General features: G+C 65.9%; 51 protein-coding genes and 1 tRNA gene (1 of these 52 running past the window's edge). 23 read left to right on the forward strand and 29 right to left on the reverse strand.

Annotation, left to right across the window (positions count from 1 at the left end; genetic code table 11):
* Both BSG08_RS05495 and BSG08_RS05500 read left to right on the forward strand, forming a co-directional pair.
* On the forward strand, positions 1–840 hold an 840-nt coding region (locus tag BSG08_RS05495), incomplete at its 5' end, for a LysR substrate-binding domain-containing protein (protein WP_139274538.1).
* A 121-nt stretch (positions 841–961) separates the two neighbouring features.
* The gene (locus BSG08_RS05500) at positions 962–2,179 is read left to right on the forward strand and encodes a M24 family metallopeptidase (protein WP_093033365.1); all 1,218 of its coding nucleotides are present in this window, start codon (positions 962–964) and stop codon (positions 2,177–2,179) included.
* A 350-nt stretch (positions 2,180–2,529) separates the two neighbouring features.
* On the opposite strand, the gene BSG08_RS05505 is transcribed toward BSG08_RS05500, so the two are convergent.
* The 16 genes from BSG08_RS05505 to BSG08_RS05580 form a co-directional block, all read right to left on the reverse strand.
* A complete protein-coding gene (locus BSG08_RS05505; RefSeq protein WP_093033368.1) occupies positions 2,530–2,808 on the reverse strand; it encodes an HlyU family transcriptional regulator in 279 nt (92 codons plus the stop codon).
* Between the two features lie 38 nt (positions 2,809–2,846).
* Positions 2,847–3,101 (reverse strand): Txe/YoeB family addiction module toxin, encoded by a 255-nt coding sequence (locus tag BSG08_RS05510; protein WP_093033371.1) that lies wholly within the window; start codon positions 3,099–3,101, stop codon positions 2,847–2,849.
* Complete coding sequence (locus BSG08_RS05515) at positions 3,098–3,370, reverse strand: type II toxin-antitoxin system Phd/YefM family antitoxin (RefSeq protein WP_093033374.1); 273 nt, start codon at positions 3,368–3,370, stop codon at positions 3,098–3,100. The genes BSG08_RS05510 and BSG08_RS05515 overlap by 4 nt, the downstream gene beginning before the upstream one ends.
* Positions 3,371–3,484: 114 nt before the next feature.
* Positions 3,485–5,467: an RNA polymerase sigma factor RpoD gene (gene rpoD, locus BSG08_RS05520; protein ID WP_093033377.1), complete on the reverse strand. Its 1,983-nt coding sequence runs from the start codon at positions 5,465–5,467 to the stop codon at positions 3,485–3,487.
* Between the two features lie 118 nt (positions 5,468–5,585).
* A complete protein-coding gene (gene dnaG / locus BSG08_RS05525; RefSeq protein ID WP_093033380.1) occupies positions 5,586–7,529 on the reverse strand; it encodes a DNA primase in 1,944 nt (647 codons plus the stop codon).
* A 42-nt stretch (positions 7,530–7,571) separates the two neighbouring features.
* Complete coding sequence (locus BSG08_RS05530) at positions 7,572–7,862, reverse strand: DNA primase (RefSeq protein WP_093033383.1); 291 nt, start codon at positions 7,860–7,862, stop codon at positions 7,572–7,574.
* 66 nt (positions 7,863–7,928) lie between these two features.
* Positions 7,929–8,483 (reverse strand): sarcosine oxidase subunit gamma, encoded by a 555-nt coding sequence (locus BSG08_RS05535; protein ID WP_093033386.1) that lies wholly within the window; start codon positions 8,481–8,483, stop codon positions 7,929–7,931.
* The gene (locus BSG08_RS05540; protein WP_093033389.1) at positions 8,476–11,406 is read right to left on the reverse strand and encodes a sarcosine oxidase subunit alpha family protein; all 2,931 of its coding nucleotides are present in this window, start codon (positions 11,404–11,406) and stop codon (positions 8,476–8,478) included. The genes BSG08_RS05535 and BSG08_RS05540 overlap by 8 nt, the downstream gene beginning before the upstream one ends.
* Complete coding sequence (locus BSG08_RS05545; protein ID WP_093033392.1) at positions 11,403–11,660, reverse strand: sarcosine oxidase subunit delta; 258 nt, start codon at positions 11,658–11,660, stop codon at positions 11,403–11,405. Before BSG08_RS05545 ends, BSG08_RS05540 begins: the two co-directional genes overlap by 4 nt.
* Positions 11,661–11,713: 53 nt before the next feature.
* Positions 11,714–12,967 carry a sarcosine oxidase subunit beta family protein gene (locus BSG08_RS05550; protein WP_093033395.1) on the reverse strand — a complete coding sequence of 418 codons (1,254 nt, stop codon included), beginning with the start codon at positions 12,965–12,967 and terminating at the stop codon, positions 11,714–11,716.
* A gap of 118 nt (positions 12,968–13,085) precedes the next feature.
* Positions 13,086–15,257 carry a TRAP transporter permease gene (locus BSG08_RS05555; protein WP_093033397.1) on the reverse strand — a complete coding sequence of 724 codons (2,172 nt, stop codon included), beginning with the start codon at positions 15,255–15,257 and terminating at the stop codon, positions 13,086–13,088.
* 137 nt (positions 15,258–15,394) lie between these two features.
* Positions 15,395–16,369, reverse strand: coding sequence for a TAXI family TRAP transporter solute-binding subunit (locus tag BSG08_RS05560; protein ID WP_093033400.1), 975 nt, complete (start codon positions 16,367–16,369; stop codon positions 15,395–15,397).
* Between the two features lie 195 nt (positions 16,370–16,564).
* Positions 16,565–17,917 (reverse strand): sigma-54-dependent transcriptional regulator, encoded by a 1,353-nt coding sequence (locus BSG08_RS05565; RefSeq protein ID WP_093033403.1) that lies wholly within the window; start codon positions 17,915–17,917, stop codon positions 16,565–16,567.
* Entirely contained in the window at positions 17,914–19,818 is a 1,905-nt protein-coding gene (locus BSG08_RS05570) for a sensor histidine kinase (protein WP_217649878.1), read from the reverse strand. The genes BSG08_RS05565 and BSG08_RS05570 overlap by 4 nt, the downstream gene beginning before the upstream one ends.
* A gap of 101 nt (positions 19,819–19,919) precedes the next feature.
* On the reverse strand, positions 19,920–20,345 hold the full coding sequence (locus BSG08_RS05575) for a GlcG/HbpS family heme-binding protein (RefSeq protein WP_093033405.1): 426 nt from the start codon (positions 20,343–20,345) through the stop codon (positions 19,920–19,922).
* Positions 20,346–20,462: 117 nt separating this feature from the next.
* Positions 20,463–20,548: transfer RNA gene (locus BSG08_RS05580), tRNA-Leu, on the reverse strand.
* A 133-nt stretch (positions 20,549–20,681) separates the two neighbouring features.
* On the opposite strand from BSG08_RS05580, the gene BSG08_RS05585 reads away from it, so the two are divergent.
* The gene (locus BSG08_RS05585) at positions 20,682–21,260 is read left to right on the forward strand and encodes a YqaA family protein (RefSeq protein ID WP_093033408.1); all 579 of its coding nucleotides are present in this window, start codon (positions 20,682–20,684) and stop codon (positions 21,258–21,260) included.
* Between the two features lie 2 nt (positions 21,261–21,262).
* Positions 21,263–21,724, forward strand: a complete 462-nt coding sequence (locus tag BSG08_RS05590) for a disulfide bond formation protein B (protein ID WP_093034240.1) — start codon at positions 21,263–21,265, stop codon at positions 21,722–21,724.
* An 8-nt stretch (positions 21,725–21,732) separates the two neighbouring features.
* On the opposite strand, the gene BSG08_RS05595 is transcribed toward BSG08_RS05590, so the two are convergent.
* Positions 21,733–22,161: an Lrp/AsnC family transcriptional regulator gene (locus BSG08_RS05595; protein ID WP_093033411.1), complete on the reverse strand. Its 429-nt coding sequence runs from the start codon at positions 22,159–22,161 to the stop codon at positions 21,733–21,735.
* Positions 22,162–22,282: 121 nt separating this feature from the next.
* Here BSG08_RS05595 and rocF point away from each other — a divergent pair, with 121 nt between their 5' ends.
* The 5 genes from rocF (at position 22,283) to BSG08_RS05620 (ending at position 26,809) form a co-directional block, all read left to right on the forward strand.
* A complete protein-coding gene (rocF, locus tag BSG08_RS05600) occupies positions 22,283–23,212 on the forward strand; it encodes an arginase (protein WP_093033414.1) in 930 nt (309 codons plus the stop codon).
* An 11-nt stretch (positions 23,213–23,223) separates the two neighbouring features.
* Positions 23,224–24,273: an ornithine cyclodeaminase gene (locus tag BSG08_RS05605; RefSeq protein WP_093033417.1), complete on the forward strand. Its 1,050-nt coding sequence runs from the start codon at positions 23,224–23,226 to the stop codon at positions 24,271–24,273.
* Positions 24,274–24,349: 76 nt separating this feature from the next.
* The gene (locus tag BSG08_RS05610; protein WP_093033420.1) at positions 24,350–25,246 is read left to right on the forward strand and encodes a hypothetical protein; all 897 of its coding nucleotides are present in this window, start codon (positions 24,350–24,352) and stop codon (positions 25,244–25,246) included.
* A 106-nt stretch (positions 25,247–25,352) separates the two neighbouring features.
* The gene (locus BSG08_RS05615) at positions 25,353–26,180 is read left to right on the forward strand and encodes a glycosyltransferase (RefSeq protein WP_093033423.1); all 828 of its coding nucleotides are present in this window, start codon (positions 25,353–25,355) and stop codon (positions 26,178–26,180) included.
* A 92-nt stretch (positions 26,181–26,272) separates the two neighbouring features.
* The gene (locus BSG08_RS05620; protein ID WP_093033426.1) at positions 26,273–26,809 is read left to right on the forward strand and encodes an isochorismatase family protein; all 537 of its coding nucleotides are present in this window, start codon (positions 26,273–26,275) and stop codon (positions 26,807–26,809) included.
* A 261-nt stretch (positions 26,810–27,070) separates the two neighbouring features.
* Here BSG08_RS05620 and BSG08_RS05625 read toward each other — a convergent pair whose 3' ends face one another.
* The 4 genes from BSG08_RS05625 to BSG08_RS05640 are packed head-to-tail and all read right to left on the reverse strand — an operon-like array spanning position 27,071 to position 30,906.
* Entirely contained in the window at positions 27,071–27,316 is a 246-nt protein-coding gene (locus tag BSG08_RS05625; protein WP_093033429.1) for a MoaD/ThiS family protein, read from the reverse strand.
* A 1-nt stretch (position 27,317) separates the two neighbouring features.
* A complete protein-coding gene (locus BSG08_RS05630) occupies positions 27,318–29,567 on the reverse strand; it encodes a xanthine dehydrogenase family protein molybdopterin-binding subunit (RefSeq protein WP_093033432.1) in 2,250 nt (749 codons plus the stop codon).
* Positions 29,567–30,046 (reverse strand): (2Fe-2S)-binding protein, encoded by a 480-nt coding sequence (locus BSG08_RS05635; protein WP_093033435.1) that lies wholly within the window; start codon positions 30,044–30,046, stop codon positions 29,567–29,569. Before BSG08_RS05635 ends, BSG08_RS05630 begins: the two co-directional genes overlap by 1 nt.
* Entirely contained in the window at positions 30,043–30,906 is an 864-nt protein-coding gene (locus tag BSG08_RS05640; RefSeq protein WP_093033438.1) for an FAD binding domain-containing protein, read from the reverse strand. Before BSG08_RS05640 ends, BSG08_RS05635 begins: the two co-directional genes overlap by 4 nt.
* 238 nt (positions 30,907–31,144) lie before the next feature.
* Here BSG08_RS05640 and BSG08_RS05645 point away from each other — a divergent pair, with 238 nt between their 5' ends.
* Entirely contained in the window at positions 31,145–31,354 is a 210-nt protein-coding gene (locus tag BSG08_RS05645) for a hypothetical protein (protein WP_093033441.1), read from the forward strand.
* A 2-nt stretch (positions 31,355–31,356) separates the two neighbouring features.
* Here the strand turns inward: BSG08_RS05645 and BSG08_RS05650 are convergent, their stop codons facing one another.
* Positions 31,357–32,073 (reverse strand): RlmE family RNA methyltransferase, encoded by a 717-nt coding sequence (locus tag BSG08_RS05650; RefSeq protein WP_093034243.1) that lies wholly within the window; start codon positions 32,071–32,073, stop codon positions 31,357–31,359.
* Positions 32,073–33,185: a Ppx/GppA phosphatase family protein gene (locus BSG08_RS05655; RefSeq protein WP_093033444.1), complete on the reverse strand. Its 1,113-nt coding sequence runs from the start codon at positions 33,183–33,185 to the stop codon at positions 32,073–32,075. Before BSG08_RS05655 ends, BSG08_RS05650 begins: the two co-directional genes overlap by 1 nt.
* A gap of 237 nt (positions 33,186–33,422) precedes the next feature.
* Between BSG08_RS05655 and BSG08_RS05665 the strand changes: the two genes are divergently transcribed.
* From BSG08_RS05665 to BSG08_RS05675, 3 genes are read left to right on the forward strand one after another with little or no spacing between them, the layout of a single operon-like run.
* Complete coding sequence (locus tag BSG08_RS05665; protein WP_093033450.1) at positions 33,423–33,719, forward strand: virulence factor; 297 nt, start codon at positions 33,423–33,425, stop codon at positions 33,717–33,719.
* Between the two features lie 30 nt (positions 33,720–33,749).
* Positions 33,750–34,673, forward strand: a complete 924-nt coding sequence (locus BSG08_RS05670; RefSeq protein WP_093033453.1) for a methylenetetrahydrofolate reductase — start codon at positions 33,750–33,752, stop codon at positions 34,671–34,673.
* A 10-nt stretch (positions 34,674–34,683) separates the two neighbouring features.
* A complete protein-coding gene (locus BSG08_RS05675; RefSeq protein ID WP_093034246.1) occupies positions 34,684–35,745 on the forward strand; it encodes a methyltetrahydrofolate cobalamin methyltransferase in 1,062 nt (353 codons plus the stop codon).
* A gap of 292 nt (positions 35,746–36,037) precedes the next feature.
* Here BSG08_RS05675 and BSG08_RS05680 read toward each other — a convergent pair whose 3' ends face one another.
* Positions 36,038–36,643, reverse strand: coding sequence for a response regulator transcription factor (locus BSG08_RS05680; protein WP_093034249.1), 606 nt, complete (start codon positions 36,641–36,643; stop codon positions 36,038–36,040).
* 192 nt (positions 36,644–36,835) lie between these two features.
* Between BSG08_RS05680 and BSG08_RS05685 the strand changes: the two genes are divergently transcribed.
* The 7 genes from BSG08_RS05685 (at position 36,836) to BSG08_RS05715 (ending at position 50,280) form a co-directional block, all read left to right on the forward strand.
* The gene (locus BSG08_RS05685; RefSeq protein ID WP_175544703.1) at positions 36,836–37,348 is read left to right on the forward strand and encodes a putative pterin-binding protein; all 513 of its coding nucleotides are present in this window, start codon (positions 36,836–36,838) and stop codon (positions 37,346–37,348) included.
* Between the two features lie 60 nt (positions 37,349–37,408).
* On the forward strand, positions 37,409–39,910 hold the full coding sequence (locus BSG08_RS05690; protein WP_245770604.1) for a hybrid sensor histidine kinase/response regulator: 2,502 nt from the start codon (positions 37,409–37,411) through the stop codon (positions 39,908–39,910).
* A gap of 129 nt (positions 39,911–40,039) precedes the next feature.
* Positions 40,040–41,152 carry an efflux RND transporter periplasmic adaptor subunit gene (locus BSG08_RS05695; protein ID WP_093033463.1) on the forward strand — a complete coding sequence of 371 codons (1,113 nt, stop codon included), beginning with the start codon at positions 40,040–40,042 and terminating at the stop codon, positions 41,150–41,152.
* On the forward strand, positions 41,149–44,250 hold the full coding sequence (locus BSG08_RS05700) for an efflux RND transporter permease subunit (RefSeq protein WP_093033466.1): 3,102 nt from the start codon (positions 41,149–41,151) through the stop codon (positions 44,248–44,250). Before BSG08_RS05695 ends, BSG08_RS05700 begins: the two co-directional genes overlap by 4 nt.
* 188 nt (positions 44,251–44,438) lie before the next feature.
* Positions 44,439–46,166: an autotransporter assembly complex protein TamA gene (locus tag BSG08_RS05705; protein ID WP_245770605.1), complete on the forward strand. Its 1,728-nt coding sequence runs from the start codon at positions 44,439–44,441 to the stop codon at positions 46,164–46,166.
* Positions 46,166–49,903, forward strand: a complete 3,738-nt coding sequence (locus BSG08_RS05710) for a translocation/assembly module TamB domain-containing protein (protein WP_093033472.1) — start codon at positions 46,166–46,168, stop codon at positions 49,901–49,903. Before BSG08_RS05705 ends, BSG08_RS05710 begins: the two co-directional genes overlap by 1 nt.
* A gap of 38 nt (positions 49,904–49,941) precedes the next feature.
* Positions 49,942–50,280: a TfoX/Sxy family DNA transformation protein gene (locus BSG08_RS05715; protein ID WP_093033475.1), complete on the forward strand. Its 339-nt coding sequence runs from the start codon at positions 49,942–49,944 to the stop codon at positions 50,278–50,280.
* 367 nt (positions 50,281–50,647) lie between these two features.
* On the opposite strand, the gene BSG08_RS05720 is transcribed toward BSG08_RS05715, so the two are convergent.
* From BSG08_RS05720 to BSG08_RS05730, 3 genes are read right to left on the reverse strand one after another with little or no spacing between them, the layout of a single operon-like run.
* Positions 50,648–51,790 (reverse strand): trans-sulfuration enzyme family protein, encoded by a 1,143-nt coding sequence (locus tag BSG08_RS05720; protein ID WP_093033478.1) that lies wholly within the window; start codon positions 51,788–51,790, stop codon positions 50,648–50,650.
* An 18-nt stretch (positions 51,791–51,808) separates the two neighbouring features.
* On the reverse strand, positions 51,809–52,540 hold the full coding sequence (locus BSG08_RS05725; protein ID WP_093033481.1) for a maleate cis-trans isomerase family protein: 732 nt from the start codon (positions 52,538–52,540) through the stop codon (positions 51,809–51,811).
* Positions 52,540–53,640: an anhydro-N-acetylmuramic acid kinase gene (locus tag BSG08_RS05730; RefSeq protein WP_093033484.1), complete on the reverse strand. Its 1,101-nt coding sequence runs from the start codon at positions 53,638–53,640 to the stop codon at positions 52,540–52,542. Before BSG08_RS05730 ends, BSG08_RS05725 begins: the two co-directional genes overlap by 1 nt.
* 63 nt (positions 53,641–53,703) lie before the next feature.
* On the opposite strand from BSG08_RS05730, the gene tyrS reads away from it, so the two are divergent.
* A complete protein-coding gene (gene tyrS / locus BSG08_RS05735) occupies positions 53,704–54,957 on the forward strand; it encodes a tyrosine--tRNA ligase (protein ID WP_093033487.1) in 1,254 nt (417 codons plus the stop codon).
* A gap of 62 nt (positions 54,958–55,019) precedes the next feature.
* Here the strand turns inward: tyrS and aroB are convergent, their stop codons facing one another.
* Together aroB and BSG08_RS05745 are read right to left on the reverse strand one after the other, a co-directional pair.
* Positions 55,020–56,138 (reverse strand): 3-dehydroquinate synthase, encoded by a 1,119-nt coding sequence (gene aroB / locus BSG08_RS05740; protein ID WP_093033490.1) that lies wholly within the window; start codon positions 56,136–56,138, stop codon positions 55,020–55,022.
* The gene (locus BSG08_RS05745) at positions 56,135–56,644 is read right to left on the reverse strand and encodes a shikimate kinase (RefSeq protein ID WP_245770616.1); all 510 of its coding nucleotides are present in this window, start codon (positions 56,642–56,644) and stop codon (positions 56,135–56,137) included. The genes aroB and BSG08_RS05745 overlap by 4 nt, the downstream gene beginning before the upstream one ends.
* Positions 56,645–56,807: 163 nt before the next feature.
* Here BSG08_RS05745 and BSG08_RS19425 point away from each other — a divergent pair, with 163 nt between their 5' ends.
* Positions 56,808–56,957, forward strand: a complete 150-nt coding sequence (locus BSG08_RS19425; RefSeq protein WP_175544704.1) for a hypothetical protein — start codon at positions 56,808–56,810, stop codon at positions 56,955–56,957.
* A protein-coding gene (locus tag BSG08_RS05750) for a hypothetical protein (RefSeq protein ID WP_245770606.1) crosses the window boundary here: on the forward strand, positions 56,944–57,494 show its 5' portion. 982 nt of this gene lie beyond the right edge of the window; 551 of the gene's 1,533 nt are visible here — the first part of the coding sequence; the start codon lies at positions 56,944–56,946; its stop codon lies off the right edge, out of view. The genes BSG08_RS19425 and BSG08_RS05750 overlap by 14 nt, the downstream gene beginning before the upstream one ends.

The following is a 57,494-nucleotide window of genomic DNA, read 5'->3' on the forward strand; positions in this document are numbered from 1 at the left end:
GTGGTCGACCTTGGAAACTACACCGAGACCGGCAACATCCTTGGTCGCACCCAGCCCGCAATTTCCCTTCAGATCAGGCGGCTGGAGGATTTGGTTGGCGCGAAACTGCTGCACCACAAGGGCAAGATCCTCGAAATGACGCCGCAAGGCCACGCGCTGATTGGCTATGCCCGCGAGATCCTGAGGCTCAACGACCGCGCGGTCGCCAACTTTCAGCAAGCCCAGTTCATGGGCACACTTCGGGTGGGATTACCCACCGATTACGCAATCGCATATTTTCAACGCATCATAGCGGACTTTGCCAAGGTGAATCCCGATGTCACCCTCGACGTGCGCTGCGACTGGAGCCGCAGCATCCTCAACAACCTGCATGTGGACGAACTGGACCTCGCCATCGCAATCACCGACATGATGCCCGCGCCTTATGTCTCGCTCTATTGGTCAGAGCGCCCCTTCTGGGTCTGCGGGCGCGACTATCAATACAGCCTCGACAAACCAGTGCAGATCATCGCCCACCCCAAGGGTTGCTTCTATCGCAAAAGGATGATCGACGCACTCGACACCGAGGGACGCGAATGGCGTATCTGCTTCGAGAGCCCTGGCATCACAGCCCTTCAGAATGCGGTGCTCGACGGGATGGGCGTGACGGCCCTGACCAAGAAAACGCTGATGCCCGGAATGCGCGTGCTTTCCCCCAGAGAGGGCTTTCCACCACTGGCCAATCTGCATGTTGGCCTGTTTTACAAGCACGTGAAGGTGTCCGATGCCGCGCTGAAGCTGATCGAACAAATCGCCGAAGGCGTCAGCGCCTTTCGCAAGCCGACCTTCGCGCGCAGCTAGAACATGGCGAGTCAGCGGTAATTCATTTCATTTACTTATTCATAAATCAAACCTATTAATTTTGTTTTTCCATACTTTGCTGCTAGCGGATCTGCATCCAAGACAGCAAGGAGGAACCCCAATGCTTGATGACATGCTGCACGTATTCGAGTGGCACAATGGCGAAAAGGACTTTTCGCCCTTTTCCGACACCGAAATGGCCCGCCGCCAGAACGAGTTGCGCGCCTGGATGGCCGAGAACAACGTCGATGCGGCGCTGTTCACCTCTTATCACTGTATCAACTACTATTCCGGCTGGCTTTACTGCTACTTTGGCCGCAAATACGGAATGGTCATCGACCAGAAGAACGCCACGACGATTTCGGCGGGAATCGATGGTGGCCAACCCTGGCGTCGCAGCTTTGGCAGCAACATCACCTATACCGACTGGCGGCGTGACAATTTCTATCGCGCCGTACAGCAACTGACCAAAGGCGCACGGCGCGTGGCGATAGAGTTCGACCATGTTTCGCTCGACTACCGTCAGCAGATTCAGGATGCCTTGCCGGATGTCGAACTGGTTGACGTGAGCCAGCCGTCGATGTGGATGCGCACCATAAAATCTGACGAAGAAATCAAGCTGATCAAGGAAGGCGCGAGGATCTGCGACGTGGGTGGCTATGCGGTCGCCGGTGCGGTCAAGGCGGGCGTTCCCGAGCACGAAGTCGCCATCGCCGGCACCAACGCGATGATCCGCGAGATCGCCAAATCCTTTCCTTTCGTGGAACTGATGGACACCTGGACCTGGTTTCAGTCCGGTATCAACACCGATGGCGCACATAACCCGGTGACCAACCGCATCGTGCAGTCAGGCGACATCCTCAGCCTCAATACCTTTCCGATGATCTTCGGCTATTACACGGCACTCGAACGGACGCTGTTTTGCGACAGCGTGGACGCGGCCAGCCTCGACATCTGGCAAAAGAACGTTGCGGTGCATGAGCGGGGGCTGGAACTGATGAAACCCGGCGCGCGCTGCATGGATATCGCCATCGAGCTCAACGAGATGTATCGGGAATGGGATCTGCTCAAGTATCGCTCGTTCGGGTATGGCCACAGCTTCGGCGTGCTCAGCCACTACTATGGCCGCGAGGCCGGGGTCGAGCTGCGCGAGGACATCGAGACGGAACTGAAACCCGGCATGGTCGTCTCGATGGAACCGATGGTCATGATCCCCGAGGGACAGCCCGGCGCCGGTGGCTACCGCGAGCACGATATCCTCGTGATCGGCGAAAATGGGGCCGAGAACATCACCGGCTTCCCCTACGGACCCGAGCATAACATCGTCGGCAAGGGCTGACTCAGGCCGTGCGAACGGGCCTGGAAATCCTGATTGCGGCGGCCAGCCTCGTCATGACGCTGGCCGCCCTGAACCTCGCCAGTCACGATGATCCTTCCGGTTCAGGCGATGTGTACCTCTCAGCCGTTCTTTTCGGCGCAAAGGCCGGACCATGAACAAGAACCGCGTTCTTTGGCAAGGAACTTCATCATGACTGACCGGGGTGCTCATCGGATGCGATGAGCGCCTCTTGCGGCAATGCCAACGGCACCGACACCGCCCTACCCCGTCGGCATGACAAGACGCGACCCGCACCGCCGCTCTCGCCGGAGGCGGCGTATTTCCTGGACGTCGCCCAACCTCTTGCCCGTTCACCCGAAAATCGCGTCGCCCTGTTCGTCGATCACCTGCCGCGCCTTGCGGATCGATAATGCCTGCGCCTCATCGAGACTGCGCAGCGTGTCGGCGCGCAGCAGGTGATGCACCTTCACCTCGCCGCCGATTTCCTTTTCGATCCGGGCACCCACGCGATACCCGTCCTTTTCCGACCGGGGCGCGGCAAAGATGCGGAACTCCTTGTAGGTTTCGCTGACCTCGGCCCGTGCCTCGGGCTTGGCTCCCCCTCCGAACAATCGCGACAGGATCGACATGCGGCCCCCTTTTCCAACGAAGCTATCGTTTGACAGCATCAATAATGATAGCGGCATTGCACGATTTCCAACGCCTCTTGCGCGGCACGATAGATCAAACGATGCGCGCGCTCCATTCGCCGCGACCAGAAACCGGCCAGATCGCCGCGCAACGGCTCGGGTTTTCCCGTTCCTTCAAAAGGGTGGCGCAGGCATTCCTCGAGCAGCCGATTGATCTTGCGCAACATGGCCTTGTCAGTCTGCTGCCAGTAGAGGTATTGCGCCCATGCCTGCGCGCGAAACGCGAGCCTCACTCCCGCTCCATCGCGCGCAGATAATCCATCGAGACCTCGACCATGCGCGATGGGTCGCTCTCCGAGATTGCAGCCATCAACGCCGCCCGGTTGGCCGGCGTGGCGAGCAGATAGGCGGTCTCGTCCATCGCCTGATAATCCTCGAGCGAGATCATCACCACCGGCTTGCCCTTGGCGCGGGTGACGATGACCGGCTCGTGATCGTCATTCACCCGGTCCATCATGGCCGAGAGGTTCTTGCGCAGATCGGTGGAGGTGGTGTGTTTCATAGAGCGGATGTACGTGATCGCGTACGGAATTTCAAGGTGGCACAGTAAGGTAGGGTGGGTGCCAGCCCACCATGCCCATCACCGATTATTGTCAAAGGTGAGTTGGCACCCACCCTACTGATCCAGAAAACTCCGCAGCTTCCTGCTTCGCGACGGATGCTTCAGCTTCCTGAGCGCCTTGGCCTCGATCTGCCGGATCCTCTCCCGCGTCACCGAGAACTGTTGCCCCACCTCCTCGAGCGTGTGATCGGTGTTCATCCCGATCCCGAAGCGCATCCGCAGCACCCGCTCTTCGCGCGGCGTCAGCGACGACAAGACCCGCGTGGTCGTCTCCTTCAGATTGTCCTGAATCGCTGAATCCAGCGGCAGGATGACGTTCTTGTCCTCGATGAAATCGCCAAGCTGACTGTCTTCCTCGTCGCCAATCGGGGTTTCCAGCGAAATCGGCTCCTTGGCGATCTTCATCACCTTGCGGACCTTCTCCAGCGGCATCTGCAACTTTTCGGCCAGTTCCTCGGGCGTCGGCTCGCGGCCGATCTCGTGCAGCATCTGACGCCCCGTGCGCACCAGCTTGTTGATCGTCTCGATCATGTGCACCGGAATGCGGATCGTGCGCGCCTGATCGGCAATTGACCGCGTGATCGCCTGCCGGATCCACCATGTCGCGTAGGTGCTGAACTTGTAGCCGCGGCGATACTCGAACTTGTCCACCGCCTTCATCAGGCCGATATTGCCTTCCTGAATGAGATCAAGGAATTGCAGGCCGCGGTTGGTGTATTTCTTGGCAATGGAAATCACCAGCCGCAGGTTGGCCTCGACCATTTCCTTCTTGGCTTGCCGGGCCTCTTTCTCGCCCTTCTGCACCTGGTTGACGATGCGCCGGAACTCGGAAATGTCGAGCCCCACATACTGCCCCACCTGCGCCATGTCGGCGCGCAGCTCGGTGACCTTCTCGGGGCTGCGTTCCATGAACATCTGCCAGCCGCGCCCGGATTTCTGCGCCATATCCTCCAGCCAGTTGGGATCAAGCTCGCGCCCCCGATATTCCTCGATGAATTCGTTGCGGTTGATCCGCGCCTGATCGGCCAGTTTGACCATGGCGCTGTCGATCTGCATGATCCGGCGGTTGATGCCGTAAAGCTGGTCAATCAGCGCCTCGATCCGGTTGTTGTGCAGATGCAGCTCGTTGACCAGTTCGACAATCTCCGAACGCAGGGTCTGATAGGTCTCTTCCTGCGCGTTCGAGAAAGAACCATCCTCGTTCAGCGTCGCCGAGATCCGGCTGTCCTGCATCTCGGAGAGCCGGACATAATCCTCCGCGATCCGGTCGAGCGTCTCGAGAACACGCGGCTTGAGCGCCGCTTCCATCGCGGCAAGGCTCATGTTCGCATGGTCGTCATCCTCGTCCTCGTCGTCGCCCATGATGGGATTGCCGTCGGCATCCAGATCCGGCTCATCATCGCCTCGACCGCCCGAGGGCGCGCCCGGAACATTGGCCGCCTCGACCACCGGCTCGACCCCGTCCTCGCCCAGCTGATTGCCGAATGTCGCCTCAAGGTCGATCACATCGCGCAGCAGGATGTCCTCGCCCAGCAATTCGTCGCGCCAGATGGTGATGGCCTGAAAGGTCAGCGGGCTCTCGCAGAGGCCCGCGATCATCGTGTTGCGCCCGGCCTCGATCCGCTTGGCGATGGCAATCTCGCCCTCGCGGCTGAGCAGTTCGACGCTGCCCATCTCGCGCAGATACATGCGCACCGGATCGTCGGTCCGGTCGAGCTTTTCATCCTTGCCCGATCCCAGCGTGATCTCGCCGCGCTTGCCCACCTCGGCCAGCGCGGTGGTGCGGCCCTGTTCTTCTTCCGCTTCCTCGCCCTCGATGATGTTGATGCCCATTTCCGAGAGCATCGACATCACGTCCTCGATCTGTTCCGACGATACCTGGTCGGGCGGCAACACCTCGTTGAGCTGGTCATAGGTGATAAAGCCCTTCTCGCGCGCCTCGGCGATCATCCGTTTGACCGCCGTCTGGCTCATGTCGAGAGAAACCTCGTTATCGGATTCGTCGGTCGTCTGATCTTCGGTATCCTTGGCGGCCATGAAAGACTCCTGATCTGTGGACGGGCAGGCGATTCGCGGTGTCCGAATCAATAGCGCGATCTGGTGATTCGAACACCCGTCTACCCTGAATTTCCTGTCTCTTCCTCCCCAAAATCTGTCAGCGTTTCGGTTTGGAAAAGGTTATCGTGCCGAGCAGCGCCTCGAACCGCTGTTTCTCCTGACGTCTGATCCGGGCACCATTCTCGCCCAGATCGTATTCCGCCCTGTCCTCCTGCTGGCTGCGAACCGCCCTGTTGCGGGCTTCTGCCGCCTGCCCCAGACGCCACGTCACGGCCTCATCCGCGAGGCCGGCCATATCGGCGCTCGCTTCCGACAGTTCCGCGCGCAGCCCGCGCTGCGCCGACAGTTTGTTGAGTTCCTCCTCAAGCGTCCTCTCCGCCAGATCGGCGTCACCGGGGTGACGCACCGGCGGGGTGATCGCGACATGGGGCAGCGCCAGCAGCTTTTCAAGAGGCTCCTCGCCCATCGCCTCGACGATCCGCGCGCGCAAGGTCTCGACGCCCGCAGGGGCATGGCGCAGGATCAGGTCGCGCAACCGGGCATGAACCGGATCGCAGCATTCCAGCCGCTCGATCCCGACCTCGAACTGGTCCAATACCGCGGGACAGGAAATCAGCGCCGCGAGGATCACCGCCTCGCGCAGATGCGTCTCGCTGTCCTGCCCCGACGCCACCAGCATCGAGGACTTGGTGCTTGCCCTTGCGGTTTCGGACGGGGGCCACTTGCCGCCCCTGGCGCGGGGCGTGTGGCTGCGGCGCGGATTGAACAGCTGCCAGCGCAGATCCTTGATCGCCTGCCCGTAATGGCCGCGAATGGACGGATCGCGAATCAGCTTGATCCTGTCGCGCAGCACCTTGTCCAGCGCCGCGCGGCGCTCGGGGCTGTCGAAATTGCGCCCCGCCGTCTCGCGCTGCCAGAGCACCTGCACCATCGGCAGCGCCCGCTCGATCAGCGCCTGCACCGCCCCCGGCCCGTCGCTGCGCAAGAGATCATCGGGATCCTTGCCCTCGGGCATCAGCGCGAACCGCAGGCTCTTGCCCGCCTCCAGCAGCGGCAGCGCCAGATCGACAACCCGATAGGCGGCGCGCAGCCCCGCCGTATCGCCATCCAGCGCGATCACCGGCTCCGGGCTGATCCGCCACAGCATCTCGACCTGATGTTCCGTCACCGCTGTGCCCAGCGGCGCCACCGCCGCCTCGAATCCGGCCGCCACCAGCGCGATCACATCCATATAACCCTCGGCCACGATCAGCGGCCTGCCCTTGCCCGCCGCCTCGCGCGCGGGGCCGTGGTTATAGAGCGTGCGGGACTTGTCGAAAAGCTCGGTTTCCGGCGAATTCAGATACTTGGCCGGATCATCAGGATCCATCGCCCGCCCGCCAAAGGCGATGCAGCGCCCGCGCGCATCGCGGATCGGGAACATGATCCGGTTGCGGAACGTGTCATAGGGCTTGCCACCCTTGCTGCTTTCCTTGGCCAGCCCGCAGGCGACGATCATCTCGGGCGCGACACCCTTGGCCGTCAGGTGATCCCACAACCCCTGCCAGCCATCGGGCGCAAAACCCAGATCGAACCGCGCCTGCGTCGCCTCGTCAAGACCGCGCCCGCGCAGATAGTCGCGCGCCGTCGCCCCCGCGCCCGCGCGCAGTTGCAGGCCGAAATACTTGACCGCCTGCTCCATCACCTCGGTCATCTGCGTGCGTCGATCCGCCTTGGCCTGCGCCTGCGGATCGCGTTCGGGCATGGTCATGCCGGCCTCGGCAGCCAGCAGGCGCACCGCCTCGATGAAATCGACATTCTCGGTCTCGCGAACAAAGGAAATAGCATCGCCCTTGGCGTGGCAGCCAAAGCAATAGTAAAACCCCTTGCGGTCATCCACATGAAAAGACGCGGTTTTTTCCTGGTGAAACGGGCAAGGTGCCCACATGTCACCCTTGGCCTGATTGGACTTGCGCATGTCCCAGATGACCTTGCGCCCGACCACTTGAGACAGCGACAGGCGGCTTTGCAGCTCTTCGAGAAATCCGGGTGGCAGGCTCATACCCTCTATATTGGCCAGAGCCGCGCCAAAGTCCAGTGCGCGCTACTGCGCCTCGCAGGCGGCAATATAGGCCTCGGCCACCTCCGCGCCCAACTGTTCCGCGGGCAGGGTATAGACCCAGTCCACCAGCGGTTGCACCGCCGGTTCATAGGCTTTCTTGTCCTCTGGCAGCGCGTCGCTGATCGCCCGGATCGCCGCGACCGAATCCTGCCCCTCGATCCGCGCCTCGACCGCGGCCTGCACGATCCTGCCCGAGGGCGCGCAGATCGGATTCTGCGCCATTACGCTCATCGGCAGAACAATCAGGGCGACGGTCAGAAACATCGGGCGCATGGCAATCCTCTCGGAAACAGGGTCTGCCGGAAACCTAAGGCGATTCCACGCTGCTGTCAGCGCCCATCACGGAAAAATCCCCCGCGCCGCGACCCGGCGCATTGCGGTCTCCACCTCATGCACCAGCGTCGCCGTCATCGACCGAAAGACCATGACCTGCCAGGCATCCCCGCCCATCCGCGTGACCGAGGCCGCCATATGCGCCAGTTCGCTGCGCGCGGTGTGTCCCTGCTCGAACACACGCTCACGCAGATCAAGCGGCGTCAGCCGCGCCAGCACCTCGCGCGCGCCCGCTCCTTCCAGCCGCAGCACCGCCCAGCCGTCGGACTGATCGGTGAGTGCTGCATGCGCGGCCAGCGCCGGATCGGGATCGGGACCGACCAGCAGCGCCATCCGCTGCCCGAACCAGATCGCCCGCGCACCCTCGCGCCCGGTCATCCGGCCCGGCGCGGGCCATGCCATCCCATGCGCCGATTTCAGCGCGGCGGACAGCGCCCGCTCCTGCCCCCTGTAGGGTGCAACCGACGTCATCCGACCCGGCGCCACCTCGCTCAGGCTCAACCCCGCAACCCTCACCGGCACAAGCCCCGCACAGGGCGTCTCCGCTCGCAATTCAGCCACGCAACCGCCCTCCCTCGGGATCAAACTGCACGATGTCCTGCACCTCGCAGATCGTCTCGGATCCGCGCAGATGATCAACCGCGCGCACCCGCTCGCCGATCCGTGCGCGACCGTGTTTCAGAAACCCCATGCCGATCACATGGCCCAGCGTCGGCGAATAGCAGGCGCTGGTGACATAACCCTGATCGTTGTCGCTCACCGCCTCTGCCGCCTCGTCGAACAGATGCGCGCCCGCCAGCAATTCCCTGACCGCGCCCACCGGCCTCAGCCCCACCAGTTGCTCGCGTGCGTCATCGACCAGACCGGACCGCGCCGCCGCCGCCTTGCCGATACAATCCTTGCCCGCGCTCACCATCCGCGCCATGCCGATGTCGAACGCCGTCACCCGGCCATGAATCTCGGCATGGGTGATGAACCCCTTTTCGATGCGCAGCACGTTTAGCGCCTCCATCCCGTAAGCGCCGCCTCCCACCGCCTCGGCCTCTTCGACCAGTTCCGCGAACAACGCCGCGCCATACCGCGCCGGTACCGCGATCTCATAGGCATGCTCGCCCGAGAACGAGATGCGAAACAGCCGCCCCGCCACCCCGCCGATGCTGACCGCGCCACAGCTCATGTAGGGAAATGCCTCATCCCCGACCGGCGCATCCAACACCCCGTTCAGCAGATCGCGCGATTTCGGCCCAGCCACGGCAAACTGCGCCCATTGCTCGGTGACAGACACCATGCGCAGATCCCAATCAGGCCGCAGGCACTGATGCACGAACTCCAGATGCCGCATCACCTGCCCCGCCGCCGCCGTCGTGGTGGTCATCAGGTAATGCTGCTCTCCCAGGCGCGCGCAGGTGCCGTCATCCATCACATGCCCGTCCTCGCGCAGCATCAGCCCATAGCGCACACGCCCCGGCTTCAGCGTCGAGAACGTGTTGGTATAGACGAAATCGAGGAACCGCGCCGCATCCGGCCCCTGAATGTCGATCTTGCCCAGCGTCGAGACATCGCAGATCCCGGCCGCCTCGCGCACCATAGCAACCTCGCGGTCGCAGGATTGCCGCCAGTGATCTTCACCCTTGCGCGGGAAATAGCCCGGCCGGTGCCACAACCCCGCCTCGATCGTCGGCGCGCCCCGGCGCAGCGTCTCGGCATGCGACGTGGTCAGCCGCTCGGGCGCAAAGCCCTTGCCCCTGCCCCCCGCCCCCAGCGCGGCAATCGGCACCGACACATAGGGCGGGCGAAAAGTGGTCGTTCCGGTCTCGGCGATCCCCTGCCCGGTCGCCTCGGCCAGCACCGCCAGCGCCGAGACATTGGAATTCTTGCCCTGATCCGGCGCCATGCCCTGTGTCGTGTAACGCTTCATATGCTCGACCGAACGGAAATTCTCGGCGGCCGCCAGTTCCACGTCCTTGACCGTCACATCGTTCTGGAAATCCAGCCAGGCGCGCCCGCGCCCCGGCACCTGCCAGAGCGGAAAGATGTCATAGGGCTGATCCCCCGCCATCGGCGCGGCGATGTCCGGGGCCTCCAACCCCAGGTCGCGCAGCGCGCGCAGCCCCTCGGCCAGACCGCTCTCAAGGCAGCCGCGCGTGGAAAAGACCCCCGCCGCCGCACCCGCCACGCGCAGCCCCGGCACCGCCCCATCGGGGGGCAGAAACGCCTGCCGCTCCGCATCCCAGACAGGCCGCGCCCCCATGTGACAGACCAGATGCACGCTCGGGTTCCAGCCGCCCGAGACCGCCAGACAATCGGCGGCGATGCGCTCTTCGCCTTTCGCCGTGGCGATCGTCACCGCCTCCAGGCCGCGCCGCCCCGAGGTGCCGCAGACCTGCGCGCCCGGATAGAATGGCACATCCAGATCCGAACGCGCGTAAGAACGCGCATCGACCAGCGCCGCCACATGCACCCCCGCCTCCTGCAGATCGGCTACGGTGCGATGCGCACTGTCATTGTTGCCGAAAACCACGATGCTGCGCCCCGGCGCCACACCCCAGCGATTGACATAGGCCCGCACCGCCCCCGCCATCATCACACCGGGCCGGTCGTTGTCGGCAAAGGTCACCGGCCGCTCCAACGCCCCCGCCGCCAGCACCGCGCACCGCGCCACGATACGCCAGAAACACCCCCCTGGCGCGCCGGGCCGGTCCGCGACGCCGGGCGCCATCCGCTCAAACGCGCCATAGGTGCCCTGGTCATAGACCCCGGTCACCGCACAACGCGTCATCACCCGCACATTGGGCATCGCCGCCAGTTCCGCCGCAACCTCCGCCGCCCACTCCGCTCCGGGCAGGCCGTCTACCTCGTCGGTCTCCGCCAGCAGACGCCCGCCAAGCCGCGTGTCCTCCTCGGCCAGGATCACATCCGCCCCCGCCTCCGCCGCCGCCCGCGCCGCCATAAGCCCGGCAGGCCCGCCGCCGATGACCAGCAGATCGCAATGCGCAAAGGCGCGCTCATGGCGATCCTCCGCCGGCTCGCCCGACAGCGCGCCCAGCCCCGCGGCGCGGCGGATGAGCGGCTCGTAGACCCGCTCCCAAAAGGCGCGCGGCCACATGAAGGTCTTGTAATAGAAACCCGCACCCAGAAACGGTGCAAACAGATCGTTGACCGCCAGCAGGTCCAGGCCCAGCGTCGGCCAGCGGTTCTGGCTGCGCGCCCACAGCCCCTCGCTCACCTCTACCACCGTGGCGCGCAGATTGGGCTCCTGCGCCGGTCCCAGACCGACCGTCACCAGCGCGTTGGGTTCCTCGCTACCCGCCGTCATCACGCCGCGCGGGCGGTGATACTTGAACGACCGCGCCACCATCCGCACCCCGTTGGCCATCAGCGCCGAGGCCAGCGTATCCCCCTCGAACCCCTGATAGCGGTGCCCGTCGAAATAGAAATTCACCGCCCGGTCGCGGTCGATCAGCCCCCTGCCCTCGATCCTCATGCCCCCGCCTCCGCCGCCAGCGCGACACCAAGCACCTCATGCGTGATCGTATTGCGCGTCACCACCAGCCACGCGCCACAGCCCTGCTCATGCTGCCACAGATCGCGGGTCACGCCCGCCGGGTTCTCGCGGTTGTGCAGGTAATCGTCCCAGGCGGCATCCCACGCCTCACCCTCGGGCCGCGCCAGTGCCGCGCCCTGATAATAGAACTCGCGGCGATCCCGTTCGCCACAGATCGGACAGCTCAGTCGCATCGAACCCGCTCTTTCATCATTCTGAAAATACTCAAAATTCCACCCCTCGGCCCTCAATGCAGGTTGTGCTGCGCGCCGGTGCCTTCCTCGTCCATCAGCCCCCGGCCCGTCCTGAACCGGTCCAGCCGGAATCGCGCGGCGGCAGGGTGCGGGCGGTCGGTAGCGACGAGATGCGCCATCGCATCCCCCGACCCCGGCACCGCCTTGAACCCGCCATAACACCAGCCGCAATTGAGATAGAGCCCGTCTATCCCGGCATGGTCGATAATGGGCGAGCCATCGGGCGACATGTCCATGATCCCGCCCCAACTGCGCAGCACGCGGGCATTGCCGATCATCGGCATCAGCGCCATGCCCGCCTCCATCACATGCTCGACCAGCGGCAGATTGCCCCGCGCGGCATAGGAGGCATACATGTCCAGATCGCCGCCAAACACCAGCCCCCCCTTGTCCGACTGGCTGATATAGAAATGCCCCATGCCGAAACTGATGACGTGATGGACAACCGGCTTCAGCCCTTCGGTGACAAAGGCCTGCAACACATGGCTCTCAATGGGCAGACGCATCCCCGCCATCGCCGCAACTTGGCTTGAACGCCCTGCGACGACAATCGCCACCTTCTTTGCCCGGATCGCGCCGCGCGTGGTCTGCACGCCGCGCACGCGGCCCTGTTCCACGTCGATCCCCGTCACCGCGCAGTTCTGGATCAGGTCCACGCCCCGCTCGCTCGCCGCCCGCGCATAGCCCCAGGCCACCGCATCATGCCGCGCCGTGCCCGCCCGGCGCTGCAACAACCCGCCATGGACCGGAAACCGCGCATTGTCGAAATCGAGGTAGGGCACCATCCGGCGCAGCGCCGCGCGATCCAGCAGTTCCGCATCGTCGCCCCGGTTGCGCATCGCATTGCCGCGCCGGGCGGCGGCATCGCGCTGCCCGTCGGAATGAAACAGCACGATCTGCCCGCGTTGGCTATGCATCACGTTGTAATTCAGATCCACCTCCAGCCCTTCCCAGAGCTTGAGCGAGTGGCTGTAGAACTCCGAATTGCCGGGCAGGAAATAATTGGCGCGCACGATGGTGGTGTTGCGCCCCACATTGCCGCCGCCCAGATATCCCTTTTCCAGCACAGCGACATTGGTAATCCCGTGCCGCTTTGCCAGGTAATAGGCGGTCGCCAGGCCATGCCCGCCGCCGCCGATGATCACCACGTCATATTCAGGCTTCGGCGCCGCATCGCGCCAATGCGCCCGCCAGCCCTTGTTGCCGGTCAGCCCCTCTTTCAGAACGCGCAGGCCCGAAAACCGCATCAGTGTCCCCCTGTCATGGCTTGGTGCGACTGAACCAAGTCATGACAGGGATAGCAATGGTCAACCGCCCTGAACGCCCTCTTTCGCGTCATTTCCCGGCCTCTCGGCGACGCGGCCCTCAATCCGCGCCGCGGGCCACGGTCTTGGCGGTGAGCACCCCGCGCTGAATGAAGAAAACCAGCGCCGCAACCCCCAGCCCGATCAGATCAGATGTCCAGCCCGCCGCGATCATCGAGATCGCCGCCACCATCGTGACGATCCTGAGCACCCAGCCGATCCTGCCAAAGAGCCAACCCTGCACGCCCGAGGCCAGCAGGTAGATACCCAGCATCGCGGTCAGAAAGACATGCAGGATCTCGAACACCCCGCCCTGCATCAGCATGGCATTGTTGTAAAAGAAGATGAACGGCACGATGAACGCGGCCAGCCCGATCTTGAAACTTTCGACCGAGGTGCGCATCGGATCGGATTGCGCGATCGCCGCCCCCGCATAGGCCGCCAGCGCCACGGGGGGCGTGATCGCCGACATGACCGCGTAGTAGAAGATGAAGAAATGCGCCGTCAGCGGCTCGATCCCCATGCGGATCAGCCCCGGCGCGATCACCGCCGCCGCCACCGCATAGGCCGCCGTCGTCGGCATGCCCATGCCCAGGATGATTGCCACCAACATGGCGAATATCAGCGCCAGAAGCTGGCTCTGCCCCGCCAGCCCCAGCAGCATCGAGGAAAACCGCGTACCCACCCCGGTGAGTGCGATCACCCCCACGATGACGCCCGCCGCGGCACAGACCGCCACCAGTTGCAGCGACATGCGCGCCGCGATCTCCAGCGCGTAGAGCACCTCCTTGACCAGCATCTTGTGCGGCGTGAGCCAGCTTACCACCGCCGCCGCCCCCATCGCCAGCGTGCCCGCCCGGATCACCGAATAGCCCATGAACAGCGCCCCGATCAGGATGATGATGGGAATGAACAGGAATGCCCGGCGCGCAAGCGCCCCGAATTTCGGCAGTTGATCGCGCGGCAGCCCCTGCATGCCCTTCTTCAGCGCCTCCTTGTCCACCATGAAATAGACAGAAGTGAAATACAGCACCGCCGGAATGATCGCCGCGATCACGATGTCGCGGTAGGGAATGCCGGTGATCTCGGCCATGATAAAGGCCCCCGCCCCCATGATCGGCGGCAGGATCTGTCCGCCCGACGACGCCGCCGCCTCGACCGAGGCCGCGGTCTGCGGCTTGTAGCCCACCTTCTTCATCAGCGGGATGGTCAGCGATCCGGTCGAAACCACATTACCCGCCGAGGTGCCGTTGATCATGCCCATCAGCGCTGAGGCAAAGACCGCCACCTTGGCCGGTCCGCCGCGCGCGCCCCCCGCCCCGGCAAAGGCGAAATTCACGAAATACTCGCCCACCCGGCTCGCCTGCAGAAAGGCGGCGAAAGTGATGAACAGGATGATATAGGTCGACGAGATCGCCGTGGTCGGCCCCAGCACGCCATTGTCGGTGTAGATGAAGGCAAAGAACCGCGCCGGATCATATCCCTTGTGAAACAGCACCCCCGGCAGCCACGGCCCGACAAAGCCGTAGACCACGAAAACCGCCACGATGATCACCAGCGCCAGCCCCGCCAGGCGGCGCGTCAGTTCCAGGATCAGGATGATTCCGGCAACCGAGGCCCACATGTCGTTGGGGTGCGGAAAGACCTGCGCGCGAATGCGCAGGAATTCGGCATGGCCGATGATATAGGCCCCGACCACGATCGCCGCCAGCGCCAGCAGCGCGTCCGCAGGCGCAAACCGCGCCCGGTCGCGCGACGGTGCCATCCACGAGGCGATGAGCGTCAGAACCGTCCCGGCGATCAGCGCGTAGCCGAAACTGTAAAGATGCTTTCCCGCCGGTGCCCCGGTCACGACCCGGTCATTCAGCACCAGCATCGCCATAACCTGCCCCAGCGCCAGCAGGATGAGCGCACCACCCAGCCAGGTCAGCAGCCTTTCGGCCATCGAATAGGATTCATCACCGCTGCCGTCCGACACGATCCGCGACGAGAACAGCAGAAAGCCCAGCGCCAGCCCCCCCGCCACATGGCTCAGCCGGTAGATCCACGTCTCGATCGGATAGAGATTCATCGAAACGAGATGAAACGACGTATAGAGAATGCACAGCGTCGCTATCGCGAACCCGAGGCTGCCGGTAAAGACGCGCTGATTGACGGCGATGACCTCGCGGTCCACGCCTTCTGCCAGACTCTCATTTGGATCAATGTCGGACTGTGCCGGAGTTGACGACATGGGGCTGCCTCCCGTTGGGATGTGAAACCGTCGCGCAGGCGGGCGGATTTGCGGGCCGCGCGATGCTTTTGCGTCTTGGGTCGGGGCGCGGTCCGATGCCGCACCCCGATCCTGTCCTGCGTCGGATGACCGACCGATCAGCCTTTCAGCTCATCGGGAATGGCGATACCCTTTTCCTCGTAATAGCGCACCGCGCCGGGATGAAACGGCAGAAAGCCGTTGTTGACCGCATTCTCCGGCACGGTCTCGCTCGCGGCAGAGTGGATCTGCAGCATCCGGTCGTTGTTTTCCATCACCAGCTTGGTGATCTCATAGGCCAGGCTCTCGGGCATGTCGGCATGCGCGACGGCAAAGTTCCACATCGCCACCGTCGGCTGATCGTAGTCATGCCCAGAATAGACCCCGCTCTCGATCACGAAGGGCGACACCGAGGGATGGTTTTCCAGCACGGTCGCCAGTTCCTGCTCGTTGAACCCGAACATCACCACCTTGGCCTCGGCGGTAAGCTGGCTGAAGGCCGGGATCGGCATGCCGGCGGCAAAGGCGAATGCGTCGACCAGCCCGTCCTTGAGCTGGCTCGCGGCATCCGCGGCACCGGTGAACGACGGCGTCGCGTCAACGCCCAGCGTCTCGATGAAACGCGGCCAGTAAGTACCGGGCGTGCCGCCTGCCGGGCCAACCGCCACGCGCTTGCCCCCCAGATCGGAAACCGACTTGATCCCCGAGCCTTCCAGCGCGATCACCTGGAATGCGGTCTTGTACATCGGGAACAGGGCGCGCACATCCTTGTGCTCCAGCCCCGGCGCCAGTTCGCTGACCCCGGTCCATGCCTCATAGGCCGGGCCCATGGTGACCAGCCCGATATTGTGGTCGCCGGTCTGCACCAGGGTCATGTTCTGCACCGGGCCGCCAGTCACCTCGCCCGAGGCATTGAGTCCCAGCTCCTCGCCGATGAAGCTGGCCAGACCGTTGCCATAAACGAAATAGGTGCCGCCCTGGCTGGCGGTGCCCACGGTCAGATCCGAAGGCCAGCCGGTGCGATCCTGGGCCGTGGCCAGCCCGGCGGCCATGACGGCGGATGCGGCCAGAGCCGCGATTTTGGTAAAGCGCATGGTATCCTCCCAAAGGTTTCACGCATATGTAGAACGTCCGGCCCTGCTCCTCTGCGGGGCCGATACGCTGCACATGACAGAGGCACGCGCAGAAGATTGCAAGCGTTTCGCGACCGGCACCACGCCCCTCGCGGTTGTTTGACCAACAGATGTGTAGAAAACCACCCATCTCTGGAAGGTCATGTGTAACCTGCTTCACATTCCGCCCGACCCGGACCCCAGTTTGCCCTTGTCGATGCCGTGACGCCTCAGCTTGTCATAGAGCGTCTTGCGCGACAGCCCGAGGGATTCGTAAACCGGCTTCAGCACCCCCTGATGCCGGATCAGCGCATCCACCAGCAGCCGCCGCTCATGCTCGGCCATCCGTTCTGCCAGCGTGGTGTCGGCGCTTGCCTCCGCCCCCGCCGCCGCCTGTTCCATCAGCCCCAGGGCAAACCGCTCCGCCGCATTGCGCAACTCTCGAACATTGCCCGGCCAGTCGCGCCGCGCCAGTTCCGCCAGCAGTCCGGGCGTGGCCCCGCGCTCGGGCAGGCGATGCCGCGCCTGCGCCTGCGCCAGCAAGCGGCAGAACAGCGCGGGAATATCCTCGACCCGCTCCGCCAGCGGCGGCACCCGCAGGCTGACCACGTTGAGCCGATAGAGCAGATCGGCGCGAAACCGTCCCGCCGCCGCCTCTTCGGCCAGCGGCACGCGGCTGGTGGCGATGAACCGCACATCCAGCGCGATCCGCTCATTGCTGCCCAGCGGTGTCAGCACCCGATCCTCGATCACCCGCATGAGCTTGCCCTGCACCTCCATCGGCATGGCCCCGATATCGTCCAGCAGGATCGTGCCGCCGCGTGCATGCTCGAACTTGCCCATGCGCGCGCGTAACGCGCCCGCGAACGCCCCCGGCGCATGGCCGAACAGCTCGGATTCGATCATTGCCTCCGGCAGCGCAGAGCACGAGATCGCCACAAAGGGCCGCCCGCGCCGGGGCGACAGATCATGCAGCGCCTGCGCCACCACCTCCTTGCCGGTGCCGGTATCGCCCTCGATCAGCACATCGGCATCCGACGGCCCGATCGTGCGCACCCGGCGGCGCAGGTCGATCATCGCCGCCGACCGCCCGACCAGACGGCTCTCCAGATCGTCGGACTGCCCGGCCACCGCGCGCAATCGGCGGTTCTCCAGCACCAGTTGCCGGAACTCCAGCGCGCGCGCGGCAATACCCGCCAGTTGCGCGCCCGAGAACGGCTTTTCTATGAAATCATAGGCCCCCTCGCGCATCGCCCGCACCGCCAGCGGCACATCGCCATGCCCGGTGACCAGCAGCACCGGCACCTCGGGGTCGATCTCATGCACCCGCGTCATCAGGCTCAGCCCGTCGATCCCCGGCATCCTGATATCGGTGATGACAATGCCCTCGAACCCGCTGGTGATCCGGTCCAGCACCGCCTCGCCCGCCGCAAACCCCTGCGCCTCCAGCCCGGCCAGGTCCATCGACTGCAAGGTCGCCCCCCGCAGATCGGCATCGTCATCGACCAGCAGAACCTGCCCGCCACTCATTCCGCCGCCTCCGCCGATGTCCCGTCCGCCTCTGCCGCGCGCAGCCGCAGCACGAATTCCGCGCCCCCCTCGGGCGGATTGCACACCTCCAGCGCGCCGCCGAAATCACGCACGATATTGTAGGAAATCGACAGGCCCAGCCCCAGCCCCTTGCCGACCCCCTTGGTCGAAAAGAACGGATCGAAAATCCGCGCCTGCAACTGCTCGGGCACGCCCGGCCCGTGATCGCGCAGGCTCAGCAGCACCTCGCCACCCGCGCGCCGCGCCATCAGATGCAGCCGCCGGTCCCCGGCCTCTTCGGTGGCATCGAGCGCATTGGTCAGCAGATTGACCAGCACCTGCTGCAACCGCACCGCCCCCGCCGTGACGCTCAGACCGGCAGGCGCAATATCCACGATCAGTTCCGCCCCCGCCTGTTCCAGCCGCCAGCCCAGCAGATCCTGCGCCTCCTGCACCACCCCTTCCAGCGCCACGGGGCGCAGCTTCTGATTGGGCTTGCGCGCGAAATTGCGCAGATGGCGGCTGATCCGGCCCATCCGCTCGACCATCCCCAGAATGTGGCCGATATTCCGCTTCGCCTCGGACAGCTTGCCACGCTCCAGATAAAGACCGGCGTTCTCGGCATAATTGCGCGCCGCCGCCAGCGGCTGATTGAATTCATGGCTAAGTGCGGCCGACATCTGCCCCAGCGCCGCCAGCTTGCCCGCCTGCACCAGTTCGGCCTGCGTGTCACGCAGCCGTGCCTCGGTCGCGGTGCGCTCCTCCACCTCCTGCCGCAGCGCACGGTTCGCTTGCGCCAGCTGCGCCGTGCGCTCCGAAACACGCCGCTCCAGTTGCACCTGCGTCGCCGCCTGCAATGCGATCCGCTCGGCCAGCTGCCGCCGCCGCAGCCAGACGATCAGCCCGGCAAACCCCGCCGCCCCCAGCCCCAGCAGGATCGCCGCCACCACCAGCAACGCCTGCTGCCGCGCCCCCGCCGTGGGGCTGAGCACCATCACCGTCCAGCCTGCATCGGCCATCGCCGCCTGCGTCAGCAGATATTCGGTCTCGGCACCGTCCTCCACCTCCGCCTGCAACAACGAGAACCCGCCTCGCAGATCGCTGCGCGTGGCCCGCACCACGCCCACCTCGGCATTGGCATAGCGCCGCGTCTCGCGGGTCCGCCGCGCCTCCTCGGGGCCAAGCGGAGAGAGCGCCCGGAACCGCCAGTCAGGCCGGTTCGACAGGAACACGATACCTTCGGGGTCCATCACCACGATCCGCAGATCGTTGCTCGCCCAGGCCATTTCGATCTCGTCGAGGTCGATCTTGATCACCAGCACCCCGCGCACCTGGTCACCCACATTGACCGGCGCGCCGAAATAATAACCGCGCTTGTTCGACGTGGTGCCCAGCGCAAAGAACCGCCCCTCGCCGCCGCTGATCGCATCGCGGAAATAGGGGCGAAAGGCGAAATTGCCGCCGACAAAGGAATGCGGCTGATCGAAGTTGCTCGCCGCCAGCGTCACCCCGTCGCGGTGCATCACGTAGATGTCCGACGCACCCAGCCGCCGCGCCGTCTCGCGCAGATACAGATTGGCCTGCCCGACCAGCGCCTGATCCTCCGGGGCGAGCAAGAGCGAACGCACCGCGCGCTCCTCGGCCAGCAGCCCCGGCAGCCGCTCGAACCGCGCCAGTTGTCCGCGCAGGCTGGCCTCGGCCAGCCGCAGCGTGTTCTCGCCGCGCTCCTGCAGATCGCCAAAGGTGATCTGGATCGCCCGCGCATAGATCGCTCCCGCCATGAGGCCCAGCACCACGAGCGCCGCCAGCACCGCCAGCCAGACAGAGGGCACACGCCCTTGGCCGCGCCTCGGCAGAGGTGCGGCGCGCGGATCGGCAGGATCGGCAAGAGATGGCGGCATGGTCAGGCCTTTTTGCAAGGCGCGTCGCATCATCGGCGCGGCGCGCCTTTTGGTTTTCGCCTCTGACCGTGCCCCGGTCAAGCGCCGGGCGCCCCCACCCCTCAGCCGAGGCGCGCCAGCCAGGCGTCGATCCCCGCCTGCGCCACCGCGCGGTCCTGTTCGGGCGTGCCGGAACTGACGCCGATGCCACCCACCACATCGCCGTCCACGCTGACCGGCAGACCGCCGCCCACCGTCATGAACCGCCCGCCGATCGCGGATACGATGCCCCAGACCGGCTGACCCGGCTGGCTCAGCGCGCCATATTCATGTGTCGCCCGCCGCGCGCCCGCGGCGGTGAACGCCTTGTCGATGGCGATGGTGACCGAGGTCAGCTTGCCCCCGTCCATCCGCTCGAAGGCCAGCAGATGCCCCGCCTCGTCGGTGATCGCAATGCACATCGGCACGCCGATCCGGGCGGCATGCGCCCGCGCACCACCCAGAAGAACCCCGGCATCGGCCAGATCAAGCCGGCGAATCGTCATCATTGGTCCACCTCCCCGCGCCGGTCAGACGCAACCGACCGCCCGGCCCAAGTCTCACCCAGCCCCGAGTCGATTGCAACCGCCGCCGGGAAGGGGCCGGTGTCAGGATGATGCGGAACATGGTGCCCAAGGCGAGACTCGAACTCGCACGCCCGCAAAGGCGGAGGATTTTGAATCCTCTGCGTCTACCATTCCGCCACTTGGGCACAGCCCGATCTCTAGCGAAGGGCATTGCCTGCGTCCAGTGGTCCCGGCGGTTTTTTTGATCCCTGCCGCCATTTGCCTTGACCGCGGCGGCTCTGCATGCTGTGTCGCGGCAAATAAGCAAGAGACCCGCCCATGATCAGAGCCTTGTACGACTGGACCCTGCGCATGGCCGATCACCGCCACGCGCTCTGGGTTCTGGCCTTCGTTTCCTTCATCGAAAGCTCGGTGTTTCCGATCCCGCCCGATGTGCTGATGATCCCGATGATCCTCGCGCGCCCGTCGCGCGCCTGGCTGATCGCCACGGTGGCGCTGATTGCATCCGTTCTCGGCGGTCTGCTGGGCTATGCCATCGGCGCCTTCGCCTATCAGGAAATCGGCCAACCCATCCTCGCCGCCCTCGGCAAGGGCGACGCGATGGAAGCGTTCAGCACCCGTTTCAACGATTTCGGCTTCTGGGCGGTGCTGACCGCCGGGGTCACGCCCTTTCCCTACAAGGTCATCACCATCATGTCGGGCTGGACCGGCATGCCGCTCTTTACCTTCGTCGCCACCTCGATCCTGGCGCGGGCGCTGCGGTTCTTTCTGGTGGCGGCGCTGCTGTGGAAATTCGGCGCGCCAATCCGCGATTTCATCGAGCGCCGCCTTGGCCTGCTGACCATTCTCTTTGTCGTGCTGCTGTTCGGCGGCTTTTATGCCACGAGGTTCCTATGACCATGACCCGTCAGAAACAACTGATCCTGCTCGCCGCCTCCGGCTCTGCGGCGCTGATGCTGGGTGCGCTTGCCTTTCAGCACATCGGCGGCATGGCGCCTTGTTCGCTCTGCATCTGGCAGCGCTGGCCGCATGTCATCGCCATCGGTCTCGGGCTCGCGGCTCTTGTGGCGCTGCCGCGCCTCATGGCGCTTGGCGGGCTTCTGGCCGCGCTCGCCACCGCCGCGATCGGCAGCTATCACACCGGGGTCGAGCGCGCCTGGTGGGAAGGGCCATCGACCTGCACCTCCTCCGACACGGCTGGGCTGAGTGCCGAGGATCTCTTTGAACAGATCATGGCCGCCCCCCTCGTGCGCTGCGACGAGGTGGCGTGGGAGATGCTCGGCCTCTCCATGGCCAGCTGGAACATGCTGGCGTCGCTGGCACTTGCCGGGCTGTGGCTCATGGCCCTGCGCGCCCGCTGAGACAGGCCTCAGCTGCCCGATTTCCACGTATTGAGCAGCAGGCTCGTCTCCGAATTCGCGATCCCGTCGAACCGCCGGATCTGCGCAAGCACCCTGTCCAGATCCTCCAGCGTCGGGGTGCCGATCTCGACGATCACATCCCACCGCCCGTTCGTGGTGTGGATCGCGCGCACAGCACTCAGCCCGCCCAGTTGCCGGATGATCCGGTCGGTGCCGCGCCCCTCGATCCCCAGCATCATCAGCCCGCGCACCGGATCGCGCGCCGTATCGCCGCGCAGCACCACCGTGAACCCGACGATATCGCCGCTCGCGCGCAAGCGCTCGATCCGCGCCCGCACGGTCGTCCGCGACACCCCCAGCCCGATCGCCAGATCCGACAGCGAAGCACGCGCATCGTGCCGCAACGCCGAGATCAGTTTCTGATCCACATCATCCATTTCGAAACTTATCCAATCCGATTTGCATAGATATGCCTCGTTTAGCACGAAAGAGCGGCTTCAATTCAACTCGAATCGGCAGCATTCTGGCCGGGACTCACAGAACCGGACGGATCCCCCAATGACCTCGCAAAGCATCATCCTCATCGGCGCCCCCGTCGACAGCGGCAAGGATCGCCGCGGTTGCCTCATGGGCCCGGACGCCTATCGCACCGCGGGCCTGGCCGAGGCGCTGACTGACCTGGGCCACCGCGTCACCGACCGGGGCAACCTTGCCCCTGCCTCCACCATGCCCGACTCGGACATGCCGCGCCATATCCATGCCCCCGCCGAAACTGCCGGCTGGACCGCCGCGATCATGGCGGAGGCAGAAACCGCGATGCAGGACAGCCTGCCGATCTTCTTGGGTGGCGATCACAGCCTCTCGCTCGGCTCTGTCACCGGCGTGGCCAATGACGCCGCCGCCCGCAACCGGCCGCAATTCGTGCTCTGGCTGGATGCGCACAGCGATTTTCACACGCCGCAATCCACCGGCTCGGGCAATCTGCACGGCACGCCGCTGGGCTATGCCACCGGGCGCGCGGGCTTTCACGGCTTTCCGCCCGTGCCCCATCCGGTGCCCGAGGCCAACATCTGCATCCTCGGCCTGCGCTCTGTCGATCAGGCCGAGCGCGAGGCCCTGCAGGCCACGCAGATCCGCTGCCACGACATGCGCGAGATCGACGAACGCGGCATCGCCCGCCCGCTGGCGGAATTTCTCGACACCGTGGCATCGGCCAGGGGCGCGCTGCATGTCTCGCTCGATGTCGATTTCCTCGACCCCTCCTTTGCCCCCGCCGTCGGCACCACCGTGCCCGGTGGCGCCACCATCCGCGAGGCGCATCTGGTGATGGAGATGATCTGCGACTCGGGTCTGATGACCTCGCTCGATCTGGTGGAACTCAACCCCTTTCTGGATGACCGCGGACGCACCGCGCAGGTCATGGTCGATCTCGCCGCCTCGGCGCTTGGCCGTCGCGTCTTCGACCGCCCGACACAGGCTTTCAGCTGAGGATGACACCGATGACCCTCTCCCCCTCCGACAAGGCGCTCGTGCCCTTCGTTTCCGTCGACAACATGATGAAACTGGTCCACCACATCGGGGTAGAACCGATGCTGCGCGGGCTGGCCGACTATATCGAGGCCGATTTCCGCCGCTGGGAACTGTTCGACAAGACGCCGCGCATCGCCTCGCATTCCGCCGAAGGGGTGATCGAGCTCATGCCCACCTCGGATGGCGAGGTCTACGGTTTCAAATACGTCAACGGCCACCCCAAGAACACCCGCGAGGGGCTACAGACCGTCACCGCCTTCGGTCTGCTGGCCAATGTCGGCAACGGCTACCCGGTGCTCCTGTCGGAAATGACCGTGCTGACCGCGCTGCGCACCGCCGCCACCTCGGCCATGGTGGCGAAATACCTCGCCCCGCGCGACGCCGACACCATGGCGATGATCGGCAACGGCGCGCAGTCCGAATTCCAGAGCCTCGCGATGAAGGCGATCTGTGGCCTGAAATCCGTCCGCCTCTACGACATCGACCCCGCCGCCACCGAAAAGGCCGCGCGCAACCTGACCGGCATGGGCCTCGATGTGGTCGCTTGCCGCTCGGCCGAGGACAGCATGGAGGGCGCGCAGATCATCACCACCTGCACGGCGGACAAGCAATATGCCACGATCCTGACCGACAACATGGTCGGCGCGGGCGTGCATATCAACGCCATCGGCGGCGACTGCCCGGGCAAGACCGAGCTTGCCCCCGGCGTGCTGCACCGCTCGACGATCTTTGTCGAATATCCCGAACAGACCCGGATCGAGGGCGAGATCCAGCAGCTTGCCCCCGACCACCCGGTGACAGAGATGTGGCAGGTCATCAACGGCACCGCCAGGGGCCGCACCAGCCCGGAAGAGATCACGCTTTTCGACAGCGTCGGCTTTGCGATCGAGGATTTCAGCGCCCTGCGCTACGTGCGCGATCATATCGCGGGCACCGATCTCTACATGGATCTCGACCTGCTCGCCGACCCCGACGATCCCCGCGACCTTTTCGGCATGTTATTGCGCGCGGGGGGCTGAGGGCAGGCCACCGGGTTGATCCCGCAACGTGCATCTGTCATAGGCGGCAGCAACTTTCCACTTAAACGGTAGTTGCATGAACAATCTGATCGTCACCTCCATCCCGCCGGTCTTTTCCCGCAAGGATGCACAGGGCAACGAGATCGGTGATGATTACCTCACGCGCTGCGTGCAATCATGGCGCGCCTGCGGGTTTGACCCGGTGACCGTCAACTCCGTGAACGAACCGCTGCATCCGCTGATCGACGACCTTGGCGTCAAGGTGCTGCGCGTGCCGCGCGACGCGCGCGCGATCACCGGGCGTCCGCATGTGTTTCTCGGCGACCTGCTCGACGCCGCGCGCACGCTGTCGCGCGAGCGGGTGTTCATCGTCAACGCCGATATCGAACTCGAAATGACACCAGAGGCGCGCGCCCGCCTCGAAACCCTTGGCCCGATGCAGGCCGTGGCCGTGCGCCGACGCGATCATACCGGCGACAAGACCACGGCGGAACCGCCCTATGACTGCGGTATCGACCTCTTCGGGGCCGGGCATGCGGTGCTCGCGGATATCGACTGCGGTGATCTCGTGTTCGGCATGCCGTGGTGGGACCATTTCATGCCCATGATGCTGCTGTGGCGTGGCGCGGATTTCGTGGACAACACAGGCGTGAACGTCTGGCATCTCGATCACGACGGACGCTGGAACAAAAAGCAATATGTCAGCTCAGGGCAGGAATTCATCCGCCTGCTCGACGCGACGCCGCAGAAATTCAAACGCAACCCCGTGGTCGACCGGCACGCGGCGCAACTGATGCGCATCCGGCGCGGCGATTACGGATCGTCCCTGCCGCGCAGGATCGAGGCGCGGCTCTTTGCAATGCTTCTGCCGTTTTCCAAGACGCATACCCGCAGGGTCTTGCGCGAGACCTCGCTCAGCAATACCACCCTTCTCGACAGGATCACGGAGCACCAAACACATTCAAGACCCTAGCAGCGATGCTACCGGGGCTTCAGGCATGGTCATCTGACGGAAAAAGCCGCATCCTGATCATTACATCAGGACAGCATCGCATACCTGTAAAATGAATTGAGAGATCATGGATTTCACCATCATCATTCCGGTCTTTAACGCCGGACCCAAGATCAACCTGACCATCGATAGCCTGCTCGCGCAGACCGCCCTCGCGGCGGGAACGGCGCGTCTCAACTGCCTTGTCGTCGATGGCGGCTCGACCGATGACACGGTTGCCCGCGTCAGGGCCTATGACAACCCGGCCCTTTCCGTGATCTCAGAGCCGGACGAGGGCATGTATGACGCTCTGGCAAAGGGGCTTGCCCGGGCAACCGGCGACGTGACAGGCTATATGCCCGCAGGCGAAACCTATGACCCCCATGCGTTTGCCGTGGTGACCGAGGTGCTGACCCGATACCCGCAAATCCAGTGGCTCACCGGGCAGGAGGTTGTGCGCAACGCGGATCGCCAGATCGTCGGTTGCCGCGTGCCGCATCCGTTCCACCAGCGGTTCTTCGATTGCGGCATGTACGGCACCCTGCTGACGGTGTTGCAGCAGGAAAGCACCTTGTGGCGCACCGACTTCAACCGGCATCTCGATCTGGATCGGCTCCGGACATGCAGACTCGCCGGAGATTATTTTCTCTGGCGTTCGCTCGCGCAACATCACCCGCTTTATGTCATCGACACGCATATCGGTTCGTTCACCGTTGAGCCTGATCAACTTTCTCAACAGATCCCTGGCGCCTACCGCAAGGAGCTTCGCACGCTCAGGCGCCGCCCCTTCACCTGGGAGCGGATCCTCGTGCTGGCCTATCGGTCCTACGTGAAATGCGCTCGTGTGCGCAAGACGGCGCGCCGCATGATCTGCTACAGCTTCGCCCACAACGAATGGCGTCTCACCCGCCTCTGACCCCACCCCATACGGCACAGTCCGGAACCATGCCCGAACCCGGCCCACGCTCAGCGCTTGGCAAGCCGGTGCGGCGCGCGTAACCTGCCGCCATGCTGACGCTTGATCCCGCCGCCTCGCACCTTCTGGTGATCGACTTTCAGGCCCGCCTGATGCCCGCCATCCCCGACGGGCCCGCCCTTGTGCGCAATGCCCGCCGCCTGATCACCGCCGCGCGCCGCCTGCAGGTGCCGATCAGCTATACCGAACAGAACCCGCGCGGCCTCGGGGCCACCCTGCCCGACCTTGCCCCGCAACCCGGCGAGACGGTGCTGGCCAAGATGACCTTCGACGCCTGCCGCAGCGATGCCGTCGCCCGGCATCTCGACGACGGGCGCGAGATCGTCGTCACCGGCTGCGAGGCGCATGTCTGCGTGCTGCAAACCGTTCTGGGCCTGCTCGACGCGGGCCGCCGCGTGCAGGTGGTGGCGGACGCCATCGGGTCGCGTATGGCGCTCAACCGCGACACCGCACTGACCCGTATGGAACGGCACGGCGCGGGGATCGTGACCACGGAAATGGTGATCTTCGAATGGCTCGGCACGGCGGACCACCCCGATTTCCGCGAGATCGTGGCGCTGATCAAGTAGGGCAGGACGGGGGCGGCAGCGCCACAGATGGCCTGATGCTGCCACCCGCGCGGAATCAAGGCGCGGAACGCGCCGCCGCGCGATCGCCGGGCCGTCCGGCGGCCTGGCGATCTTGAGGTGTTGCGCAACACTTCGGAGTCATACGGACTTTGCTCGCATAAAGCGGCAGTTCCCGTCGTTGCTTCGCCAGTCCCCGGCCCGGCGACCGCGCGGCTCATCAGCCGTTGGCCAACGTCCGCATCAGACCCACCCGCACGACACCTACCCCCCCTTCAGCCGCCTGAGCAGAACCACCTCGCTCTCGGGACCGATTGGCGTGAACCAGCTGTCATTGTAGACCCGCCCGTCGATGGACACCGACACGCCGCGCTCCAGTTCCGCCCGCAGGGCGGGAAACCGCTCTCCCAGCCCGTCGAGCAGTTCGCGCAGGTTGCCCGCCTCGATCTCGACCTCGCGCTGCCCCTCCGCCCCCTCGGCCAGCGAACCCCAGAGCCGCACCCGGACCATGTCAGGCGCGCCCGCGCCCCTGCATGGCCGCCAGGATACGCGGCGGCGACATCGGCAGTTGCACCATACGCACGCCCGCCGCCGCCGACACCGCATTGGCGATCGCCGCGAGCGGTGGCACGATGGATGTCTCACCCACCCCGCGCACCCCGTAGGGATGCCCCGGATTGGGAATTTCCAGGATCACCGTGTCGATCATCGGCAGGTCAGAGGCCACCGGGATCCGGTAATCGAGGAACCCCGGATTCTGCAGGATGCCATCCTTGTCATAGATGTATTCCTCGTTCAGCGCCCAGCCGATGCCCTGCACCGCCCCGCCCTGAAACTGCCCCTCGACATAGGACGGATGCACCGCCTTGCCCGCGTCCTGAAACACCGTGTAGCGCAGGATCCTGGTGGCCCCGGTATCGGGATCCACCTCGACATCCACCATATGCGTGGCGAAACTGACACCCGCACCCTCGGCGTTGACCTCGTGATGCCCGGCAATCGGCCCGCCGGAGTTGGACGCAATCGCCGCGATCTCCTTTAACGTCATCGGCGGGAATTTTCCCGCGTTGGGACCGGCGGGGCGCGCCGCCCCGTCCTCCCATTCGACCGCGTCCTCGTCGATGCCCCACACCATCGCCGCACGGCGGCACATCTCGCGCTTGGCCGCGCGCGCGGCTTCAATCGTCGCAAGCCCCACGGCAAAGGTCACGCGGCTGCCATCGGTCACCTCGTTCTGCCCCAGCGATCCGGTATCGGCAATGATGGTGCGCACCTGATCATAGGGAATCCCCAGTTCCTCCGCCGCCATCATCGTCATCGACGCGCGCGACCCGCCGATATCGGGATTGCCCTCGGACACGTTCACCGTGCCGTCGGGCGTCACATTGAGGCTGACACAGGTATCGCCGCCGAAATTGAACCAGAAGCCACAGGCCACACCCCGCCCCTGATTTTCACCCAAAGGTGCTTTCCAGTGCGGATGCGCCCTGGCCGCCTCCAGCGTCGCCTTGAGACCGATCGCCGGATAGGTCGGGCCATAAGAGGCCCGCGTGCCCTTATCCGCACCGTTCATCAGCCGCACCTCCAGCGGATCGAGACCGAACCCCTTGGCCAGTTCGTCAATCGCGCTCTCCACCGCAAAGGCCGCCATCGGCGCGCCCGGCGCGCGATAGGCGGCGGCCTTGGGCCGGTTCGTCACCACGTCCCAGCCGACGGTTTTCACGTTCTCCAGATCATAGGGCGCAAAGGCCGACATCGACCCCATATCGACCGGCGACCCCGGATAGGCCCCGCCCTGATAGCGCAACTCGGCAAAGGCGGCGGTGATCTTGCCGTCCTTCCTCATCCCGATCTTCACGTCGATCGAGGTGGATGCCGTCGGCCCCGTGGCGCGCAGCACCTCGGTCCGGCTCATCACCATCTTGACCGGACGGCCCGCCTTTCTCGACAGCATCAGCGCGACGGGTTCCAGAAACACGGTCGTCTTGCCGCCGAACCCGCCGCCGATCTCGCTTGCGGTCACCCGCAACTGCCCCTGTTCCATCCCCAGAATGGCGGCACAGGTGTTGCGCACCATGTAATGCCCCTGCGTGCAGACCCACAGATCGGCCTGCCCGTCCGGTCCCATCGTGGCCAGACAGGCATGCGGCTCGATATAACCCTGATGGGTGGCGGCGGTGCGATAGATGCGCGTCACCACGCGGTCGGCGCGTTTCAGCCCCGCCTCTATATCGCCATGCCCGAATTCCACGCGGGAAATCACGTTGCCCGACATGCCGCCGGGCACGGTTTCCTGCTGCCGCCCCTCGTGCAGCACCGACGCGCCGGGCCGCATCGCCGCATCCACATCGGTGACACTTGGCAGCACCTCGTATTCCACCTCGATCAACCGCAGCGCCTTGCGCGCCACCGCCGCCGAATTCGCCGCCACGGCAGCCACCGCATGCCCGTCATAAAGCGCCTTGGCCCCGGCCATGCAGTTGTCCATGATATCGGCCACATGATCCGGCACATCACCGAAATCGGCGCGCGTCACCACCGCCTTGACGCCCGGCAGCGCCTCGGCCTTCGACGCATCAATCCGCAGGATCCGCGCATGGGCGTGGGGCGAGCGCAGAATGCGCCCGGTCAGCATCCCAGGCGCCACGATATCGGCCCCGAACCGCGCGCGGCCGGTCACCTTGTCGATCCCGTCGGGTCGGTTGGGCCGCGTGCCCACAACCTTGAAATCGCGTGTCTTGCCGGTCTGATCCAATGCCATTATGAGGCCCTCCGCATATCCGCCGCCGTTTCCATCACGGCGCGGATGATCTTGTCATACCCGGTGCAGCGGCACAGATTGCCCGCCAGCCAGTAACGCACCTCTTCCTCGCTCGGATCCGGGTTGCGCTCCAGCAGCGACTTGGCTGCCACCAGAATCCCCGGCGTGCAGATGCCGCATTGCAGCGCCGCCATCTCGATGAATTTCTGCTGCAACGGGTGCAACTGATCGCCCCTTGCCATGCCCTCGATGGTGGCCACCTCGCGGCCCTCGGCCTCGGCCCCCAGCATCAGGCAGGAACAGACCAGCCGCCCGTCCACCAGAACCGAGCAGGCGCCGCAATCGCCGGTGCCGCAGCCCTCCTTGGTGCCGGTGAGGCCCAGCCGGTCGCGCAGCACATCCAGCAGCGTGTCCTCGGCATCGCAGAGGAAATCGGTTTCGTCGCCGTTGATCGTCGTCGTCACATGTATCCGGCTCATGCCTTCTCTCCTTTCGCGCGCGCCTCTGCGATCACCGCCGCGCGGCGGGCCAGAACGCCCGACACATGGCGGCGGAAATCGACCGTGCCGCGCTTGTCGTCAATCGGCGTGGCCGCCGCCGAACAGGCCGCCGCCAGATCGGCCAGCGCCGCCTCGTCCAGCGTCCGGCCCCGGATCGTCTCTGCCGCCGCCTCGACCAGAATCACCTTTGGCCCGACCGCGCCCAGTGCCACCCGCGCCGCCGAAACCTTGCCGCCCGCATCGAGGCTCAGCGCCACGCCACAGCCGACCACGGCAATATCCATCTCGGTGCGCGGGATGAACCGCAGATAGGCGTCGCCCGACCGCTCCCCCCGCGCGGGCAGGAACACCGAGGCGATGAACTCGCCCGGTTCCAGCGCCGTCTTGCCGGGGCTTTTGGGCACGTCGATGACGGCCAGATCGCGCATGCCCTTGGGGCCCGCGATCCGCGCCACGGCACCCGCCGCCACCATCGCCGGCACGGAATCCGCCGCAGGCGAGGCATTGCACAGATTGCCCGCCAGCGTGGCCCGTCCCTGCACCTGAGTCGAACCGATCAACGCCGCCGCCTCGACCACCCCCGGCCAGGAGGCCGCAAGCCCCGCATGTTCGCTCATCTCGGCGCCCGAAACCGCCGCGCCGATGCGCCAACCGCCACCCTCGGCGGTGATTTCCTTCATCCCGGCGATCCGCTTGATATCGACGATCACCTCCGGCTCGACCATCTCGGCGCGCAGCTTGACCAGCAGGTCGGTGCCGCCCGCCAACACATGCGCGCCTGCCCCTGCCGCCAGCAGCCTGACGGCATCGTCGATGCTCTGTGGTGCCTCGTATCGCATTCCGGCTGTCCTTTCCCTGTAACGGGCCCCGCGCGCCATTGGCAGACTCAGGCCCCTCTTCGCCCCGACTATCCCGCAACTCGCGGCGGGACGCAAACCGCTTGATGCCGCCCGGTCGCCGCAGCCCGGCGCGGCTTGAAAAATGCCACATCACCGCACCATCCGGGCACCAAAACCGCCGCATTTCCCCGGCACACTCTCTCGGTCATCCCCCGTCACGAAACCGCAGAGCCACAGCATGACCGACCCCGCCGATCCGCCCGAGCGCCAGACGCCACAGCCCCGGCATGCGCTCCTGTTCGAACTGATCCGCCAGCGCGGCATGGCGCAATCGGTCAACCGGCGGATCGCCCGCACCGCAACACCCGACCCGGCCGACCTGTCGCATTTCGCCGTCATGGCCGCCCGCTCCCTGACCCGCGCCGATGCGACCGGCGCCCGGCTCTGACCTCAGCCGCGAAAGCCGGTGGCGACCACGAACTTCTCCGAACTGTCCGAGCGCGACGCCGGCGGCTTGACATTGGCCACCTTCTCGAACCGCTGTTTCAGCAACTTCTGCAATTCGCCCTCGGCCCCGCCCGCCAGCACCTTGGACACGAATGTGCCGCCCACTTCCAACACGTCGAACGCCAGGTTCGCCGCCGCCTCGCACAGCGCGATGATACGCAGGTGATCGGTCTGCTTGTGGCCCGAACTCGCCGCCGCCATATCCGACATCACCACATCCGCCTTGCCGCCCAGCCACTCCCTGACCTTTTCGTCGGCGTCATCCTCCATGAAATCCAGTTGATGAATCTCGCAGCCGGGGATCGGCTCCACCTCCTGCAGATCGACGCCCAGAATGCGCCCCACGGCCTTGCCCGGCCTGTCGCCCAGCGCATTCACCCGCGCCGCCGCCACCTGACACCAGCCGCCCGGCGCACAGCCCAGATCGACCACCCGCGCGCCCGGCACCAGAAAGCGGAACTTGTCATCCAGCTCCATGATCTTGAACGCCGCACGCCCGCGGTAGCCCTCGGCCTGCGCGCGCTTGACATAGGGATCGTTGAGCTGACGCTGCAACCACCGCGTCGAGGACGACCTGCGCCCGCGCGCGGTCTTGACCTTGACGGTCAGATCGCGCTGTCCGCGCCCCGATGTATTCCTGCCATCCGGTCCCTTGGCCATCATGCAACCCCATCCGTCAATACACCATCCGCCGCCATCTGCGCATAGAGCATCCCTTCGCGCAGACCGCGATCCGCCACCGACAGACGATCCGTGGGCCAGCACCGCAGCAGCGCCTGCAAGATCGCCGCCCCCGACATGATCAGCGCCTGCCGGTCCTGTCCAATGCGCGGATCGCGCCGGCGCCCGACGGGACCAAGCGCCAGATAACTACGGATCACCCGGTCGATCTCGTCACTGGTCATGGTCAGCCCGTCCACCTTGTTGCGGTCATAGCGCTTCAGCCCCAGATGACTGGCCGCGACGGTCGTGACCGTGCCGCTGGTGCCCACGATCTGGAACCCCTCACGCTTCTGCTCGTCCTTGTAGGGCGCGAATTCCGCCAGGTTCTCCTCGAAGAACCAGCTCATCAGCGCGAACCGCGCCGCGTCATCCGCCACATCGCGGAACTGGTCACGCAGCGTCGCCACCCCCAGCGGCACGCTGATCCAGTCCACCACCCGCGCCGGGGGCAAACCCTCCTCGCAACTGTGAAACCCCAGGTGCATCCGCATGATCGCGCGCCGCCGCGCATGATGCGGCACCGCCGTCAGGTCGATCCACACCAGCTCCGTCGAACCGCCGCCGATATCCACCACCAGCAACTGATCGGTGCGCGGATTGACCAGCGGCGCGCAGGAGACCACCGCCAGCTGCGCCTCTTCCTGCGGCGCGATGATATCCAGCCGCAGCCCGGTCTCGCGCTCGACCCGCGCCATGAACTCCACGCCATTGCTGGCGCGCCGGCACGCCTCTGTCGCCACCAGACGCATCCGCTCGACCCGGTGCCGCTTGAGTTTCTGCTTGCAGACCCGGAGCGCCTGGATGGTACGGAATATCGCCGCCCGCGACAGCTGGCCCGAGCCTTCCAGCCCCGCTCCCAACTGCACCGACTTCGAAAAGCTGTCCACGACCTTGAACTGACTGCCCCTGGGCTGGGCAATCAGCATCCGGCAACTGTTTGTTCCCAGATCCAGCGCCGCATATAGCGGACCCTGATCCGGCAGGCTCAGTGCGGGGCTCTCAACCGGTTTCGGGATCGCGCCCGCACTTTCGGGACGCTTGGGCGCCATAGCAAAACGCCCTCCATTTCAAGTTGAGGCCAGAGTAATGTCATTGGCCTGACCGCGCAAGCCTTGCGAGCGCTCGATAACGATGATGAATAATTTTCGCATCCACCCCCTGTCGTGTTGTCCGCAGGCTCCGGCTATGCTGCGCAGGTCGCATGACGCATCCGTTCTGTCGAAATCGTGCCCTTGCCAGGGCATCGCCTGCATTAGGTAGAAGCCACGAAGGAAAAGGAATCATCCATGGTTGACGTCACCATCGTCTACTGGCGGGACATCCCCGCCCAGGTCATCGTCGGCAAGGGCCGTCGCGGCAGCAAGGTGCAGCTGCCCGAACGGTTCGAGCAGGCGATCGACCGCGCGGCGATGAAAACCGGCGCGGCAGGCACCGATGCCTACCTCGCCGAGTGGCGCAAGGCCGATCCCTACCCCGTCGAAGGCGAGCCCGACGCCGTCGCCCAATCCGAGGCGGCCCGGCTCGATGCAGAGTATGATCAGGAGCGCATCAAGGCCCTGATTGCCAATAATGGCTGGGCATGAATGCGCCCCGGATCGCTATGGGAGGCCGCTATGGCTTTGTTGAACTTCAGAAAGCGTGAAAAATTCACCCCCGCCAATGCCCAGCTCGAGGCCTTCCTTGAAGGTTACTCCATCGAGGTGATGCCGCGCACCGCCGAAAAGGTCGAGAATTTCCGCGACCTGCTGCCCGAGGGCACCCGCGTCTACATCGCCCATATCGAGGGCACCCCGATCGAGGACATGGTCGCCACCGCCGCCCGTCTGGCGCGCGACGGCTATCCCGTGATGCCGCATTTCCCGGCCCGCATCATCCGGGACCGCGCCACGCTGGCCGACTGGATCGCCCGCTATCAGGGCGAGGCGGGCGTCGATCAGGCACTCCTGCTCGCGGGCGGCGTCACGCAGCCGCATGGTGAATTCCACTCATCCATGCAACTGCTCGAATCCGGCGAATTCGACCGCGCGGGCTTCAAGCGGCTGCACGTCGCCGGTCACCCCGAGGGCAACCGGGACATCGACCCGGACGGCAGCATGAAGAACGTCGAGGACGCGCTGCGCTGGAAACAGAAATTCTCGGAAACCACCGACGCCAAAATGGCGCTTGCCACGCAATTCGCCTTCGAGGCCAAGCCGATCATCAAATGGGCCGACAGCCTGCGCGATGCGGGCATCACCCTGCCCATCCATATCGGCATCGCCGGTCCCGCGAAACTGCAGACCCTCATCAAGTTCGCCATCGCCTGCGGCGTCGGTCCCTCGCTCAAGGTGCTGCAAAAGCGCGCCATGGACGTGACCAAGCTGCTGCTGCCCTACGAGCCGACCGAGGTGTTGACTGAGCTTGCCGCGCACAAGGCCGCCAATCCCGACTTCAACATCGAGCATGTCCATTTCTTCCCGCTGGGCGGAATCAAGACCAATGCCGAATGGGCCATCGCCAATGGCGGCGGCGCCGCCACCCCTGCAAACGCATCCTGAAGGACCGACCATGACCCGCACAATCGTCGAGAGCAAAACCAAAACCGCCATCATCGGCTTTGACCAGCCGTTCTGCGTCATCGGCGAACGTATCAATCCCACGGGGCGCAAGAAACTCGCCGCCGAGCTTGAGGCGGGCGATTTCTCGACCGTCGAATCCGATGCCATAGCTCAGGCCGCCGCAGGCGCGACCGTGCTCGATATCAACGCGGGCGTGGTCTACAACTCCAACCCCAACCCGAACGAGACCGAACCGCCGCTGATGACGAAAATGATCGAGCTGGTGCAGGGCCTCGTCGATCTGCCGCTCTGCATCGACAGCTCGGTTCCCGCGGCACTTGAGGCGGGGCTGAAGGCCGCGCATGGCCGCCCGCTGCTCAACTCGGTGACGGGCGAAGAGGACCGCCTCGAATACGTCCTGCCGCTGGTCAAGAAGTACAACGTGCCGGTCGTGGCCATTTCGAACGACGACACCGGCATTTCCGAGGATCCCGACGTGCGTTTCGCCGTGGCGAAAAAGATCGTCCGGCGCGCCGCCGATTTCGGCATCCCCGCGCATGACATCGTGGTTGACCCCCTCGTCATGCCCGTCGGCGCCATGGCCACCGCCGGGCTTCAGGTCTTTACCCTCGTGCGCCGCCTGCGCGAGGAACTGGGCGTCAACACCACCTGCGGCGCCTCCAACATCTCGTTCGGCCTGCCCAACCGGCACGGCATCAACAACGCCTTCCTGCCCATGGCGATGGGCGCGGGCATGACATCCGCCATCATGAATCCCATCGCCCTGCCGGTGAAACAGTCCGAAATCGAGGCGAAAAAGGCCGAGGTCGCCGCCACCGGCCTGATCCTGCCCGACGACATGGACGACGAGACCTTCTGCCAGATCTTCGGCCTCGGCAGCACCAAACCCCGCGCCGGCAAGGAGATGGAGGCGATCATGGCCGCCAATTTCCTGACCAACAACGACCCCCACGGCGGCAACTGGATCAAGTTCAACAAGGCTCCGCCCAAACCCGGTGACGAGGTCCGCGCCGGCGGCCGCGCGGGCAGCCGCAGCCGTCGCAGGGCGTAAACGTTGACGTGAACCTGCAAAGCCCCGCCGAAAGGCGGGGCTTTTTGGTTTGGGGATCGTTTCTGCCTGACATGAAATTTGTGTCTGGCACCAACGCGCGGAGCAAAGGCGCGGAACGCGCCGCCGCGCGATCGCCGGGCCGTCCCGCGGCCTGGCGATTTTGAGGCGTAGTGCTACGCTTGGAGGTTATACGGGCTTTGCTGGCATAAAGCGGCAGCTACAACCGTTGCTTCGCCAGTCCCCGGCCCAGCGACCGCACGGCTCCCCTCTCAGCCTCCAAGCAGCGCCCCTCTCACGCCAGCCCGATATCGCGCGCCAGCATGGCCGCGTGGGTGCGGTTCCTTGCCCCCAGCTTTCGCGACATCGTCTTGAGGTGCAGCTTGACCGTGACCTCCTGGATATCGAGGTCTCGGGCGATTTCCTTGTTGGACTTGCCCTCGGAAATCCCGACCAGAACATCGGTCTCGCGCGGGGTCAGGCGGATCTGGTGCGCCTCATCCCCGGCATCGCTCAGGAAATCGAGCGGCGTATATATCTCGCCCGCCAGCATGTGCCGGACGGCGGCAATCAGCGATTCCGGCCGTAGCGTCTTGGGCAAAAATCCCGCCGCGCCCGCGCGCAGCGCCCGCCGCGCCACATCCGGCGGCGCCGTGCCTGACAGGATCGCCACCGGGCACCCGGCCCGCGTCCGCATCGCCGCCAGTCCTGACAACCCGTCCATGCCCGGCATCAGATAATCCAGCAGCACCAGATCGAACACGCCGCCGCGTTCACAGAGCTTCAGCGCGGTGCTGAACCTGCTGCAACTATCCACCGTGAACCGCCCGTTCGCGCGCAGGAAATCCGCAAGCGTTTCCCGGACCAGATCGTGGTCATCAACCAACAGGATTCGGTTCATAATTTCGGACTTCACCAGCATCATCCAGCAAAACAAAGCACCTGATTAGCATGTGATCCCGGCTGTGGCAATCACATGATCAGAGCGCAGGATCAGCCTCACGAAACCTGCATAAACGCTATTCGCCTGTATAGGGGTATGGATTCTGCCGGAAAATACGTAAAGTTGCAGAGAGTCACCCGCAGGATATCCATGTACAGACGCGCACTGACCTCCGGATTTCTGGCCGCTGCCCTTGCGGCCCTGGCCCGGCCATCCATGGCCGCGACCGCAGATGATGCGTTCTGCGTGATCATGACGATCACCTACGACATGCCGCGCAACGACCAGACGGGGGCGATCACCCTGACCGAAGATCAGATCCGCGACCTGCCCCGGCTCACTTTCAACACCACGACGATCTGGACCAGCGGGGTGCAGAAATTCACCGGCGTGCCGCTCCGGGCGCTGCTCGACCATTACGGGCTGGAGGGGCGCGAGATCGTGCTGAGCGCCGCCAACGACTACCGCATCACCATCCCGATGAGCGAAATCCGCACCGACGCACCGATGATCGCCTACGAACGCAACGACAGGCCGATGAGCCTGCGCGATTACGGCCCGCTCTGGCTGGTCTACAACTACGACGGCGACGCGGCCAACCGGACACAGACTGTCTTTTCGCGCAGCATCTGGCAACTCGACCACATCACCGTAAAGCGCTAGACTGGTGCGGATCTTCTTCTGAAAGTAACCGAAATGCCCTGGCCAAGGCCGCGGACCCTGTTGGCAAACGGACAACTGCAAGCGGGCGCGCTGAGCGTTTTCGCGATCAGCTGCATGCTGGCCACGGCGGTGGTGATCACCCAGGTCTTCACCCGGCTCGGGGAATACGGCACAGCCAATCAGGACAATATCCAGTGGACGATCTCGCGCCTCGAGGTGGATCAGCTCAACTTCATCGCCACGATCGAACGCCTCGACCGCCCCGACGCCGCCCTGCTTGACACGCTGCGCCGCCGCTTCGACGTGCTCTACAGCCGCGCGACGCTGCTGCATGACGGGCAGGTCTACCGCGAGGTTCTCTCGACCGTTGACGTCATGGCCGACATCAGCCTGATCGTCGCGACGCTGAACGCGATGGTACCCGTCATCGACAACTCCAATGCACGGCTCTTCAGCGAACGGGCGACGCTGATGCAGCGGGCCACGGATATGTCGCCTGCGGTTCACCGCATCGCCTCTCGGGCACTCACCGTCGATGCGCGCCGTTCCGATGCCGAACGCAGCGAACTCACTTCGCAGATCGTGGTGCTGACGGTGCTCAGCCTGGCCATGGTGACCGCCCTGCTCATGCTGCTGCTGTTCGTCTGGCGGCTCTATACCGAACATCGGCGCCGCGCCGAGGAGAACCGCGAGACATCGCGCCGTCTCGCCACGATTCTCAACACCTCGCAGGACGCGGTTCTGGTGGTCGGTCCGGATGGCATCATCCGCGACCGCAACGTCGTCGCCAACCGGATGTTTGCGATCCCGTCAGACGCGCCGAGGCACGTCCGTGTCGGCGATTTCCTGCATCGGCGCGAAGCCGACGGAAATCTGGTGCCACTCACCGGCGAGCGACTGATCGCCTGCTGCGCAAACGGACCCAGCCGCTGCGCCAACCTCATGGTGCGCAACACGCAGGGCGATGAATTCTGCGCCGAGATCTCGACCGCCATCGCCCGGAGCGGCGCGACCACGGTGTGCATCTGCTTTATCCGAGACATTTCCGACCGCCTCGCCGCCGAAGCCGAGATCGCCGCCGCCCGCGACCGCGCGCTCAGCGGCGAACGTGCCAGGGCGCGGTTTCTCAGCGTGATCAGCCACGAGATGCGCACCCCGCTGTCCGGCCTGCTCGGCGCGCTCGACCTGCTCGGCGAAACCCGCCTGACGCCGGATCAGGCGCGCTATGCCAATGTGATGAAATCCTCGGGTCAGTTGCTGCTGACCCAGATCACCGATGCGCTCGACATGGCCCAGGCAGAGACCGGCCAACTGGTCCTGCGCATGGCGGAATTCGATCTCGACCGGATGCTGCGGGAACTGGCAGAGACCCAGAAGGCCGCCGCGCAGGCGCGCAACAACCAGCTCAGGCTGGTGTGCTCCGCCCCGGACCTGAACCGGGTCCGGGGCGACAGGACCCGCGTCTATCAGGTTCTCCTCAACCTCGTCTCGAACGCCATAAAATTCACCCGCGACGGCGAGATCACGATCATCGCGGATCGCACCGATCCGTCCGGCGATGGCCCCGACATGGTCGAATTCCAGATCTGCGACACCGGCATCGGCATCAACCCCGAGGATATGCCGCAGATGTTCGAGGATTTCGTGCGCCTCGACGATCCCGAAAGCGATCGACCCGAGGGCACCGGCCTTGGTCTCGGGATCGTCCGCGAACTGGTCACCCTGATGGGCGGGTCGGTCGGCGCCGAAAGCGTCAAGGGCGAAGGCAGCCTGTTCTGGGTGCGCATCCCGCTGCCCGCCGTGACCATGACGGAAACCGCCGCGCGGCCCTGCGCTCCCCTCGATGTCCTCGTGGTCGAGGACAACGCCAACAGCCGTGTCGTTCTCGAAGCCATGCTGCGCGAGGACGGCCACCGCGTCCGCCTCGCCAGCGACGGCATCGAGGGCGTGGCCCATGCCGCCGAGGCGCGCCATGACCTCATCCTCATGGACATCAACATGCCCCGGATGGGCGGGCTCGAGGCCGTGCGCCGGATTCGCGCGGGCTCCGGCCCCTCCGCCCGGACGCGCATCATCGCCCTGACCGCGCATTGCAGCCCCGACATCGAGACCGCCCTGCGCGGCGGATACCTCGACGGTGTCGAGACCAAGCCGCTGCGCCGCGAGACGCTGCGCGCGATTCTCGCCCACACCGGCCCGGACGCCCCGCCGCAACCCGCCGCGACCTGCGTGGACGCAAGCGTTCTGAGCCAGCTGAGTGAGAGCCTTCCGCCCGCCCGCATCACGCAATTGCTGGACCAGTTCGCCACCGAGGGATCGGCCCTGCTCGCCGACCTCGACCGGCTCTGGCAGGCACCGCCCGGCGCCCTGAGCGACCGGCTGCACGCCTTTGCGGGCAGTGCGGCGACCACCGGCGCGCTGGCACTGCACCGTCTGCTCAGCCGCGCCGAGACCGCCCTGCGGGCAGATGATCGCGGGACGGCACAAGATCTTCTGCAAGACCTGCCCGGTCTCATGGAAAAAACACTGGCGCAGATCGACGCCCGACACCACGCGGCCTGACCCGAAAACCGGACTCGCGAACAGAAGTTAAAGTCACGAAGAGTTGCCTTTCGCGGGGCTTACTATAGCTTGTGCCGGGAATACACTACCGCTTCAGGACAGCCTTCGAACCGCAGGACACAGGAATTCATGTCAGTCTGGAAACAAATGCTGCTGATCGTCCTGCTCGCCGGGCTGGCCTATGGCGGCTTCGAGGTCTACCAGACCCATCTGGCTCCGCAACCCCAGGCCGAGGCCCCCGCAGGCGGGGCGCGGCCGGTTTCGGTCGAGACCGCCCGCGTCGAACGCCGTCTGCTGCAACAGACCATCGAGGCCGTCGGCACCACCCGCGCCCGGCGCTCGATCGAGATCGTGCCGGAAACCGACGGCCGCCTCGTGGAATCGCGCATCAGGACCGGCAGCAGGGTGGCCGAGGGCGATGTGCTCGCCCGGCTCGACGACACCATCCAGCGCGCCGACCTGGCCGAGGCCGAGGCGGTCCTGACCGAACAGCAGCAGACCGTCGAACGCATCCGCCAGTTGCGCCAGACCAACGCCGTGTCACAGGCCACCGAACAAGAGGCCGTGGCCCGCCTCGCAGAGGCCATCGCCGACCGCGATCGCGCGCTGCGCAGACTCGAGGACCGCGAGATCACAGCCCCTTTCAGCGGCGTTGTCGGGCTGACCAACTACGATCCGGGCGCCCGCGTCACCGAAGGCCAGGTTCTCACCCGGCTCGACGATCTCAGCGAGGTCGAGGTCGAGTTTGCCCTGCCGGAAACCGTCTTCGCGCAGGTCTCCACCGGCCAGAACCTCACCGCGCGCAGCGCCGCCTTTCCCGACCGCGCATTCACCGGGGCGATCGCGGCGGTCGACAGCCGGATCGACCCGGTCAGCCGCGCCTTTCGGGTGCGCGCGCTCATCCCCAACCCCGACAGCACGCTGCCCGCGGGCATGTTCCTGTCGCTGACCCTCGTGCTGGCCGAACACGAACGTCTCACCGTCCCCGAAGAGGCAATCATCTTTCAGGCCGCCGAGACCTATGTTTTCGTGCCCGAGGACGGCATCGCCCGGCGCCGCATCGTCACCACCGGGCAACGCAAGGACGGCATGATCGCGATCCTCTCGGGGCTTCAGCCGGGCGAAGAGGTGCTGGTGCGCGGCCTGCAACGGGTGCGCGACGGCAGCCCGATCACCATCCTGCACAGCGATCGTGACGCCACCGCCGACGCCGACCAGACTGCGCCCGAGGCGCCCACATGACCCTGTCCGACATCTCGGTCCGGCGCCCGGTTCTCGCCGCCGTGGCCAGCCTGCTGATCGTGATCTTCGGCATCACCGCCCTGCGTGAAATCTCGGTGCGCGAACTGCCCGATGTCGATAACGCCGTGGTCACCGTCAGCACCACCTATCGCGGTGCCGCACCAGAGGTGATCGACACCGACCTGACCGAAACCATCGAAGGTGCGATCGCCTCGATCTCCGGCATCCGCACCATCAGCTCCGAGAGCCGTCAGGGCCGCTCTCGCGTCACCATCGAATTCGACAGCGGCACCGATATCGACGTCGCCGCCAATGACGTGCGCGACGCCGTGGGCCGGGTGCGCGGCGATCTTCCCGAAGAAGCGGACGAACCGCAGGTCGTCAAGAGCGACGCCGACGCCGACCCGGTGATGCGCCTCGCGGTCACCTCCGACCGGATGACCACCGCCGAGATCACCGATTACCTCGACCGCTTTCTGGTCGACCGGATCGCCACGCTGGATGGCGTCGCCAATATCGACATCGCCGGATCCCGGCCCTTTGCGGTGCGCATCTGGATCGACCGCCGCGCCCTCGCCGCGCGCAACCTGACCGTCGCCGACGTCGAGGCCGCCCTGCGGCGCAACAACATCGAACTGCCCGCCGGCGAAATCGAATCCTACAACCGGCAGCTTTCGGTGCGCCTCAACAGCCGCCTGCGCAGCATCGAGGATTTCCGCGATGTCGTGCTCGACCGGGTGGCGGGCTATCCGGTGCGCCTGGGCGATGTGGCGCGCATCGCACCCGGCGTGGCCGACGACAGCACCATCGTGCGCACCAATGGCAAGGATGCGGTCGGTGTCTGGGTGCTGCGCCAGAGCCAGTCCAACACGCTCGCCATCTCCAAGGCCGTGCGCGCCGAGATCGCGGCACTGCAACCCACCCTGCCGCAAGGCATGCAGATCATCGTCGGCTCCGACGACGCGCTCTTCGTCGGCGCCTCGATCCGCGAGGTGGTGATCGCGCTCTTCATCTCGCTGGGCCTCGTCGTCTCGGTCATCCTGCTCTTCCTGCGCTCCGCGCGCGCCACGCTCATTCCGGCCATCACCATCCCGGTCTCGCTGATCGGCACCTTCCTGCTGATCGGCATCTGGGGCTTTTCGCTCAACACGCTGACGCTTCTGGCGCTGCTGCTGGCCATCGGGCTGGTGGTGGATGACGCCATCGTCGTGCTGGAAAACATCCAGCGCCGGATCGAGAACGGCGAAACACCCCTCGTCGCCAGCCTCAAGGGCGCGCGGCAGGTGACATTCGCCGTCATCGCCACCTCGCTCACGCTGATCGCCGTTTTCGTGCCGCTCTCGTTCATGCCCGGTCAGGTCGGGCGACTCTTTGTCGAATTCGGCTGGGTCATGGCCGGCACCGTGGCAATCTCCACCTTCGTCGCGCTGACCGCCTGCCCCGCGCTCGCCTCCAAGGTGCTGAGCGCGCGAAAACCCCGCGCCGGGGTAGCCCCCCACACGCCCCACCCGGCACCGCTGGTCCAGCGCGCCTATCGCGCGGCACTCACCCGCGCGATAGGCATGCCTCTGGTCGTACTGACCGTTACGCTGGTGGCGACAGCGGGGGCGGCGCTGTTCTACGACAGCCTGCCGCGCGAACTGGCCCCGCGCGAGGATCGCGGCGTGGGCTTCGTGCCGCTCACCGCCCCGCAGGGCTCGACCGTGGCGCATTCCGACATGGCCGCGCGTCAGGTCGAGGAGATCCTCGTCCCGTTGCAGACATCCGGCGAGATCGAAACCGTGTTCAGCTTTACCGGCTGGGGCGGGCGCGCCTGGCGCTCCTTCGTCGTTTTCCGCCTCGCCCCGTGGGAGGAACGCGAGCGTCCCGTCTCTGCCATCGTGGCCGAAATCGCTCCCCAGATGGACAAGGTCACCATCGCGCGCGGCTTTCCCGTGACCCCGGCGGGCCTCGGACTGCGCGGCAGCTCGACGCCGGTTCAGGTGGTGATCGGCGGCCCCGATTTCGAGAGCGTCAAGGAATGGGCCACCGCCTTTCTCGCCCGCGCCGAATCGGTCGGGGGCCTGGTCAATCCCGAGATCAATTTCGAACAGAACCTGCCGCAGCTCGATATCGAGATCGACCGCGCCCGCGCCGACGACCTGGGCATCTCGGCCGATGTGATCGCCAGCACCCTGCAAACCATGCTCGCCTCGCGCGAGGTCACGACCTTTGTCAGCCGGGGCCGCGAATACCCGGTTCTCGTCCAGGCCGAAGACAGCGACCGCCGCACCCCCACCGATATCGAAAACATCTTTCTGCGCGCGGGCGACGGCGAAACGCTGGTGCCCTTGGGCGCGCTCGTCACCCTGCGCGAGAACGCCGCCGCGCCCTCGCTGCAACGCTTCGACCGGCTGCCCTCGATCAAGCTCTCGGGCGCACTCGCCCCGGATGCCGAACTGGGCAACGTGCTGACCGAACTTCAGCAGATCGCGGCCGAGATCCTGCCGCCCGAGGCGAAACTCGGCTATGACGGCCAGTCGCGCACCTACATCGACACCTCGGGCGGGGTCGGCGTGGTCTTTGTGCTGGCGCTGATCATCGTCTACCTGGTCCTCGCCGCCCAATTCGAGAGCTTCATCCACCCGATGGTGATCATGCTGACCGTGCCCACCGGGATTGCCGGGGCGATCTATGCCATGGCGCTCGGCGGCCTGTCGCTGAATGTCTACAGCCAGATCGGGATCATCCTGCTGATCGGACTGATCTCCAAGAACGGCATCCTGATCGTAGAATTCGCTAACCAGTTGCGCGACGAGGGCATGAGCGTGCGCGACGCGGTGATCGAGGCCTCGGTGCTGCGCCTGCGCCCGATCATGATGACGGCGATTTCCACCATCCTCGGCGCGCTGCCGCTGGTGCTGGCCTCCGGCGCCGGGGCCGAGAGCCGCATCGCCGTGGGCACGGTGATCATCGCCGGGCTTGGCATGGCCACCACGCTCATGCTTTTTGTCACACCCGTCCTTTACGACCTCATGGCGCGGTTCACCCGGCCGCGCGGCGCCATCGAAAAGGCGCTCGAGGCCGAGCTGAACGGCAATGCGCAACCGGCTGAGTGAGCTTTCGCCGATCTGCCGCGCTTTTTGAAATTTCTGCCGCCTGCGGGTGGCATTACCGGCGCGCCGATGCGATAAATTCCAAAGTGTATTGGAGTAGGCCACCCGTGGCGGAATCATTTTTCAGATCCTCCCTTTTCGCCGCAGTCGCTGCCGGCGTCCTTGGCGGTTCCCCGGCGGCTGCGGCAGAGGTGACATTCAACGCACCGCAAGCGCCCGGCGGTTTTACCGAACGGCTGCGCAGCGCCTCGCTCACCCTCTCCACCGCCGCGCAGGAGGGCACCACCGCACAGGATTTGCTGGCCGCCGCACAGGCCGATTATTCCCGCCTCATCGGCGTGCTCTACGCCGAGGGATATTACGGCGGCACCATCCGCATCCGCGTCAACGGACAGGAGGCGGCAAGCATCCCGCCCCTGCGCGCCCCCGACCGGATCGACCGCATCGACATCACAGTCGAACGCCGCGCCGGGTTCTTCTTTTCCACCGCCCGCGTCGCCCCCCTGCCGCCCGGCACCGAACTGCCCGAGAAATTCGCCCCCGGCCAGCTGGCCAAGGGCACGCTGATCGGCGAGGCCACCCGCACCGGCATCGCCGCCTGGCGCGCCACCGGCCACGCCAAGGCGCTGGTGGCCGACCAGACCATCGTCGCCGACCACGCGCGCCGCACGCTCGATGCCGACATCCGCCTCGCCCCCGGCCCGCGCCTGCGCTTTGGCGCGCTCGAAATCGAGGACACCGGTCGCCCCAGCCGCGTGCGCCCCTCGCGGATCCGCGCCATCGCCGGGCTGCCCACCGGCAGGGTGTTCTCGCCCGACAAACTCGACGACGCCGCCAACCGCCTGCGCCGCAGCGGCGCCTTCCGCTCTGTCGTGATGACCGAGGCCGAGACCCCCAATCCCGACGGCACGCTCGACATCGCCACCCGCGTCACCGACGCCAAGCGCCGCCGCGTCGGCGCGGGCGCGGAACTCTCCTCGCTCGAAGGGGTGACGCTCTCGGGCTTCTGGCTGCACCGCAACCTGCTGGGCGGGGCCGAACGGCTGCGCATCGACGCGCTTGTCGGCGGGATAGGCGGCGATTCGGGCGGCGAGGATTACCGCCTTGGCCTGCGCTACGACAGGCCCGCCACCTTTACCCCCGACACCGGGCTTTTCCTGCTTGCCCGGATCGAGGACAACGACGAACCCGATTACCGCGAGCGCAAGGCCGAGATCGGCGGCGGCCTCACGCATGTCTTTTCCCGCGAACTGACCGCCGAGGCCGGGATCACCTATCGTTATTCCGATATCGACGACGATCTCGGCTCGCGCCAGTTGCAGCACCTGCTGTTTCCACTGCGCGCCACATGGGACAGGCGCGACGATCCGCTCGACGCGCGCAAGGGGGTTTATATCGATCTCAGCCTGACACCCTTCGCGGGTCTCGATCAGGGCGGCAGCGGCGGCACCCGGCTCTACACCGATGTCCGCAGTTACTTCGGTCTCGGACAAGGCAACCGCTTCGTTCTGGCCGGGCGCGCGCAACTCGGGTCGGTCGCGGGCGGCAGCCTCACCGATGTGCCCGCCGACATGCTGTTCTATTCCGGCGGCGCGGGCACGGTGCGCGGCCAGCGTTATCAGTCGCTCGGCGTCGATCTCGCCCCCGGCATCACCGTGGGCGGGCGTTCCTTCATGGGCTTTTCCGGCGAGTTGCGCGCCGGGATCAACGACAAGGTGCAGGCGGTGGGCTTTGTCGATACCGGCTTTGTCGGCGAAGAGGCGCTTGGCGACGGGCGCGGGCGCTGGCACAGCGGTGCCGGAATCGGCGCGCGCTACTTTACCGGCGTCGGCCCGATCCGGGTGGATATCGCGACACCGCTCGATGGCGATGCGGGCACGAATTTCGAACTCTACATCGGCATCGGACAGGCGTTCTGATGCGGCGCCTCATCGTCATATCCCTGTTGCTCGCCGGCCTCGCGGCCCCCCTCTCGTCGCAGACCGAGGCCGAGGATCGCGGCCTGCTCCAGCGCCTGATCGAGGATAATCTCTCCGCCGCCGGACGCGAGGTCCGCATCACCGGATTTCGCGGCGCGCTCTCCTCGCAGGCCAGCCTTGACGAGATGACCATCGCCGATGACAGCGGCGTCTGGATCACCCTGCGCGAGGTCACGCTCGACTGGACCCGCTCGGCGCTTCTGCGCGGCCGGATCGAGGTCAACCGCCTGAGTGCACGCGAAATCGACCTGCCCCGCCTGCCGCAGACCGAGGAAACGCTTTCTCCCGAAATGGCCGAGGCGAAACCCTTTTCCCTGCCCGACCTGCCCGTGTCGGTCGATATCGGCGAGATCAGCGCCGACACCCTGACCCTCGGCGCGCCGATCCTGGGCGAGGAGGTGGCGCTGCGCCTCCTGGGCCGCCTTTCGCTCGGTTCGGGCGAAGGGGCGGCACGGATCGACGTGACCCGCCTCGACGGACGCGGCGAACTGATCCTCGATGCGGCCTTCGCCAATGAGACCCGCGTTCTCGCCCTCGACCTGTCGCTGCGCGAGGACGCGGGCGGCATCGCCGCCACGCTGCTCAACCTGCCCGACCGCCCCGCGCTCGAACTCAGCGTCATGGGCGAGGCCCCGCTCTCGGACTACGCCGCCGACATCCGCCTTGCCTCGGACGGCGAACCACGCCTGACCGGCGCGGTCACGATCCGCGCCGAGGGTCCGCCCGAAACCCCCGGCAACCGCTTTACCGCCAATCTGAGCGGCGATCTGACACCGCTCTTCGCCCCCGAGTACCGGCCCTTCTTCGGCCCCGACAGCCAACTGGCGCTGACCGGCCTGCGCCGCGCCGATGGCGCGCTCGACATCAGCGAATTCACCCTGTCGGCGGCACAGTTGAACCTCGGCGGCACGCTCTCGCTCGACGCCGCCGGCTGGCCCACCGGCTTTGCCCTCACGGGACAGGTGGGCGATGGCCAGACGCCTGTGCGCCTGCCGCTCTCCGGCCAGCCCACGCGCCTCCTGCGGGCCGATCTCGATGCGCGTTTCGACGCCGCGCGCGGCGACCGCTGGCGCGCGCGCATCGCCCTTGACCGCCTCGAACAGGCCGACCTCGGCATCGCCCGCGGCACCCTCTCGGCGCGCGGCGCAATCCGCCGCAACCCGCCGCGCGGCATCACCGCGCTGACCGAATTCGACCTTACCGGCCTCCGGCTCAGCGATCCGGCCCTGGCGCAGGCCGCAGGCACGGCGCTGTCGGGCCACGCCAGCATCGACTGGACCGAGAACAAGCCCCTTCACCTGCTCGGCCTGCAACTGACCGCCGACGGTGCCCGTCTCTCGGGCAACGGCCGGATCGCGGCCCTGACCGAGGGCTTTCCCGTCTCCGGCGCCTTCACCGTCGAGGCACCGGATCTCACCCGCTTCGCCGCCCTCGCCGGGCAAGAGATGGCGGGCGCGGCCCGCGCCACCATCGCCGGGTCGGGTCGCCTTCTGGGGGGCGATTTCACCCTCACCCTCGACGCCGAAACCGACGGCCTGGCGCTCGGCATCGCGCAACTTGACCCGCTCATCGCCAGCCCCGGCAGGCTCTCGCTGGCGGCGCGGCGCGACACCACCGGGACCGATCTCGACCGCCTGCTGATCGCCAACGACACCTTCAACGCCACCGCATCGGGACGCCTCAACAGCCAGAGCGGCGCGCTCACCATAGCCGCGCGGCTGACCGATCTGGCGCTCAGCGACCGACGCCTCGACGGCCCCGCCGAAGTCAGCACCAACATCGCCTGGACATCGGGCGGCGACCTGACCCTGACCGGCCTTGACGCCAGCCTGATGGGCGCGCGCATCCAGGCCACCGGCACGCTCTCGCCCGAGACCCCCGGCGTCCCCGCCTCGGGCAGCCTCACCGCTGCCTTCAGCGATCTTTCCCGCTTCAACGCCCTCTCCGGCCAGACCCTGCGCGGCACGCTCGATCTCGACCTCGAAGGCAGCGCCGAGGCGCAGGGCCAGAGCTTTTCCGTCACCACGACGCTCAAGGGCGAGAACCTCGCCACCGGCATCCCCGATCTCGACCGCCTGATCGCGGGCCGCCTCAATCTCGCGGCCAGCGCCGGGCGCACCCCCGAGAATATCCAGATCGAGCGCCTCACCCTCGACACCCCGCAACTCAGCCTCACCGCCCGCAGCGCGACCCCCGGCGCACCGCTCGACATCACCGCGCGGCTTGCCAATCTGGGCCTCTTCGCGCCCGAGTTTTCCGGGCCGGTCACGGCCACCGGCCGCGCCACGCTGCTTGGCCCCGAGGCACGCCAGATCACCCTCGATCTCGCCGCCGACGGCCCCGGCGGCACCACCGCGCGCCTCACGGGCGATGTCATCGACCACGGCCAGCGGCTCGATATGGCCGCAACCGGCGCGCTGCCGCTTGCGCTCGCCAACACCTTCATCACCCCCAACGCCCTGCAGGGCACCGCGCAATACGACCTGCGCCTCAACGGTGCGCCCTCGCTCGGCGCGCTCTCGGGCACGCTCACCACCACCGGCACCCGCATCGCCCTGCCCGCCACCGGCCTCGCGGTTGACGACCTCAGCGGCACCGCCACCCTCGGGCAGAGCCGCGCCCAGACCGATTTCACCGCCCGCATGCGCGATGGCGGACAGATCCGCATCACCGGCCCGGTCAACCTGACACCCGGTTTCAACGGCGATCTCGCCGTCGGGCTGTCGGGCCTCGTGCTCAGCGATCAGCTGATCTACACCACCACCGCCAACGGCGATGTCACGCTCTCCGGCCCGCTTGCGGGCGGCGCGCGCATCGGCGGCGCGATCACCCTTGGCGAGACCAATATCCGCATCCCCTCCGGCCTCGGTCCCGCCAGCGTGACCCTGCCCGACCTTCGCCATGTCAACGAACCCCCCGAGGTTCGCGCCACCCGCCAGCGCGCAGGCCTGATCGTCACCGAGACCGGCGGCCAGACCCGCCCCTTCGGCCTCGATCTCTTTATCAGCGCGCCCAACCGCATCTTCGTGCGCGGTCGCGGCCTCGACGCCGAACTCGGCGGGCGGCTCAGGATCGCGGGCACCACCGATGCCGTCGCCCCCGACGGGTTTTTCGAACTGATCCGTGGCCGTTTCGACATCCTCGGCACACGGCTCGACCTGACCCAGGGGCGGGTGACCATGCAGGGCTCGCTCGATCCCTACCTGCGTTTCGTGGCCGAGACCCAAACCGGCGACATCACCGTGCAGGTGATCATCGAAGGGCTGGCCAGCGCCCCCGAAATCACCTTTACCTCCGACCCGTTCCTGCCCGAGGAAGAGGTGATCGCGCGCCTCATCTTCGGACGCGGGCTGGACAACATATCGGCCTTTCAGGCGGCACAGCTGGCCTCTGCCGTGGCCACGCTCTCGGGCAACAGCGACAACGACATCGTGGGCCGACTGCGCGGCGCCGTGGGGCTGAGCGACCTTGACGTCACCCAGACCGAGGAAGGCGATACCGAGGTCAGCGCTGGCGGCTACATCTCGGACCGGGTCTATACCGAAATCACCGCCGACAGCGCCGGACGGCAACAGATCAATCTCAACCTCGACCTGACGGGATCCGTGACCGCCAAGGGCTCCGCCTCGAATGACGGCTCCTCGGGCATCGGCATATTCTTCGAAAAGGATTACTGACCCGGCCCGCCGACATTCCTCACGGAGCAATACCGCCAATGCCTGCCCCCGTCTCCTCGATCCGCAATCTTGGTCCCGCCACCGACGCCGCCTATGCCCGCGCGGGCATCCTGAGCGCCGAGGATCTGCGCGCCATGGGACCGGACGCCGCCTATGAGCGACTGCTGCAAAGCGGATCGAAACCCCATTTCATCGCCTATTACGCCATGGTCATGGGGTTGCAGGGCCGCCCCTGGAACGATTGCCAGGGGGCAGAGAAAACCGCCCTGCGCGCCCGCTTCGACGCGATCAAGGCGCGGGTCGCGGCCAGCGGCGCCGGACCCGACAGCGCGATAGAGGCGATCCTCGACCGGATCGGCACCGGGCGGCGGCGGTAGGGGGAGGGAGGAGCGATCCCCTCCCCGTCACCCTCGGGCTTGACCCGAGGGCCTCCCGCCGCACGGAATCCTCCGGTCAGGCCGGAGGATGATGCTTGTTGAAAGGGTGCCCGCCGCGACGCGCGGCCGACGGGCCAGGGACTGGCGATGCAACGACGGGAACTGCCACTTTATGCCAGCCCAATCCGTAAAACCTCGAAGTGTTGCACTTCGCTGCAAAATCGCCAGGCCGCGGGACGGCCCGGCGATCGCGCGGCGCCTTCGGCGCTGTTCGCGCGGGTGGCACCCTCACCCGCCCGCTCCACAAGGATCCTCCGGTCGGGCCGGAGGATGGCAACCCGCGAGAGGGGCGCACGACCTCACTCCGTCACCCCTCCAGCGCCTGTTCCAGATCCGCGATCAGATCGCCCGCATCCTCGATCCCCGCCGACAGGCGGATCAGGTTCTCGGGTATGCCCGTATGCGGCTCGATCGTATGGCGATGCTCGACCAGGCTCTCGACCCCGCCCAGCGACGTGGCGCGATGAAACAGTCGCAGCCGCCCCACCACCTCCAGCGCCCGCTCCCTGCCGCCCGTCACCAGCGCCGACAACAGAAACCCGTAGCCGCCCTGCATTTGCCGCCGGGCGATCTCGTGCCCCTGATGGCCCACCAGCCCCGGATAATAGACCGCTTCGATCCGCGGATGCCCCGCGAGATATTCCGCCAGCGCCATCGCATTGGCGCACATCCGCTCCATCCTCAGCGGCAGCGTCCGCATCCCGCGCATCAGAAGCCACGCCTCGAACGGGCCTATGATGGCCCCCGCATCGTGCCGGTCGGTGACGATCTCCCGCCACATCGCACTGCCCGGCTCGCGGCACGACAGCACCCCCGCCAGCACATCCGAATGCCCGTTCAGCGCCTTGGTGGCCGAATGCATCACCATGTCCGCCCCCAGATCCAGCGTCCGCGTCAGCACCGGCGTCGCCGCCGTGCCATCCACCACCAGCACCGCGCCCGCCTTGTGCGCCACCCCCGCCGCCGCCGCGATATCGACCGTCTTCAGCCAGGGATTCGACGGCGTCTCGATCCACACCATATCGGCCGAGGACCGGCAGGCCGCCGCCAGCGCGCCCGGATCCGCCGCGTCGATCTCGTCCAGCAGGATCGCCCGGCGCACGCAGTAATCACGCACCCATTTCAGCGTGCCCCAGTAGATGCCGTTCTGCATCACCACCCGCGCTCCCGAGGGCAAGGCCCGGAACACCGCCGCCACCGCCGCCATGCCGGACGGGAAAAGCAGGCTTGCCGCCGCCCCTTCCAGCTGCCGGATCACCTCTTCGGCCTGCCGCACCGTGTCATTGGCATCGCGGCCATAGATGTTGTCGGGCCGCAACAAGGCATAATCCGCATCCCGCAAATAGGTGGTGCTCAGGCTGATCCCCGGCACCACGCCACCCGTGGCGTTGTCCGTGGCCCCCGCCGCCTGCGCCGCAATGGTTGCTGGCTTCATCTGGTCATTCGTCATTCCCGTTCTCTTCCATCCTCACAGATCAAACAGCCGCCCCGGCCCCCAGCCATGGGCCTCAACGCCGGACCGGCGCAGCATATCCCACAAAAGTGCCTGATTCGAGGTCACCACCGGCAGACCCAGCTCCGCCTCGACCGCGTCGATCACGCCAAATGTCCGCAGGTTGGTGCAACTTGCGAAAACCGCCTGCACCCCTTCGGCGCGCCCCGCCTCCAGCATCGCCCGGCGGGTGCTATCTTCGGCGATCCGCGCCACGGTCCACTCTTCCTTCTGGCCGAAACTGACGGCGCGCACCACCCCGATCCCGGCCTCGGCCAGCCGCTCCGCCATCGGCCCGCTGACCTCGGGCACATAGGGCGTCACCATGGCTATCCGTTCCGCCCCCAACGCCCGCAGGCCCGCGATCACCGCACATAGCGGATCGGTGACCGCCGTGCCGGGATGCGCCAGACCGATCAGCCGCGCGACCTCGTCCGAACCGATGATCGTCGCTCCGGACGTGCAGGCATAGGCGATCGCGCTCAGCCCCTTGGGCAACAGCGCCGCCGTGCGCGTCATCTCGGGCGCCATGCTGGCCAGATCACCGGGCGTGACATCGGCGCGCGCCGGAATCCGCGCATGCATCAGGTTCACCTCGCGCCCCGCCAGCACCTGCCGCGCCTCGTATTCCACGGTCTCGTCCACGCTGAGCAGGATCATCCCCAACCTCAACCCCGCCCCGGCGCCTGCGTCCAGCTCATACTCCATCACATCCCCTCCGGCCGACTGATCGTGCCGCCCGAGACGGCGGCGCGCACGCCGGTCGTGCCGGGGCATGACGTGGGCAACCCCCGCGCCACCCGCACCGCCAGATAGGCAAAGGCCTGCGCCTCCAGCATGTCCCCGTCCAGCCCCACCGCCTCGACCGGCCCGACCGGGCAATCCAATGCGGCAGCCAGCATCTCCATCATCAGCGGATTGTGCCGCCCGCCCCCGGTCACCAGCACCCGCGCGGGCGGTTCGGGGCAATGCTCCATGCCGCGTGCCACCGCCGCCGCCGCCATGCCGGTCAGCGTCGCCACCGCATCGGCATCCGGCAAATCCGCCACCAGACCGATCATGCCGCGAAACGTGTCGCGGTCCAGCGATTTCGGCGGCATCCGCAGGAAATACGCCTCGCCCAGGAACCGCTCCAGCACGTCCTGCGCCACCACGCCCTGCCGCCCGAGCGCGCCGTCGCGGTCATAGGCCGCGCCGCGCCGCGCCATCATCAGATCGTTGATCGGCGCATTGGCCGGCCCGGTGTCGAATGCCAGCAACGCCCCCGGCTCCTCGGGCCGCGCGCGTGTCGGATCGACCCAGGTCAGATTGCCCACCCCGCCAAGATTGAGAAACGCCAGCGGCGCATCGGCCCCGATCCATTTGGCACAGGCAAAATGAAAGAACGGTGCCAGCGGCGCGCCTTCGCCACCCAGCCGGATATCGGCGCTGCGGAAATCCCAGACCACCGGCAGGCCCAGCTCTCCCGCCAGCCGGGCGCCATTGCCCAGCTGATGCGTGCCCCGCCCCTGCGGCTCATGCGCCAGCGTCTGCCCGTGAAACCCCACCAGCGCCGCGCCGTCGAACCCGCCCAGCACCTCCAGATGCGCGCGCTCCACCAGCGCCTCGGCCTCCGCCAGATCCTCGCCCGGCCATTTGCCAAGCGCCGCCCGTAGCACCGTCTGCTCCGCCCCCGAATAGGGCCGATAGGCGCTGGCCCCGAACCCGTGGATCAACACACCATCGGTCTCGACCATGGCCGCATCCACCCCGTCCAGAGAGGTGCCCGACATCGCCCCAAGCGCCCACAGACGCCCCGCCTTCAACATGGCCTTTTCCTTCGCCCGCCAACTGCCTATACATGCCGCGCAAAGACAAGCGGGACAAGCGTTATGACCTATCAGCCCAAATCGGAATTCCTGCGCGTGATGATGACGCGCGGCTTCCTCGCGGATTGCACCGACTTGCAGGGGCTCGACACGGCGCTGACCAAGGGCACGGTCACCACCTATATCGGCTATGACGCCACCGCGAAATCACTGCATGTCGGGCACCTGCTCAACATCATGATGCTGCGCTGGCTGCAAAAGACCGGGCACCGCCCGATCACCCTGATGGGCGGCGGCACCACCAAGGTGGGCGATCCCTCGTTCCGCTCGGACGAACGTCCGCTGCTGTCACCAACGCAGATCGACGAGAACATCGCCGGCATGCAGCGCGTCTTTGCCCGCTATCTGCGCTATGGCGACGGCCCCACCGACGCCCTCATGCTCAACAACGCCGAATGGCTCGACGGGCTCAACTACCTCGATTTCCTGCGCGACATCGGGCGGCATTTCTCGGTCAACCGGATGCTGTCGTTCGAATCCGTGAAATCCCGCCTCGACCGCGAACAATCGCTGTCCTTTCTCGAATTCAACTACATGATCCTTCAGGCCTACGACTTTCTGGAACTGAACCGCCGCTATGACTGCCTCCTGCAGATGGGCGGCTCGGATCAGTGGGGCAATATCGTGGGCGGCATCGACCTCACCCGCCGGGTGATCGACCACGAGGTCTACGGCCTGACCTCGCCTCTGCTGACCACCTCGGACGGGCGCAAGATGGGCAAATCGGCGGGCGGCGCCGTCTGGCTCGATGCCGACATGCTCAGCCCTTACGAATTCTGGCAATTCTGGCGCAACACGACCGACGCCGACACCGGGCGCTTTCTCAAACTCTACACCGAACTGCCGGTTGAGGAATGCGACCGCCTCGGCGCGCTCGAAGGGTCCGAAATCAACGAGGCCAAGATCATCCTCGCCAATGCCGTCACCACCCTGCTGCACGGGGCCGAGGCAGCACAGGCGGCCGAGACCACCGCGCGCGAGGTGTTCGAACATGGCGGTGTCGGCGACGACCTGCCCACCGTCGAGGTGACGGCGGCAGAGGTCGCCGGGGGACTCTCCATCGTGCAACTCATCGTGCGCGCCGGTCTCGCCAAATCCGGCAAGGAGGCCAAACGCCTCATCGCCGAGAATGGCGCGCGGATGGATGATCGGCCATTGACCGATGCCGGGCTCATGATCGGCACCGCCGATCTCGCCGCACCGATCAAGCTCTCGGCAGGCCGGAAACGGCACGCGCTGGTTCGGCTCGCGGACTGACGCGCCCGCTGCGGCGGCGGGTGCGTACACAAGGCGCGCTCACCCTGTACCGCCTGTACACCTCATCGCCGCGCGCCAAGCGCCTCGTCCAGCACCGCGCGCACCGTTTCGGACGGCACGTCCGAGGCGACGAACGCCTCGCCGATACCGCGCGCAAGGATGAACCGCAGCTTGCCGTCCACCACTTTCTTGTCCTGCCCCATCAACGCGATCAATCCGTCAACATCCGGCAATTTTCCCTCAATATCAGATAGATCAACCTTCATCTTCATGTCACGCAGATGCGCGCGCACGCGGCTCGGATCCTCCTGCGAACACAGCCCCAACCGCGCCGACAGATCGAACGCCAGCGCACAGCCGATTGCAACCCCCTCACCATGCAACAACCGCGCGCCATCATATTGTGTCGCCGCCTCCAGCGCATGACAAAATGTATGCCCCAGATTGAGCAGCGCCCGGTCGCCCTGCTCGGTCTCGTCCCGCAGGACAATATCCGCCTTCATCTCGACCGACCGTTTCACGATCCGAACGCGCGCCGCCATATCGCCCGCAGCAGCGCGTGAGGCATTGCCTTCAAGCCATTGAAAGAAATTTATATCTCCCAACAGGCCATATTTCACCACCTCACCGTAACCGGCCAGGAAATCGCGTTCCGTGAGCGTGTCCAGAACTGCCGTATCCGCCAGGACCAGGCTCGGCTGATGGAACGCCCCGATCAGGTTCTTGCCCTGCGGCGCATTGATCCCGGTCTTGCCCCCCACCGAACTGTCGACCTGCGCCAGCAAACTCGTCGGCACCTGCACGAACCGCACCCCGCGCCGCAGGATCGCCGCGGCAAAGCCCGCGAGATCCCCGATCACCCCGCCACCAAGCGCGATAACCACATCATTTCGTTCGACTTTCTGATCCAGCAGCCAGGCCACCACCCGCTCCAGATGGGGCCAGCTCTTGGTCGCCTCCCCGGCGGGAAGCGTCAGCAAAGCCGAGGAAATCCCGGCTCTTTCCAGCCCTCCGGCAAGGGTTGCCAGATGCAGCGGCGCAACATTCTCATCCGTCACGATCGCCACACGCGGACGTTTCAGCAACGGCCCGATCAGCGCTCCCGCCTCGGCCAAAAGCCCCGCTCCGATATGGATGTCATAGGCCCGACCTTCGAGACCCACATGTACGATTTCGGTCATTGCACCCTCTCCAACACATCCTCGCGCGCCCGTAGCGCCTCTTCGACCCGTGCCGCCATATCCTCAACCGAATAATGGGGCTGCGCCCGCACGCTCAGATCCGCAAGCGCATAGATCGGCACGCGCGCCTCATAGATCGCCCTGAGCGTTTCATATGGATGAGCTGTGCGCAGTAATGGCCTGGTATTTTTACCTTTTACCCGCGACCACAGCAGCGGCAACTCGGCATTGAGCCAGACCGAAACCCCCTTTTCCGACATCAGCGCGCGATTGCGTTCGGCCAGAAACGCCCCGCCCCCGGTGGACAGAACACCACGGTGCGTGTCCAGCAGACGGTCAATGACCTCGGTTTCGCGGCGGCGAAAGAAATCTTCGCCATCCCTTTGAAAAATCTCGGCAATCGTCATGTTTGCCGCCTTCTCGATTTCGGCGTCCGAATCCAGGAACGGCACACCCAGACGCGCCGCGAGCGCCTTGCCCACCGCCGTCTTGCCTGCCCCCATCATACCCACCAGCACGACGGTTTTCTTTAGTTTCCAATCCCCTGCGCCCGACACGCTTCGGCGCTCCCCTGCCAATTCCGGATATTTTTCACTGAATGACGTGATCTTGTCCAAAAGGCCAGTTATAACTTGTTGAAAAGACCAGCAAGAGCAGTCAGGGGACCAGATGTTTCGATTGATCAAGTGGCTGTTTTATCTGGCCATTCTGGGCTTCATCGCCCTGGTGGCCTATACCTATGTCGGACCGTTCTTCGGTGCCGATTTCTCGCCGCCACAAGACGAGATTCGTCAGGAAATCATTCTTGAAACGAACTAGCGCCGTCCTTTTTACCATTTTTCTCGGCACCGGCGGTTTCGCGCAGGAACCGCTTTCGGCGATCGAATGGCTCAACGACGCCAGCACGGCCACCGTGTCGCCTCTGCCAGGCGGCATATTGGGCGAACCCCCCGTTGCCGAAGAGATCGAGACACCCAGCGTTCAGGTCACAGCCCTTGACGCAACCCGCGCGGATGCGGTCGGATTGCTGCCCGGCCATGCCACCGGGCTTCCAGCCTCACTGTGGTACCGCAGCGCGGCGGCCAATCTGCAACGCCACTTCGAACGACTGTCGCCCGAGCCGCTGCCCGCAGTTCAGGCGCTCTACTATACGCTGCTGCTCGCCGAGGCGACCGCGCCCGATGATGTGGGTCAGGATGCGGTGTTCCTCACCGCGCGCCTGAACGCATTGCGACGGTTCGGCGCTGTCGAGCCCGCGCTCGCTCTCGTCGAGGCCGCCGGACCCTTGCAGGAGAGCCTCTTTGATCAATGGCTCGATCTCTCTCTGCTGAACGGACACGAGGACCGCGCCTGCGC

Origin of the sequence: Roseovarius azorensis (assembly GCF_900109455.1) — a bacterium.
In the GTDB taxonomy this organism is placed as follows: Bacteria; Pseudomonadota; Alphaproteobacteria; order Rhodobacterales; family Rhodobacteraceae; genus Roseovarius; species Roseovarius azorensis.

What these genes read in the sequence shown, in the direction of transcription:
- BSG08_RS05500 (WP_093033365.1), top strand. Translation starts at nt 962, where the DNA reads ATGCTTGATGACATGCTGCACGTATTCGAGTGGCACAATGGCGAAAAG.
- BSG08_RS05505 (WP_093033368.1), bottom strand. Translation starts at nt 2,808, where the DNA reads ATGTCGATCCTGTCGCGATTGTTCGGAGGGGGAGCCAAGCCCGAGGCA.
- BSG08_RS05515 (WP_093033374.1), bottom strand. Translation starts at nt 3,370, where the DNA reads ATGAAACACACCACCTCCACCGATCTGCGCAAGAACCTCTCGGCCATG.
- rpoD (WP_093033377.1), bottom strand. Translation starts at nt 5,467, where the DNA reads ATGGCCGCCAAGGATACCGAAGATCAGACGACCGACGAATCCGATAAC.
- dnaG (WP_093033380.1), bottom strand. Translation starts at nt 7,529, where the DNA reads ATGAGCCTGCCACCCGGATTTCTCGAAGAGCTGCAAAGCCGCCTGTCG.
- BSG08_RS05530 (WP_093033383.1), bottom strand. Translation starts at nt 7,862, where the DNA reads ATGCGCCCGATGTTTCTGACCGTCGCCCTGATTGTTCTGCCGATGAGC.
- BSG08_RS05540 (WP_093033389.1), bottom strand. Translation starts at nt 11,406, where the DNA reads ATGAGGATCGAGGGCAGGGGGCTGATCGACCGCGACCGGGCGGTGAAT.
- BSG08_RS05545 (WP_093033392.1), bottom strand. Translation starts at nt 11,660, where the DNA reads ATGCGACTGAGCTGTCCGATCTGTGGCGAACGGGATCGCCGCGAGTTC.
- BSG08_RS05550 (WP_093033395.1), bottom strand. Translation starts at nt 12,967, where the DNA reads ATGCGGTTTTCGGGCCTGCGCGTTCTGAAAGAGGGGCTGACCGGCAAC.
- BSG08_RS05555 (WP_093033397.1), bottom strand. Translation starts at nt 15,257, where the DNA reads ATGTCGTCAACTCCGGCACAGTCCGACATTGATCCAAATGAGAGTCTG.
- BSG08_RS05560 (WP_093033400.1), bottom strand. Translation starts at nt 16,369, where the DNA reads ATGCGCTTTACCAAAATCGCGGCTCTGGCCGCATCCGCCGTCATGGCC.
- BSG08_RS05565 (WP_093033403.1), bottom strand. Translation starts at nt 17,917, where the DNA reads ATGAGTGGCGGGCAGGTTCTGCTGGTCGATGACGATGCCGATCTGCGG.
- BSG08_RS05570 (WP_217649878.1), bottom strand. Translation starts at nt 19,818, where the DNA reads ATGCCGCCATCTCTTGCCGATCCTGCCGATCCGCGCGCCGCACCTCTG.
- BSG08_RS05575 (WP_093033405.1), bottom strand. Translation starts at nt 20,345, where the DNA reads ATGATGACGATTCGCCGGCTTGATCTGGCCGATGCCGGGGTTCTTCTG.
- BSG08_RS05585 (WP_093033408.1), top strand. Translation starts at nt 20,682, where the DNA reads ATGATCAGAGCCTTGTACGACTGGACCCTGCGCATGGCCGATCACCGC.
- BSG08_RS05590 (WP_093034240.1), top strand. Translation starts at nt 21,263, where the DNA reads ATGACCCGTCAGAAACAACTGATCCTGCTCGCCGCCTCCGGCTCTGCG.
- BSG08_RS05595 (WP_093033411.1), bottom strand. Translation starts at nt 22,161, where the DNA reads ATGGATGATGTGGATCAGAAACTGATCTCGGCGTTGCGGCACGATGCG.
- rocF (WP_093033414.1), top strand. Translation starts at nt 22,283, where the DNA reads ATGACCTCGCAAAGCATCATCCTCATCGGCGCCCCCGTCGACAGCGGC.
- BSG08_RS05605 (WP_093033417.1), top strand. Translation starts at nt 23,224, where the DNA reads ATGACCCTCTCCCCCTCCGACAAGGCGCTCGTGCCCTTCGTTTCCGTC.
- BSG08_RS05610 (WP_093033420.1), top strand. Translation starts at nt 24,350, where the DNA reads ATGAACAATCTGATCGTCACCTCCATCCCGCCGGTCTTTTCCCGCAAG.
- BSG08_RS05615 (WP_093033423.1), top strand. Translation starts at nt 25,353, where the DNA reads ATGGATTTCACCATCATCATTCCGGTCTTTAACGCCGGACCCAAGATC.
- BSG08_RS05620 (WP_093033426.1), top strand. Translation starts at nt 26,273, where the DNA reads ATGCTGACGCTTGATCCCGCCGCCTCGCACCTTCTGGTGATCGACTTT.
- BSG08_RS05625 (WP_093033429.1), bottom strand. Translation starts at nt 27,316, where the DNA reads ATGGTCCGGGTGCGGCTCTGGGGTTCGCTGGCCGAGGGGGCGGAGGGG.
- BSG08_RS05630 (WP_093033432.1), bottom strand. Translation starts at nt 29,567, where the DNA reads ATGGCATTGGATCAGACCGGCAAGACACGCGATTTCAAGGTTGTGGGC.
- BSG08_RS05635 (WP_093033435.1), bottom strand. Translation starts at nt 30,046, where the DNA reads ATGAGCCGGATACATGTGACGACGACGATCAACGGCGACGAAACCGAT.
- BSG08_RS05640 (WP_093033438.1), bottom strand. Translation starts at nt 30,906, where the DNA reads ATGCGATACGAGGCACCACAGAGCATCGACGATGCCGTCAGGCTGCTG.
- BSG08_RS05645 (WP_093033441.1), top strand. Translation starts at nt 31,145, where the DNA reads ATGACCGACCCCGCCGATCCGCCCGAGCGCCAGACGCCACAGCCCCGG.
- BSG08_RS05650 (WP_093034243.1), bottom strand. Translation starts at nt 32,073, where the DNA reads ATGGCCAAGGGACCGGATGGCAGGAATACATCGGGGCGCGGACAGCGC.
- BSG08_RS05655 (WP_093033444.1), bottom strand. Translation starts at nt 33,185, where the DNA reads ATGGCGCCCAAGCGTCCCGAAAGTGCGGGCGCGATCCCGAAACCGGTT.
- BSG08_RS05665 (WP_093033450.1), top strand. Translation starts at nt 33,423, where the DNA reads ATGGTTGACGTCACCATCGTCTACTGGCGGGACATCCCCGCCCAGGTC.
- BSG08_RS05670 (WP_093033453.1), top strand. Translation starts at nt 33,750, where the DNA reads ATGGCTTTGTTGAACTTCAGAAAGCGTGAAAAATTCACCCCCGCCAAT.
- BSG08_RS05675 (WP_093034246.1), top strand. Translation starts at nt 34,684, where the DNA reads ATGACCCGCACAATCGTCGAGAGCAAAACCAAAACCGCCATCATCGGC.
- BSG08_RS05680 (WP_093034249.1), bottom strand. Translation starts at nt 36,643, where the DNA reads ATGAACCGAATCCTGTTGGTTGATGACCACGATCTGGTCCGGGAAACG.
- BSG08_RS05685 (WP_175544703.1), top strand. Translation starts at nt 36,836, where the DNA reads ATGTACAGACGCGCACTGACCTCCGGATTTCTGGCCGCTGCCCTTGCG.
- BSG08_RS05695 (WP_093033463.1), top strand. Translation starts at nt 40,040, where the DNA reads ATGTCAGTCTGGAAACAAATGCTGCTGATCGTCCTGCTCGCCGGGCTG.
- BSG08_RS05700 (WP_093033466.1), top strand. Translation starts at nt 41,149, where the DNA reads ATGACCCTGTCCGACATCTCGGTCCGGCGCCCGGTTCTCGCCGCCGTG.
- BSG08_RS05710 (WP_093033472.1), top strand. Translation starts at nt 46,166, where the DNA reads ATGCGGCGCCTCATCGTCATATCCCTGTTGCTCGCCGGCCTCGCGGCC.
- BSG08_RS05715 (WP_093033475.1), top strand. Translation starts at nt 49,942, where the DNA reads ATGCCTGCCCCCGTCTCCTCGATCCGCAATCTTGGTCCCGCCACCGAC.
- BSG08_RS05720 (WP_093033478.1), bottom strand. Translation starts at nt 51,790, where the DNA reads ATGACGAATGACCAGATGAAGCCAGCAACCATTGCGGCGCAGGCGGCG.
- BSG08_RS05725 (WP_093033481.1), bottom strand. Translation starts at nt 52,540, where the DNA reads ATGGAGTATGAGCTGGACGCAGGCGCCGGGGCGGGGTTGAGGTTGGGG.
- BSG08_RS05730 (WP_093033484.1), bottom strand. Translation starts at nt 53,640, where the DNA reads ATGTTGAAGGCGGGGCGTCTGTGGGCGCTTGGGGCGATGTCGGGCACC.
- tyrS (WP_093033487.1), top strand. Translation starts at nt 53,704, where the DNA reads ATGACCTATCAGCCCAAATCGGAATTCCTGCGCGTGATGATGACGCGC.
- aroB (WP_093033490.1), bottom strand. Translation starts at nt 56,138, where the DNA reads ATGACCGAAATCGTACATGTGGGTCTCGAAGGTCGGGCCTATGACATC.
- BSG08_RS05745 (WP_245770616.1), bottom strand. Translation starts at nt 56,644, where the DNA reads ATGATGGGGGCAGGCAAGACGGCGGTGGGCAAGGCGCTCGCGGCGCGT.
- BSG08_RS19425 (WP_175544704.1), top strand. Translation starts at nt 56,808, where the DNA reads ATGTTTCGATTGATCAAGTGGCTGTTTTATCTGGCCATTCTGGGCTTC.